This window comes from Bradyrhizobium yuanmingense (genome assembly GCF_900094575.1).
GTDB classification, from domain to species: domain Bacteria; phylum Pseudomonadota; class Alphaproteobacteria; order Rhizobiales; family Xanthobacteraceae; genus Bradyrhizobium; species Bradyrhizobium yuanmingense.
Genome location: NZ_FMAE01000005.1, coordinates 646,193 through 702,160 on the forward strand (window position 1 = coordinate 646,193; position 55,968 = coordinate 702,160).

The 55,968-nt window shown below is 64.7% G+C and carries 52 protein-coding genes and 1 tRNA gene (2 of these 53 only partly in view); 16 read left to right on the plus strand and 37 right to left on the minus strand.

From position 1 onward, the window contains the following. Positions 1–804 carry the 5' portion of an adenylate/guanylate cyclase domain-containing protein gene (locus GA0061099_RS20500; RefSeq protein ID WP_036014983.1) on the minus strand. Its footprint begins 456 nt before the window's first position, so only the first 804 of its 1,260 coding nucleotides appear in the window; its start codon is at positions 802–804; the stop codon falls past the left edge of the window. A 164-nt stretch (positions 805–968) separates the two neighbouring features. On the opposite strand from GA0061099_RS20500, the gene GA0061099_RS20505 reads away from it, so the two are divergent. Then, positions 969–2,126 (plus strand): MFS transporter, encoded by a 1,158-nt coding sequence (locus tag GA0061099_RS20505; protein WP_036025488.1) that lies wholly within the window; start codon positions 969–971, stop codon positions 2,124–2,126. Between the two features lie 31 nt (positions 2,127–2,157). Then, positions 2,158–2,349, plus strand: coding sequence for a hypothetical protein (locus GA0061099_RS20510; protein WP_036025490.1), 192 nt, complete (start codon positions 2,158–2,160; stop codon positions 2,347–2,349). Between the two features lie 88 nt (positions 2,350–2,437). Here GA0061099_RS20510 and GA0061099_RS42115 read toward each other — a convergent pair whose 3' ends face one another. The 5 genes from GA0061099_RS42115 to dmeF all read right to left on the minus strand — a co-directional run bounded on the left by GA0061099_RS42115 (position 2,438) and on the right by dmeF (position 9,053). Further along, positions 2,438–2,773, minus strand: coding sequence for a hypothetical protein (locus GA0061099_RS42115; RefSeq protein WP_244429334.1), 336 nt, complete (start codon positions 2,771–2,773; stop codon positions 2,438–2,440). Beyond that, positions 2,751–4,751 carry a S8/S53 family peptidase gene (locus GA0061099_RS20520; RefSeq protein WP_036025491.1) on the minus strand — a complete coding sequence of 667 codons (2,001 nt, stop codon included), beginning with the start codon at positions 4,749–4,751 and terminating at the stop codon, positions 2,751–2,753. Before GA0061099_RS20520 ends, GA0061099_RS42115 begins: the two co-directional genes overlap by 23 nt. Before the next feature lie 36 nt (positions 4,752–4,787). Beyond that, complete coding sequence (locus GA0061099_RS20525) at positions 4,788–5,774, minus strand: phosphatase PAP2 family protein (protein WP_050995951.1); 987 nt, start codon at positions 5,772–5,774, stop codon at positions 4,788–4,790. 198 nt (positions 5,775–5,972) lie between these two features. Next, the gene (locus tag GA0061099_RS20530; protein WP_036025493.1) at positions 5,973–7,805 is read right to left on the minus strand and encodes an adenylate/guanylate cyclase domain-containing protein; all 1,833 of its coding nucleotides are present in this window, start codon (positions 7,803–7,805) and stop codon (positions 5,973–5,975) included. Between the two features lie 288 nt (positions 7,806–8,093). Beyond that, complete coding sequence (gene dmeF / locus GA0061099_RS20535) at positions 8,094–9,053, minus strand: CDF family Co(II)/Ni(II) efflux transporter DmeF (RefSeq protein ID WP_036014991.1); 960 nt, start codon at positions 9,051–9,053, stop codon at positions 8,094–8,096. 194 nt (positions 9,054–9,247) lie between these two features. Here dmeF and GA0061099_RS20540 point away from each other — a divergent pair, with 194 nt between their 5' ends. The 3 genes from GA0061099_RS20540 to GA0061099_RS40150 all read left to right on the plus strand — a co-directional run bounded on the left by GA0061099_RS20540 (position 9,248) and on the right by GA0061099_RS40150 (position 11,802). Continuing rightward, a complete protein-coding gene (locus tag GA0061099_RS20540; protein WP_036025495.1) occupies positions 9,248–10,066 on the plus strand; it encodes a chromate resistance protein ChrB domain-containing protein in 819 nt (272 codons plus the stop codon). After that, positions 10,066–11,448 (plus strand): chromate efflux transporter, encoded by a 1,383-nt coding sequence (gene chrA / locus GA0061099_RS20545; RefSeq protein WP_036025498.1) that lies wholly within the window; start codon positions 10,066–10,068, stop codon positions 11,446–11,448. Before GA0061099_RS20540 ends, chrA begins: the two co-directional genes overlap by 1 nt. A 90-nt stretch (positions 11,449–11,538) precedes the next feature. Further along, positions 11,539–11,802: a hypothetical protein gene (locus tag GA0061099_RS40150; RefSeq protein ID WP_141697652.1), complete on the plus strand. Its 264-nt coding sequence runs from the start codon at positions 11,539–11,541 to the stop codon at positions 11,800–11,802. A gap of 620 nt (positions 11,803–12,422) precedes the next feature. On the opposite strand, the gene GA0061099_RS20550 is transcribed toward GA0061099_RS40150, so the two are convergent. The 13 genes from GA0061099_RS20550 to rpoZ all read right to left on the minus strand — a co-directional run bounded on the left by GA0061099_RS20550 (position 12,423) and on the right by rpoZ (position 26,760). Further along, positions 12,423–13,967, minus strand: coding sequence for a GMC family oxidoreductase (locus GA0061099_RS20550; RefSeq protein ID WP_074448004.1), 1,545 nt, complete (start codon positions 13,965–13,967; stop codon positions 12,423–12,425). A 4-nt stretch (positions 13,968–13,971) separates the two neighbouring features. Next, complete coding sequence (locus tag GA0061099_RS20555) at positions 13,972–15,522, minus strand: ABC transporter substrate-binding protein (RefSeq protein ID WP_036025509.1); 1,551 nt, start codon at positions 15,520–15,522, stop codon at positions 13,972–13,974. A 403-nt stretch (positions 15,523–15,925) separates the two neighbouring features. Then, on the minus strand, positions 15,926–18,184 hold the full coding sequence (gene parC / locus GA0061099_RS20560; RefSeq protein WP_036025511.1) for a DNA topoisomerase IV subunit A: 2,259 nt from the start codon (positions 18,182–18,184) through the stop codon (positions 15,926–15,928). A gap of 64 nt (positions 18,185–18,248) precedes the next feature. After that, positions 18,249–18,533 (minus strand): hypothetical protein, encoded by a 285-nt coding sequence (locus tag GA0061099_RS20565; RefSeq protein WP_036025512.1) that lies wholly within the window; start codon positions 18,531–18,533, stop codon positions 18,249–18,251. Between the two features lie 103 nt (positions 18,534–18,636). Beyond that, a complete protein-coding gene (recO, locus tag GA0061099_RS20570; protein ID WP_074448005.1) occupies positions 18,637–19,389 on the minus strand; it encodes a DNA repair protein RecO in 753 nt (250 codons plus the stop codon). Positions 19,390–19,509: 120 nt separating this feature from the next. After that, positions 19,510–19,890: a hypothetical protein gene (locus GA0061099_RS20575; protein ID WP_036025515.1), complete on the minus strand. Its 381-nt coding sequence runs from the start codon at positions 19,888–19,890 to the stop codon at positions 19,510–19,512. A gap of 21 nt (positions 19,891–19,911) precedes the next feature. Continuing rightward, positions 19,912–20,838, minus strand: coding sequence for a GTPase Era (gene era / locus GA0061099_RS20580; RefSeq protein WP_036025516.1), 927 nt, complete (start codon positions 20,836–20,838; stop codon positions 19,912–19,914). Next, positions 20,828–21,649: a ribonuclease III gene (gene rnc, locus GA0061099_RS20585; RefSeq protein WP_036015029.1), complete on the minus strand. Its 822-nt coding sequence runs from the start codon at positions 21,647–21,649 to the stop codon at positions 20,828–20,830. The genes era and rnc overlap by 11 nt, the downstream gene beginning before the upstream one ends. Further along, positions 21,646–22,410 (minus strand): signal peptidase I, encoded by a 765-nt coding sequence (gene lepB / locus GA0061099_RS20590; protein WP_036015031.1) that lies wholly within the window; start codon positions 22,408–22,410, stop codon positions 21,646–21,648. The genes rnc and lepB overlap by 4 nt, the downstream gene beginning before the upstream one ends. A 249-nt stretch (positions 22,411–22,659) precedes the next feature. Continuing rightward, positions 22,660–23,079, minus strand: coding sequence for a holo-ACP synthase (gene acpS, locus GA0061099_RS20595; RefSeq protein ID WP_025036721.1), 420 nt, complete (start codon positions 23,077–23,079; stop codon positions 22,660–22,662). Beyond that, positions 23,076–23,828 carry a pyridoxine 5'-phosphate synthase gene (locus GA0061099_RS20600; RefSeq protein WP_036025517.1) on the minus strand — a complete coding sequence of 251 codons (753 nt, stop codon included), beginning with the start codon at positions 23,826–23,828 and terminating at the stop codon, positions 23,076–23,078. Before GA0061099_RS20600 ends, acpS begins: the two co-directional genes overlap by 4 nt. A 45-nt stretch (positions 23,829–23,873) precedes the next feature. After that, on the minus strand, positions 23,874–26,162 hold the full coding sequence (locus tag GA0061099_RS20605) for a RelA/SpoT family protein (protein ID WP_036015037.1): 2,289 nt from the start codon (positions 26,160–26,162) through the stop codon (positions 23,874–23,876). A 205-nt stretch (positions 26,163–26,367) separates the two neighbouring features. Continuing rightward, the gene (gene rpoZ / locus GA0061099_RS20610; protein WP_007603391.1) at positions 26,368–26,760 is read right to left on the minus strand and encodes a DNA-directed RNA polymerase subunit omega; all 393 of its coding nucleotides are present in this window, start codon (positions 26,758–26,760) and stop codon (positions 26,368–26,370) included. 330 nt (positions 26,761–27,090) lie between these two features. On the opposite strand from rpoZ, the gene GA0061099_RS20615 reads away from it, so the two are divergent. Together GA0061099_RS20615 and GA0061099_RS20620 are read left to right on the plus strand one after the other, a co-directional pair. Then, a complete protein-coding gene (locus GA0061099_RS20615) occupies positions 27,091–27,735 on the plus strand; it encodes a LabA-like NYN domain-containing protein (RefSeq protein WP_036015038.1) in 645 nt (214 codons plus the stop codon). Then, complete coding sequence (locus GA0061099_RS20620) at positions 27,716–28,390, plus strand: uracil-DNA glycosylase (RefSeq protein ID WP_036025518.1); 675 nt, start codon at positions 27,716–27,718, stop codon at positions 28,388–28,390. Before GA0061099_RS20615 ends, GA0061099_RS20620 begins: the two co-directional genes overlap by 20 nt. Positions 28,391–28,475: 85 nt before the next feature. Here GA0061099_RS20620 and GA0061099_RS20625 read toward each other — a convergent pair whose 3' ends face one another. The 4 genes from GA0061099_RS20625 to dapA are packed head-to-tail and all read right to left on the minus strand — an operon-like array spanning position 28,476 to position 30,964. Then, entirely contained in the window at positions 28,476–29,069 is a 594-nt protein-coding gene (locus GA0061099_RS20625; RefSeq protein WP_036025520.1) for a peroxiredoxin, read from the minus strand. 4 nt (positions 29,070–29,073) lie between these two features. Continuing rightward, complete coding sequence (smpB, locus tag GA0061099_RS20630; protein WP_025036727.1) at positions 29,074–29,547, minus strand: SsrA-binding protein SmpB; 474 nt, start codon at positions 29,545–29,547, stop codon at positions 29,074–29,076. A gap of 59 nt (positions 29,548–29,606) precedes the next feature. Continuing rightward, a complete protein-coding gene (mscL, locus tag GA0061099_RS20635; RefSeq protein WP_036025563.1) occupies positions 29,607–30,020 on the minus strand; it encodes a large conductance mechanosensitive channel protein MscL in 414 nt (137 codons plus the stop codon). A 53-nt stretch (positions 30,021–30,073) separates the two neighbouring features. Continuing rightward, positions 30,074–30,964, minus strand: a complete 891-nt coding sequence (gene dapA, locus GA0061099_RS20640; RefSeq protein ID WP_036015047.1) for a 4-hydroxy-tetrahydrodipicolinate synthase — start codon at positions 30,962–30,964, stop codon at positions 30,074–30,076. A gap of 281 nt (positions 30,965–31,245) precedes the next feature. Here dapA and GA0061099_RS20645 point away from each other — a divergent pair, with 281 nt between their 5' ends. Both GA0061099_RS20645 and GA0061099_RS20650 read left to right on the plus strand, forming a co-directional pair. Continuing rightward, positions 31,246–33,666, plus strand: coding sequence for a lytic transglycosylase domain-containing protein (locus tag GA0061099_RS20645; RefSeq protein ID WP_036025522.1), 2,421 nt, complete (start codon positions 31,246–31,248; stop codon positions 33,664–33,666). A gap of 322 nt (positions 33,667–33,988) precedes the next feature. Then, on the plus strand, positions 33,989–34,099 hold the full coding sequence (locus tag GA0061099_RS20650; protein ID WP_370130391.1) for a DUF3551 domain-containing protein: 111 nt from the start codon (positions 33,989–33,991) through the stop codon (positions 34,097–34,099). Between the two features lie 124 nt (positions 34,100–34,223). Here the strand turns inward: GA0061099_RS20650 and GA0061099_RS20655 are convergent, their stop codons facing one another. Next, positions 34,224–35,753 carry a porin gene (locus GA0061099_RS20655; RefSeq protein WP_036015052.1) on the minus strand — a complete coding sequence of 510 codons (1,530 nt, stop codon included), beginning with the start codon at positions 35,751–35,753 and terminating at the stop codon, positions 34,224–34,226. 749 nt (positions 35,754–36,502) lie between these two features. On the opposite strand from GA0061099_RS20655, the gene GA0061099_RS20660 reads away from it, so the two are divergent. After that, positions 36,503–36,595, plus strand: a tRNA-Ser gene (locus tag GA0061099_RS20660). Positions 36,596–37,130: 535 nt separating this feature from the next. Next, positions 37,131–39,152: an O-linked N-acetylglucosamine transferase, SPINDLY family protein gene (locus tag GA0061099_RS20670; protein WP_050995952.1), complete on the plus strand. Its 2,022-nt coding sequence runs from the start codon at positions 37,131–37,133 to the stop codon at positions 39,150–39,152. 59 nt (positions 39,153–39,211) lie between these two features. Here GA0061099_RS20670 and GA0061099_RS20675 read toward each other — a convergent pair whose 3' ends face one another. The 8 genes from GA0061099_RS20675 to GA0061099_RS20715 form a co-directional block, all read right to left on the minus strand. After that, positions 39,212–39,478: a hypothetical protein gene (locus GA0061099_RS20675; RefSeq protein ID WP_036025525.1), complete on the minus strand. Its 267-nt coding sequence runs from the start codon at positions 39,476–39,478 to the stop codon at positions 39,212–39,214. Between the two features lie 1,572 nt (positions 39,479–41,050). After that, positions 41,051–42,529 (minus strand): Asp-tRNA(Asn)/Glu-tRNA(Gln) amidotransferase subunit GatB, encoded by a 1,479-nt coding sequence (gene gatB, locus GA0061099_RS20685; RefSeq protein ID WP_036025527.1) that lies wholly within the window; start codon positions 42,527–42,529, stop codon positions 41,051–41,053. After that, entirely contained in the window at positions 42,526–42,828 is a 303-nt protein-coding gene (locus GA0061099_RS20690) for a hypothetical protein (RefSeq protein ID WP_085972184.1), read from the minus strand. Before GA0061099_RS20690 ends, gatB begins: the two co-directional genes overlap by 4 nt. After that, positions 42,819–44,294 (minus strand): Asp-tRNA(Asn)/Glu-tRNA(Gln) amidotransferase subunit GatA, encoded by a 1,476-nt coding sequence (gene gatA, locus GA0061099_RS20695; RefSeq protein WP_036025529.1) that lies wholly within the window; start codon positions 44,292–44,294, stop codon positions 42,819–42,821. The genes GA0061099_RS20690 and gatA overlap by 10 nt, the downstream gene beginning before the upstream one ends. Further along, a complete protein-coding gene (locus tag GA0061099_RS20700; protein ID WP_027547180.1) occupies positions 44,291–44,503 on the minus strand; it encodes a hypothetical protein in 213 nt (70 codons plus the stop codon). The genes gatA and GA0061099_RS20700 overlap by 4 nt, the downstream gene beginning before the upstream one ends. Before the next feature lie 14 nt (positions 44,504–44,517). Beyond that, positions 44,518–44,805 (minus strand): Asp-tRNA(Asn)/Glu-tRNA(Gln) amidotransferase subunit GatC, encoded by a 288-nt coding sequence (gene gatC, locus GA0061099_RS20705; protein ID WP_036025530.1) that lies wholly within the window; start codon positions 44,803–44,805, stop codon positions 44,518–44,520. 76 nt (positions 44,806–44,881) lie between these two features. Next, a complete protein-coding gene (locus tag GA0061099_RS20710) occupies positions 44,882–45,958 on the minus strand; it encodes an NAD(P)H-dependent flavin oxidoreductase (RefSeq protein ID WP_036015068.1) in 1,077 nt (358 codons plus the stop codon). Positions 45,959–46,076: 118 nt separating this feature from the next. After that, positions 46,077–47,120: an NAD(P)H-dependent flavin oxidoreductase gene (locus GA0061099_RS20715; RefSeq protein WP_036025532.1), complete on the minus strand. Its 1,044-nt coding sequence runs from the start codon at positions 47,118–47,120 to the stop codon at positions 46,077–46,079. Positions 47,121–47,219: 99 nt separating this feature from the next. On the opposite strand from GA0061099_RS20715, the gene GA0061099_RS20720 reads away from it, so the two are divergent. Together GA0061099_RS20720 and GA0061099_RS20725 are read left to right on the plus strand one after the other, a co-directional pair. Further along, complete coding sequence (locus GA0061099_RS20720; RefSeq protein ID WP_036025534.1) at positions 47,220–48,110, plus strand: LysR family transcriptional regulator; 891 nt, start codon at positions 47,220–47,222, stop codon at positions 48,108–48,110. A 200-nt stretch (positions 48,111–48,310) separates the two neighbouring features. Next, positions 48,311–49,246 (plus strand): cyclase family protein, encoded by a 936-nt coding sequence (locus GA0061099_RS20725; protein ID WP_036025535.1) that lies wholly within the window; start codon positions 48,311–48,313, stop codon positions 49,244–49,246. 58 nt (positions 49,247–49,304) lie between these two features. On the opposite strand, the gene GA0061099_RS20730 is transcribed toward GA0061099_RS20725, so the two are convergent. Continuing rightward, on the minus strand, positions 49,305–49,520 hold the full coding sequence (locus GA0061099_RS20730; RefSeq protein ID WP_036025536.1) for a hypothetical protein: 216 nt from the start codon (positions 49,518–49,520) through the stop codon (positions 49,305–49,307). A 47-nt stretch (positions 49,521–49,567) separates the two neighbouring features. On the opposite strand from GA0061099_RS20730, the gene ruvX reads away from it, so the two are divergent. Together ruvX and GA0061099_RS20740 are read left to right on the plus strand one after the other, a co-directional pair. Beyond that, the gene (ruvX, locus tag GA0061099_RS20735; protein WP_036025537.1) at positions 49,568–50,059 is read left to right on the plus strand and encodes a Holliday junction resolvase RuvX; all 492 of its coding nucleotides are present in this window, start codon (positions 49,568–49,570) and stop codon (positions 50,057–50,059) included. Positions 50,060–50,062: 3 nt separating this feature from the next. Further along, a complete protein-coding gene (locus tag GA0061099_RS20740; protein ID WP_036025538.1) occupies positions 50,063–50,986 on the plus strand; it encodes an AEC family transporter in 924 nt (307 codons plus the stop codon). A gap of 129 nt (positions 50,987–51,115) precedes the next feature. Here the strand turns inward: GA0061099_RS20740 and GA0061099_RS20745 are convergent, their stop codons facing one another. The 4 genes from GA0061099_RS20745 to GA0061099_RS20760 are packed head-to-tail and all read right to left on the minus strand — an operon-like array spanning position 51,116 to position 55,684. Next, positions 51,116–51,880: a CPBP family intramembrane glutamic endopeptidase gene (locus GA0061099_RS20745; protein WP_074448030.1), complete on the minus strand. Its 765-nt coding sequence runs from the start codon at positions 51,878–51,880 to the stop codon at positions 51,116–51,118. Positions 51,881–51,903: 23 nt separating this feature from the next. Continuing rightward, the gene (locus GA0061099_RS20750; RefSeq protein ID WP_036025540.1) at positions 51,904–53,547 is read right to left on the minus strand and encodes an acyl-CoA dehydrogenase family protein; all 1,644 of its coding nucleotides are present in this window, start codon (positions 53,545–53,547) and stop codon (positions 51,904–51,906) included. A 20-nt stretch (positions 53,548–53,567) separates the two neighbouring features. Continuing rightward, positions 53,568–54,341, minus strand: a complete 774-nt coding sequence (locus GA0061099_RS20755; protein WP_036025543.1) for a M15 family metallopeptidase — start codon at positions 54,339–54,341, stop codon at positions 53,568–53,570. Next, positions 54,338–55,684, minus strand: coding sequence for an NADase-type glycan-binding domain-containing protein (locus tag GA0061099_RS20760; protein WP_157786001.1), 1,347 nt, complete (start codon positions 55,682–55,684; stop codon positions 54,338–54,340). The genes GA0061099_RS20755 and GA0061099_RS20760 overlap by 4 nt, the downstream gene beginning before the upstream one ends. 225 nt (positions 55,685–55,909) lie before the next feature. On the opposite strand from GA0061099_RS20760, the gene GA0061099_RS20765 reads away from it, so the two are divergent. Next, on the plus strand, positions 55,910–55,968 hold the start of the coding sequence (locus tag GA0061099_RS20765) for an aspartate carbamoyltransferase catalytic subunit (protein WP_036015092.1). 889 nt of this gene lie beyond the right edge of the window; the window shows 59 of its 948 coding nt (coding positions 1–59); its start codon is at positions 55,910–55,912; its stop codon lies beyond the right edge, outside the window.

Sequence of the window (55,968 nt, forward strand, 5' to 3'; positions counted from 1 at the left end):
GCCGATCAGCTTCAGTACGTCGCCGCCGGCTTCGTGGATCGGATCGATCACGGCCTGCGCATAGTCGTTGAGGAACGGGATGATCTCGTCGGGACCGATGCTCTCGCTGATGCCGGTCGAGCCGCGCAGGTCCGAATACCAAAGCACGGCATTGATGCGCTCGGTGACGCCGCGCGAGATGCGCCCGCGCAGCACCTGCTCGGAGGCGTCGCGGCCGAGATAGACCCGGCCGAGCGTGCGCGCGATGTCGACCTGCTGCGCCGACTTGATCGCGAGCCCCAACACCGGAACCAGATCGCGCAGCGCTTCCAGCTCCAGTCCGGAGAACCCGCTCGCGCGGCGGGTGGTCCAGCAGGAATAGAGGCAATCCATCAGGCCAAGCGCGCCGTTCTCGCCGAAGCGGTGGACGAAGGCGAGATAGTGCTTGTGGCCCTTCTCGGCGAGCTCGCCGATCTGCGAGAAATCCATCGACGGCGCATCGGCGAGATCGATCACCATCTCGTCGTGGCCATTCTCGAGCATGTGGAAGAACACCGAGCGGCGCCAGCTCTTGGCGGCGTCGCCGTCGGCGGTCGAGCCGTATTCGAAGGCATCGCTCTCGTTGCTGGGACGATCGCTCCAGCGGAAGCCGCGGCCTTCATAGATCGGATGCAGCGTGTCGATGACGACGAGGCCACGCGACAGTTCCAGCCCCTCGGCGCAGCAACGCTCGCAAAAGCCGCGGAGCAGTTCAATTTCAGGCAGGCCCGTGAGCCCCTGGCCGGTCAGCCAGTTCATCAGCGTAAGGCGCGAGGTCAATTGCATGCGCCATTATGGCGTGCATTCGTGACGAGCGGAAGGCGGATGTCTGCATACAACCCAAAGGCTCCCCGCCGGCAGCAGGTCGAATATGCCGCAGACGCGGTTGACGCGCTCTCGCCGCGAGCTGCAAATGCGCCGATGACACGGCCGATCAGAAATACGAGGACATGACCCAGCGCCAGCTTCCGATCATCCTGGCGCTCGGCACCACGCAGACTCTGGCCTGGGCCTCCAGCTATTATCTGCCGGCGCTGCTCGCCGATCCCATGGGGCGCGAGCTCGGTGTCTCCTCCAACTGGATCTTCGGTGCGTTTTCGGCCGCGCTGGTGATCTCCGCAATGCTGGGCCCGCGCATTGGACGGCAGATCGATCTCGTCGGCGGCCGTCAGGTGCTGTCGGCCTCCAACGTGACCATTGCCGCCGGCCTCGTGCTGCTTGGCATATCGCAGTCGGTGATAGTGATGGCGATCGCCTGGCTGGTGCTCGGCATCGGCATGGCGATGGGGCTCTACGATGCCGCCTTCGCGGCTTTGGGGCGCATCTACGGCAGCGAGGCGCGCAGGTCGATCACCGGCATCACGCTGATGGCGGGCTTCGCCTCCACCGTCGGCTGGCCGCTCACCGCCTGGGGCCTCGCCCATATCGGCTGGCGCGAAACCTGTTTCGCCTGGGCCGCCGCCAACATCCTGATCGGCCTGCCGCTCAATTTCTTCATGTTGCCGGCGATCAAGGGCGCCAAGCAGGCGGCGGCCACTGCCGAGAAGCCGCATGTGCCGCTCGATCGTACGATGATCTTGCTCGCCTTCATCTTCGCGGCAGTCTGGACCGTCACCGGCGCGATGGCCGCGCATTTCCCGCGCATCCTGGAGGCGATGGGGGCGACGCCAGCCGAGGCGATCGCGGCCGGCGCATTGATCGGGCCGGCGCAAGTCGGTGCCCGCATGCTGGAGGCCGGCTTCCTCAGCCGCTTCCATCCGCTGTGGTCGACGCGGCTCGCCAGCCTCACCCACCCGCTCGGCGCCGTGATCGTTGCGATTTTCGGCGGCGCTGCGGCGAGCGCGTTCGCGTTGTTCCACGGCTCCGGCAACGGCATTCTGACGATCGCCCGCGGCACCCTGCCGCTGTCGATCTTCGGCCCGAAGGATTTCGGCTATCGCCTCGGCATCATCGGCGCGCCGGCACGGATGGCGCAGGCGGTGGCGCCGCTCGCCTTTGGCCTGCTCATCGACCTCATGGGCGCCAAGGTGCTGATCGTCTCATCCGCGCTCAGCCTCTCGGCGCTGGCAGCACTGTTCCTGATCCGCACCGGGCGGCGGCCAGATTGACCAGATCTGAGCTTTCGCGCACAAGCGGGCCATGAGCGACGATAACAGCCCGCCCCGCACGTTCAAAGACCTCGTGCGCTGGGCGACCACGCCGCCGCAGGCCTGGGGCGTTTATCTGCTCGCGATCCTCCTGGTCTGGCTGGTCTCGTTCTATGCCGGCACGCTGAAACCGAAGAAGACGCCGGAGGCGAGCCCGCCGACAGCAACCGCGCCGAAGAGCTAAGCCACCTTCGACTCGCTGGTCGCAATCCCGATGCCGGCGAACACCGCGACCAGCCCGGCCAGAAGATTGGGTTTGATCGGCTCGCCGATCAGCAGCGCCGCCAAGCGGCGGCGATCGGATTGACCGTCATCGTATTGGCGACCCGGGTCGGCGTCGCCCGCGCCAGCGCCATGACCCAGAGGATGAAGGCGAGCGCGCCGCCGCCGATGCCGAGATAAACGCCGGCAACCCATTGCGCCGCCGTGAAGCGCTCGAGCGCTGCAAAGCTGCCCTTCACCAACCCCGCCAGCACCAGCACGACGGCGAGCCTGTCGGCGATCTTCTGCATCGAGGCCGGCGGCGGCCGGATTGACGCTTGCCCCGATCGGATGCCCTTCCAGCTGGCGCGCTCTTCGCCCACATCACGGCGGATAGAGATCGCCATCACCTCGCTTCTCGTCCGGAGGGCTGGCTGGAGCATCGTGCACCGTCAACGGTCGCCGATCCGCAACCAATCGCGCCAGCTGCGGCGCGGCGGCGCTGGTACCGATGAGCCGAAACACCACGCCGCTTCGATTGCCCCCGGCACGTACACCCTGCAGAGCATCTGACTCGTCGCAGAACAGCGCATAGTCGGGACCAACTCGCCGCGGGAGCGGCCCGGTTCGTACGGGGCCCGCCGACGAATAAGGCGACTTGCGTTTCGGCGCCGACAGAATGTAGCCGCCGGCCACCTGCACACCCGCGACGCTGTCCGTACCGATCCCGTTGAGGGTGCCCAGGCGAGAAACAAGCGAGCCGGTCTTGTCAAATTCCCCACCGGCATACGTGCAGCCGGCCTCGGCCGCGCGGCCCGCCTCCCATCCGGCGTCGATGAAGTACGAACGCTTCGCACCCGTGCGCATGTTCATGTTCGGATCGGTACGTGCCACATAGGCATGAACCTCGCTCCCCAACTCGATGCCCTCCACCTTGATCTTCCAATTCCCATGCTCGGGCACCATGCCGGCTCCCGCGATGGTGGGCTCGACCGCAATCAGCCACACCCTATTGTCACCCCAGTCAACGGGGGCATACGCACCGGTATAGGGCGGAAGCGCCGGTGCAGCGGGCGGCGGGGGTGGGGGACCGGGAGGCGCTGGACCGGCAGTCGACGAGGAGCTACGACCGCCGGGCGAGGTGAGCGTAACAATGACATTGTCCGTGCAGTTCTTCTTCATCCAGACTTCGGCAAAGCAGAGCACGGTATTGTCGGGGGGAAGGCGCCACGTCCATTCGACATGGTCGGGCTCTGCCATGGTTTGCCTGACGAAATGGATGTGCCCATCGCTCAGATAGTTGTTGCCGGCAGGCAGGAAGACGTCGAGCTTTGGACTTACGGAAACGCCGTCATAGTGGGTGACAAGCTCCCTCAGCTTGCCCTCGAGCTCCGACGTGCCGTTGTGAGGTCCGGTTGTCGGCCCGTAGCTGACATTGATCACCACGTTCGTTGTGCCAGAATCGACAAATGACATGATGTAATCGACTGCATCGGCGACGTAACCCTTCAGCCAGACGCCGGTCGCGTCACGAAGGCAGCTCTCGGGAAACTGCACGAACACGATATCTGCTTCGCAAGCGGGATCGGTCAGGGGATCTCCGGGCTGCCAACTTGGCGGATCGCGGCGCGCGATGCGTGCCGAGAGCGGAATGCGTCCGGCGAGGACATCCATTACATGTGCACCATGCGAGGCCTGATGCTTGAGGGTCTTGAAACCTCCACGCGCGTAGCAGCCATCCTCGTCGATCGTGTTTGCCCTCTTGTGCAACTGGATCCAGTCGTTGAGCCCAACCACGCCGGATATGGAGTCTCGAAGGAACTCGAGGCCGTAATTGAAATCGAACGGCTTCTCGCCAAAGACGTCGGCACCTACCGGGATCGGGACTCGGCCTGCGTGCTCGTTCTGATCCCAGACACCGCGCACGCGTGTCCCGGATGCGACACCCGCGATCCTTTTGACAAACTGAGCGGCCGCGAACGGACAGCCATCGTCGATCACGCCGATGAGGAGAGGTGTCGGTGGTTGTTCGCTCGCGGACCTGTTGCGCTGCGCACCCTTTTGTATGGCCGTCGGCTTCAACGGGAGGGACAGCTCGACCCGGGATACGTTGTCGTCCCACGCCCGGAAACTGTCCTTCTCGACAGCCCTTATGTAAGCCCGCATGGTCAGATATCGCGAGTTCGGGCTGGTCAGCCCGAATTCGGCGCCGAAGTCACTAGGACTCATGGCTCTCACAAAATTATCGGCCAGCCCGGCGTGCTTAAGCTCCACGAACAGAAATAGCTTGGACTCCTGCTCGTCGAAAAAATCGAAGTTCTTAAATTCGCTCGCGATTGCGTACCGGAGGTACGGGTCGAAGCATCTCGGCAATTCCTCGGCCATGGAATGCTCTCCACTTCGGTTGCAGGGACGTGTTTCCTACGGAAATCTTGTCGAAACTTCGTAGTAGGCCTTGTCCCATAGTTCCTTCATCAGGAGGGACTGCGTAACAGTCCCTCCTGTGGTTTCCGAATAGAACTTGTTGGCATTGAGCGCCTGGTCAGCATGGAAGGGATTGAAATCCGTGCGAGAGTTACTGTCGGCGTGGCTGGCGTTGAATTTGCGGCTCTTGGTTGCCGTGCTCCCGAGACAACGGCCGACGAAGTACTCGCCCAAGGCGATACCCAGCATCCGCCCTGCCATGCTGTCGACTGGAAAATGGACTCCGGCCACGACCCGATTGGTTGCGATTCGTGCGGCCTGCCGGTCGAGCTGCTCGACGATCTCCGGGAATCCGGATGTCGTCTTGTGCAGGCTCAATAGCCGTTTCAGCACGTAGGCTACCGCGTAAGCCTGCGTCGCATGTCCGCTCGGGAAACTTCCGTGTCCCGGCGTCGTGATCATCGGCTGAACCTGGGCGTTGTATTCCACGGGACGCGAGCACCCCAGCGCATGCTTGAAGCGCATTTCCACGTAAACGCAGAATTGCAGGACCATGTTGATGAGCTCGAATGTCCGCCTGGTCCTCTCGGGATGCAGGTAGACGATCGAGGACCAGAAGGCATACTGGGGATCGATCTGCGCCATGATTTCTGTGGCGCGTTCGTTGCGCAGCTCGGCCCAGCTCACGACCATCTCAATCTGGTCTTGAAACGTCGATTGGACCGGACGCCCTATCTCCGCAATCACGTATGCGGACGAGCGAACCAGGAATGCGTTCGGATCGGCGCCCGACACCTGAAGGGTGATGCCCTGCAGCATCTCCCCGACCGCTGTGTAGGCGCGCACCCACGGCTCCCAGCGATCCAATTGGGCTGGGTCTTCGATCGCCGGCAAGGCCGGCGCGTAGTAGTAAAAATACGGAGAGGTCGGTCGCTCCGGAACAACGATTGTCCCTTCGCGAGCGTGGATGAGTGCATCCACCATGATGGGATTGGCCCAGACGTCGCCGAGTGTGCCAATTATCGCCCCACCGGCCCCTCCAGCGCCGCCCGCTCCGCCTGCACCTCCTGCCCCCCCTGCGCCGCCGGCTCCGCCAGCACCACCTGCGCCGCCTGCTCCTCCCGCCCCGCCTAGTTGAGCCATTGCCTGCCTCCTTATGAAAACAAGTCGGTATGAGGTTAGTCAGCCTGTCGTCGGTAGTCCTGCCACTTCGAGGCAGCGAGCCCAGTGCCTGCCTGTTTCGAGATGCGCATTGGGGAGGCGCCCGATGTATCGATCTAGGGTCAAATGCGGCTCGAGCTCGCACATCTTGCCCAAGGCTTCGCGGGCCTCCGCGACCCGTCCCTGCGAAACGAGTGCGATAGCGAGGACCCGCCACGTAGACGGATGCATGCGATTGAGAATGAGAGATGAGCGCGCGAGCTCTTCCGCCTCGTCGTATCGATGCGCCGATAGAAGCGCCGTGGCGCCCAGGGACTCGAAATAATACCGCTGCGGATCGAGCGGGGAGAGTTTCAGAGCGCGCCGCGTTGCGTCCACGGCTGCCTCGCCGTCGCCTTTGAAGGCGTCGACGGTGCCCCGGTAGAGCCAGCCCAACGCGTGGCTGGGGTTGGCATCGACGGCCTGCTCGCACCGCTTTCGGGCAGCGTCCAGGTCCTTCAACATGTGACAATAGACGAAGCCTTCGGTCGCAAGCGCAAGCGCGTCGGACGGGTCACGGTCGAGCGCCGCGCGAGTGGCGCTCAAGGCCTCGGCGGCCTCGCGTTTGCGGTCCTCGGACCAGCCGCGCGTCATGCGCAGGATGTACCAGTTGGCGAGCCAGGCGCGCGGGGCAGCTATTCGGCCGTGGCGATTGATCAGTTCCTCCAGCACCGTCCGGGTCTGGAGAAACTCCTCCCTGCTCGACCGGTGCATCAGGCGGATGCTGCCAAGCAGCAGCGAGTAGCTTTCTAGCGTCGGTAACGGCTGGGTCAGGATATGCTCGACCTCGGCATCGAAGACCGACAGATGCACTGCAGCGGCGATGCGGTGAGCCAGTTCGCTCTCCGGCTGCAGCAGATCGCCGATATTGCCGCTCAGGCGGTCGGTCCAGACGACTTGATTGGTTCGCGCCGCGGACAGCTCCGCCGTCACCAGAATCCGGTCCGCATCGACCACATAGCTGCCGCTGAGAATGTAGGTGGCACCGAGATGCGCCGATACTTCCGCCACATCGCTGACCCTGCCGCGAAATATGTTGGTCGACAGACGCGAGATCACCTTGAGGTTCGCCGATCTGGAGAGGCACCAGATCACGCTGTCCGCGATCAGGTTACCAACGTCGAGATGCTCCTCCGCGTCCTTGCGCGCGTCGAAGGGGATGACGGCGATCGTCGGCTCCATGGGAGTTCCATAGTCTCGCCGAGCTGCGAGGCTTGGGTGTGGACTGGCCGGACCAACGCGGTAGGCGCGAACCGGCTTGTCAAAGTGCTTGAGGATACAGTCGCCCAAATCTTCGCACAGCGCATCCACTCCGTGCGTCAGCTCGTCGCGCGCCGCAGCGCTGCCAATCGTCTCCCCCGGACTGGCCAGGCTGGCAAGAGCTGTCGCCAGTTGCTCATGCGCGGCCTCGCTGGCGATGGTTTCACCGGGACCGGCAAGAGTTGCGAGCCGGGCTGCGAGGTTGATGCCGGTGCCATAGATGTCAGTGCCGTCACTCCAGGCGGTGGAGGAGTTGATCCCCGCACGAAGCTGGAAGTGTTGATCTTCAGGCCGCCCGGTGTTCTGAACGGCGATACTCCGGTGCATTTCGGCGGCGGCATTGACGGCGTCACGCACGGATTCGAAGCGGGCCATGAGCCCGTCTCCGAGGCTCTTCACGAGGCCGCCGCGATAACGCGGCAGAATTTGGCCGGTGGCAAGTTGGACGAAGTCGGTCCATCGACGCACCGCGGACGCCTCATGCTCCCGCATCAGACGCACGGACTCGACGAGGTCGACCAAGAGGACCACGGTGTCCTGCTGCACGAGGCCCATTGCTCGTCTCTCCGAAGCCCGGCCTCCGCTGACCGGGCTCTCAGGTGAATGGCCCTTAAGGCCGGTACTGCTTCACTACCTTGATGTTGACCGGACCTTGCCCGGCAGTTGCGAACTCAGCGCACGCACGTCCTCATCGAGCGCACGTCAATCCATACTGCGCAGCTGGCCGCTCGGTTATGAACCAGATCACGATTTGCGAAACGCCCGCGTGGGTCGCACTCGCGACAACTCAAAATGAAAACGCAAACTTCTTCTCGTCATGCGCGAAGTCACGTTCACTCACTGCTAATGCGGGCAGGTCTCGACCTCGACCGTGACGTGGCTGAGGCCCTTCAGCCCGGCGAGCCGCCGCTTGTAGACGGCCGGCTGCTTCGGCTTGTCCGACACCACCGAGAGCAGCACGGCACAATGGCCGGGGCCGACCTGCCAGAGATGCAGGTCGGTGACGCGATCCTCACCGACCTCCATGCGGGCGCGGATCACCCGCTCCAGCTTCTCGTCGGCGCGCACGTCGAGCAGCACCGCACCCGATGATTTGATCAGGCCGAATGCCCAGCTCGCGATCACGGCGCTGCCGATCAGACCCACCGCCGGGTCGGCCCAGACCCAGCCGGAATACATGGCAAGGCCGAGCGCTGCGATCGCCAGCACCGAGGTTGCGGCATCGGTCATGACATGGACATAGGCCGCGCGGAGGTTGTTGTCGTGCTGATGGTGGTGATGATCGCGCTCGTGGTCATGCTCGGCGTGGTCATCATGCGCATGGCCATGGCCGTGGTGATGATCGTGGCTGTCGCGCAGCAGCCACACGCTGGCGAGATTGACGCCCAAGCCGAGAGCAGCCACGGCCATGGCCTCGCCGTAGACGATCGGCACCGGATTGATCAAGCGCAGCACGCTCTCATAGGCGATCTCGACCGCGATCAGGCCGAGGATGATCGCGCTGGCGAAGGCGGCAAGATCGCCGAACTTGCCGGTGCCGAAGGTGAAATGCGCATTCCCCAGATGCCGCCGCGCGAAGCGATAGGCGAAGGCGGCAATGCCGAGCGCCGCCGCATGGGTGCCCATGTGCCAGCCGTCGGCGAGCAGCGCCATCGAACCGAACAGCGAGCCGGCGACGATCTCGCCGACCATCATGACCAGCGTCAGCACGACCACGAACCAGGTGCGGCGCTCGTTGTCGTCGTGCTTCTCGCCCAGGAAGGCGTGGTCATGGGTCCATTGTTCGATGGAATGGGAATGCATCGAATTCTCCAGAAGATTCAGCTCTGTTGGCCTCCAATATAGACGGCAGGCACCAATTTTCTAAGGACCAATCGTCCCGCGGATTGACAGTGCTTCTTAGTTTCGCTGTAATCTGCGCCATGGGGATTTGAGCGATCTCCCCACGAGGCGACAGGCCCAAGCATCGCGTCCCGTTTGGTTCTCGAGGACGCATCATGTCTACATTCACGACCATCTCATCCGACAAAATGGCACGGCTGATCGGCACGGCGAATGCGCCTGTTCTGATCGATGTGCGCACCGAGCAGGATTTCGCCGCCGACCGGCGGCTGATTCCCGGCTCCATCAAGCTCGGCCACGACAACGTGGCGGACTGGGGCGGCGCCTTCGCCGGCCGCCGCGCCGTAGTCTCCTGCCTCCGCGGCGAGAAGCTCGCGCAAGGCACCGCGGCCTGGTTACGCCAGCTCGGCGCGCAGGCCGAAACGCTGGAGGGCGGCTTCGAGGGCTGGAAGGCGGCCCAGCTGCCGCTGGTCGACGCCCGCAAGCTGCCGCCGCGGGATGCCAAGGGGCGCACCGTCTGGGTGACGCGGGCGCGGCCGAAGGTCGACCGCATCGCCTGCCCGTGGCTGATCCGCCGCTTCGTCGATCCGGACGCAGTGTTCCTCTATGTCGCGCCGTCCGAGGTGGTCGCCGTCGGCGAGCGGTTCGGCGCAGCGCCCTTCGACATCGAGAACGTGTTCTGGAGCCACCGCGGCGAGCTCTGCACCTTCGACGTGATGATCGAGGAGTTCGGCATCGCGACTCCGCCCCTGCTGCGCCTCGCGACGCTGGTGCGCGGCGCCGACACCGCGCGACCCGACCTCGCGCCGGAGGCGCCCGGCCTGCTCGCGGCCTCGCTCGGGCTGTCGCGCATGTATGACGACGACCTCGAGCAGCTCGAGGCCGGCATGCTGCTCTATGATGCCTTCTACCGCTGGTGCCGCGACGCCACCACCGAGACTCACAACTGGCCGACCAACAAGGTGAAGGCGTAATGGACGTTCGCGCCGATCAAGCGGGAGCTGGTGCCGGTCACGGCATCAGCTTCAACGAAGCTTTCCGCGTCTGGCTCCGTGTCGCCTGCCTGAGCTTTGGCGGGCCCGCGGGCCAGATCGCGGTGATGCACCGCATCCTGGTCGAGGAGAAGAAGTGGATCTCCGAAGGCCGTTTCCTGCACGCACTGAACTATTGCATGCTGCTGCCGGGACCTGAGGCGCAGCAGCTCGCGACCTATGTCGGCTGGCTTATGCATCGCACCGCCGGCGGGCTGATGGCGGGCGGGCTGTTCATCCTGCCCGGCATCATCGCCATCATGGGCCTCAGCTACATCTATGCCGCCTTCGGCAATGTCAGCTTCGTCGAGGCGCTGTTCTTCGGGCTCAAGGCGGCCGTGCTCGCCATCGTCGTCGAGGCGGTAGTGCGCGTCGGCAAGCGCGCGCTGAAGAACCGCATCATGATCGCGCTCGCGGCCGCGGCCTTCGTCGCGATCTTCTTCTTCGCGGTCCCCTTCCCGATCATAATCATCGCCGCCGGCCTCATCGGTTATGCCGGCGCCCGAAGCGGCCGTCCGGAATTCGCGCCGGCCGGTCACGCCCATGGCGGCGGCGCTGCGATCGACAGCATGCTCGGCGAGGCCGTGCCCGATCACGTCCGGCCCAACACGGCGCGCGCGATCCGCGTCGGTGCACTGTGGCTGGCGCTTTGGCTGGTGCCGGTGATCGCACTGCTGATGGCCCTGGGTCAGGCCAATGTGTTCAGCCAGATCGCGCTGTTCTTCTCGAAGATGGCGCTGGTTACGTTCGGCGGCGCCTATGCGGTGCTGGCCTATGTCGCCCAGCAGGCGGTCGAGCATTATCATTGGCTCAAGCCGCATGAGATGCTCGACGGTCTCGGCATGGCCGAGACCACGCCGGGCCCGCTGATCATGGTGCTGCAATTCGTGGGCTTCATGGCGGCCTATCGCGACCCTAGCGGCCTGTCGCCGATGCTCGCGGCCACGCTCGGCGGCCTGCTCGCGACCTGGGTTACCTTCATGCCCTGCTTCCTCTGGATTTTCGTCGGCGCGCCCTACATCGAGCGCCTGCGCGGCAACGCGGGCCTCGCCGGCGCGCTCAGCGCGATCACCGCCGCCGTGGTCGGCGTGATCCTCAACCTGTCGATTTGGTTCGCGCTGCACATCCTGTTCCGCGAGACCGTGCCGGTGCATGCGTTTCCGCTGAACTTCGACATGCCGGTGCTGAGGAGCGTCGACGTGCCGGCGCTGGTGCTGGCGATCGCGGCGGCCACCGCGATCTTCCGGTTCAAGCTCGGCATGCTGACGGTGCTGGCGGGCAGCTGCGCGGCGGGCGTGGCGTTGCGGATGGCCGGGATGATCTGATGCCAGGGACGTGACTAATCGTGAGTCCAGGATGAGTTGGAACGCCGCGGCCGAACGCCACCTAAGCAGGGGGCGTTTGGAGAAACAGCGATGCGTTTCCTTCTGGTTTTCAGTTTTCTGATCACCTTGGTCGGCGCTGCCGACGCCGCACAGGCGCGTCATCCACACCGGCGGCACGCGATTGTCCATTCCGGTCAGGGTATGGTCCCGTCCGGTCCAGCTTCGGGCTTCGCCTACGCGCCGCCCCCGGAAACCTCAGCTTATCCTGGCGCCACTGAATCTTATTTCGGCGCTTCTCAAGGTTATGCGCCCGGCGAAAAGGAGCGGTTTCTCCGCAGCTTGTTCAGTCCATAGACCCGTTCCACCTTGGGCCGGCTCGCTGATGCCGCGGGAAAGCTGCTGAGTCGAACCCAGCAGCCTTCCCTTATTCACGTCGTAAGCGCCGACGTTTGTTAGCGTCGGATTGGATCGTTTGTGCCGCCCGGGCGGATGGTCTGAGGACCGCCCTGGCCGGAACCTGCGCCACTGCCGCCGCCGGAGCCTACGCTGGATCCCGTCGAACTGCCGGTACCTGCATCGCCCGCTCCTGTTCCACCCGCCGCGCCGCTCGTTCCGCCGCTGGTTCCTCCGGCCCCGGCGCTAGCGCCCGCACCTGCGCCGCCCGCTCCACCTGCGCCTGCCCCGCCTCCGGCACCTCCGCCCGCCTGCGCATGGGCGAACCCGATCGACGCGCCAGCAAGCAACGCACACATGGCTACTGAGAAGATTGTCTTTCGCATTGTTCAAACTCCGATTGACGATGACATGCCAATCGAAGCCGCGCGCAAACGTTCCTGATGATATTCGTCGGAGGCTTTCAACATTGGTAGGAACGATGTCGCGCAACGTTGAATTGAGTCTAGGTCCCGCCACTCGCCCATCTTCCGCGACGCAGGCATGACTCAACACAATGCGTCTTGAATCCCGGCTGCCGGCTACCGCATCATCATCCGCGCGATCGCTTCCCCGATCACCACCGTCGTGAAGTGCGTGTTGGCGCGGCAATCGGACGGCATGATCGAGGCGTCGGCGACACGCAAGCCGCCGATCCCTTTCACGGTGCCGTCGGGGTTGACCACGCCATCCGGGTCGTTCCCGCCGCTCATGCGGCAGCTGCCGGCGGCATGCTGGATGTCGCCGGTCTCGCGGCGCAGCACCGCGTCGAGCTCGTGATCGGGCAGGCTGGCGGCCTGCGGCAGCGTCAAATCCGTGTCAGCGAGCCTGATCCAGTCGGCGATGCCTGACAGCGCCGGCTGCGACGTGATGACCGCGAGGCGTTTCACCGCATCGATCATGCGCAGCATGTCGCGCGGATCGGCCAGCATGTTCTCCTCGACGACCGGATCGATTGCAGGATCGGTCGAGGCCAGCTTGAGCGTCCCGCGCGAATAGGCGTTGAACAGCCCCGCGCCGATCGCTCCGGGGTTCCCGATGCCGCGATGATTGAAGGCGATCAGGATCATGTCGCGCTTGCCGCCATTGGCGAGGCCGGAGGAATAGGTCACGCAGCAATTGGTGTGGCGCGTATCCGGATCGGTGGGACGAAGCTCGTCCCGGAGCTGGATCGTGGCGCGAAACAGCGGATGGTCGAAGAAATGGCGGCCGACCGGCAGATCGCGCGTGACAGCAATCCCCATTGCCTTCAACTCCTCGGCCGGCCCGATGCCCGAGCGCAGCAGGATCGCCGGACTGTGGATGGCGCCGGCGCACAGCACGATCTGGCGGGCGCTGATCTCCTGGGTGCCCTGCCCCTCGACATGAACGCGGACACCGGTCGCCCGTCCGTCGCTGATCAGCACGCGATCGACCAGCGCATGCCCGCGGATCTCCAGGTTGGCGCGCCCGCGTGCGGGCTCGAGATAGCCCTCATTGGTGGTGATGCGGCGCAAGTCGCGGCTGTTGATGGGGTAGCACGCAACGCCCTCGCCGTCCGGACCATTGACGTCGGCGCACCAGGGATAGCCGCTCGCAAGTGCCGCATCGCGCAAGCCGCGGTCGATCGGACCCCACTTTTGCAAAGGCGCGCGGTAGACCGGCAGTGGCCCGCCGCGGCCGTGGCCCTCGACATCGCCGAATTCCAGATCGTCCTCGATCACCGAAAACAGCGGCATCACCTCTTTCGCCGACCAGCCGGTGCAGCCATTGGCCGCCCATTCGTCGAACGCATCGGCAACGCCGCGGATCGCGATCTGGCCGTTCATCATCGACGAGCCGCCGAGCCCCTTGCCGCGCCAGTAGAAGCGCGGCTCCTGCCCAGCGACGCGGCGCGTCAGAAGATCGGGCCATTGCCATTTCTCCTGGTACTCGCGCTTGTGGATGATCGGGATCGGATTCGGCGTCCGCACCTCCCAGGGCGCCTCGTCGGCGCGCCAGTCGAGCCCCGCCTCGAGCAGCAGGACGCGCCGTGCGGGATCTTCGGAGAGCCTTGCGGCCACGGCGGCGCCGGCGGAGCCGCCGCCGACAACAATGACATCGTACATCGCGCTACTTCTCAACGTTCCAGAACACCGGGATGGCGGACGGTATCAGACCGCGCAAAGTCGCGCGATAGGCGGCCGGCTGCGCGAACTGGCCCCACGGGATTCCGGGCGCCTGATCGTACATGACGGCCTGGATCTCGCCCGCGATCTTCTTCCGGTCCGCCTCGGCCGGCGCCTTGGCGAAGGCTTCCATCAGAGGGGTGATACGCGCATCGCATTGCCAGCCGGTGAAGTCGGCACAGTTGAAGGCAACCATGACATTGGTCAGCGGCGAGCCGAGGTCGAAGCCGCCGGCGTGGACGCCATAGACGCTCCAGCCCTCCTTCTTGGCGCGGCGCGCCAGCACGCTCGCCCAGTCCATCACCTGCAGATCGACGTTGAAACCTGCAGCCTTCAGCCGCTCGGCGAGCACCTGCGCCGAAACGCGCGGGGCTTCGAGGTCGTTGGCCTGCATCACGACGACGGGCTCGCCGGCATATTTGGTCGCCTTCAGCGCAGCCTTCGCCGCTTCGATCGAGGGCTTTGCGGCGGCTTCCGTGCCGGCCTTGCTCTCGTATGTGGTGCCGCAGGTGAAGTAGGTCGCGCAAGGGGTGGCGTATTTGGCGTCGAGCCCGAGCGCATCCAGCACTTCGCGCTGGTCGACCAGCTTCCACAGCACGCGGCGGATCTCCGGATCATCGAACGGCTTCGAGGCCGCGTTGAGACGGTAGGCGCCGGCGAACATGTTGCCGCCGGTGAAGTTGACGAGCTTGACGCGCGTGTTCTTCTCCAGCTGCGGCAGCAGATCGAACGGCGCGTACTGCATGAAATCGATTTCGCCGGCCTGCAGCGCAGAGGCGGCAGTCGCACCATCGGGAATGACGCGGACCTCGAGCGTGTCGACATTGACGCGCTTGCCGCCGGCCAGGAAGTCCGCGGGCTCGGGACGCGGCACATAGTCGCCGAACTTCTTCAGGATCATGCGGTCGCCGGTGCGGTGGTCGGCCTTGCTGTAGACGAACGGGCCGGAGCCGACGATCTCGGTGGTGCGCTGGTCGCCGGGCGTCCTCGCGATGCGTTCGGGCATCATGAAAGCGACCGGGCTGACGGGATTGCCGAGCGCGTCGATGACGAGGCCGGACGGCTCCTTCAGCGTCAGCACGAAGGTTTTCGCATCGACCGGCTCGAGCGAAGCCGTGATCGCGAAAATGCGGCGGCCGAGTGCGCTGCGGGTGCCCCAGCGACGCAGCGAGGCCACGCAATCGGCTGCCGTGACGGGCTGGCCGTCGTGCCATTTCAGGCCGTCGCGCAGCGTGAACGTATAGGTCAAGCCATCGGGCGAGACTTTCCAGTCCTGCACCATTTGCGGCTTGATGTCGCCCTTGGCATCCTTCGCAAACAGCGTGTCGAACACCATGTAGCCGAACGTGCGCGAAATATAGGCCGTGGAGAAATGCGGATCGAGCGTGACGATCTCCGCCTCGAGCACCGCGACGAGATTGCCCGCCGCATGCGCGGGCGCCGCCACCAGCGCAAGGCCGAACAGCGCGGGAATGAAAGTCTTCAGTTTGAGCATTGGGGTGTTTTTGCCTTTTGACCAGCCGTTTGCGTTCAGCAGGAAAAAAGCAATGTTCGTGCCCACACGTATGCGCTCATAGCTAGCTGCCACGCGTTTGCAGGATGCACATACTTAGAGTTGGAGAGCGAGGCTGGCGCAGCTCGTCATTGCGAGCGCAGCGAAGCAATCCAGAGTCTTTCCGCGGTGGGATTCTGGATTGCTTCGCTGCGCTCGCAATGACGGTGGAGCAGAGAGCACAACACGCGCTGTCGCCGCCCGGCTTGACCGGGCGACCCAGTATTCCAGAGACAGCTGATGGATACGGAGAAGCCGCGGCGTACTGGATGCCCCGCCCCCGTGCGCAATTGCGCACTAGGCGGGGCATGACAGCGTCGTTGCGGCGACAGTTGGGGCCAGTGCCCTACCCGATCACTCGACCGAACTTGTTCGACTTCGGGAAACCCTTCGGCGGCAGGCGGCCGGCGTCGGCGCGCGTGCCCTGCCACTCCGCCAGCTCCTTCATGGTCGCGGAGAATTCGCGTCCTGCGGAATCCTTCCAGGTCAGGCCCGCCTTGGCGTCGAATACCGCAACGTCGGACAGGCCGCCGTCCTTGTATTTCTGCAGGCGCACGCCGCGGCCGCGGGCCATCTCCGGCACCTGGTCGAGCGGGAAGACCAGCATCTTGCGGTTCTCGCCGATGACGGCGACGGTGTCGCCCGTCACCTCGGTGATCGCGCGGGCCTCGTTCGGCATGTCCACGTTGAGGACCTGCTTGCCCTTCTTGGTGGTGCCAACGCAATCGTCCTCGTTGACCACAAAACCCTGGCCCTCGTGGCTGGCGACCAGGAATTTGCGGCCGCCCTTGTTGACGAACAGCGCGACGGGCGCGGCCTCCTGCTCGAGGTCGATGAACAATCGGATCGGCTCGCCATGGCCGCGGCCGCCCGGCAGCTTGGCGACGTCGAGCGAGTAGAACTTGCCGTTGGTGGCGAACAGCAGGAGCTTCGAGGTCGTCTCGGCGAAGAAGGCGAAGCCGAGCTTGTCGTCCTGCTTGAAGGCAAGGCCCGAGAGATCCTCGACATGCCCCTTCATGGTGCGGATCCAGCCCTTGTCGGAGACGACCACCGTCACCGGCTCGCGCTCGACGAAGGCCTCCTCGATCGCGGCGAGGTCGTGCTCGGGCGCATCCGCGAAGGTGGTGCGACGCTTGCCGAGCGGTGTCTTCGGTCCGAACATGTCGCGGACCTTGCCGACCTGCTCGCCGACCTTCTTCCACTGCTCGGCTTCGGAGGCGAGCACCGCATTGATGCCCTTGAGCTCGGCGCGGAGGTTCTTGTCCTCGGTGCGGATCTCCATCTCCTCGAGCTTGCGCAAGGAGCGCAGGCGCATGTTGAGGATGGCTTCCGCCTGCACCTCGGTGAGCTTGAACGCCTTCATCAGCTCAGGCTTCGGCTCGTCCTCGGTGCGGATGATCCTGATCACCTTGTCGATGTTCAGGTATGCGATCAGGAAGCCGCCGAGCACTTCCAGCCGGTGCTCGATCTGCGCCTTGCGGTAGTTGCTGCGGCGGATCAGCACGTCGCGCAGATGGTCGAGCCATTCGCGCAAGCACTCCGCGAGCCCCACGACCTTGGGGATGCGCCCCTTGATCAGGACGTTGAGGTTCAGCGGAATCTTGTTTTCGAGCTCGGTGAGGCGGAACAGCGATTCCATCATCAGCGCCGGATCGACGTTCTTCGACTTCGGCTCGATCACGATGCGGACGTCTTCGGCCGACTCGTCCCTGATGTCGCCGACCAGCGGCAGCTTCTTCTGGTCCAGCAGCTCGGCGACCTTCTCGATCAGACGCGACTTCTGCACCAGGAACGGAATCTCGGTGACGACGACGACCCAGGTGCCGCGCGCACCCTCCTCCTGCGTCCACCGCGCCCGGACGCGGAACGAGCCGCGGCCGGTCGTGTACGCTTCCGCAATCGCCTGCTTGGAATCGACGATGATGCCGCCGGTCGGGAAGTCCGGCCCCTTGACCCATTTCAAGAGGGCCTTGGATTTCGCGTCGGGCTTCTCGATCAGATGCAGCGCGGCGTCGCACAGCTCGGCGGCGTTGTGCGGCGGGATCGAGGTCGCCATGCCGACCGCGATGCCCTGCGCGCCGTTGGCGAGCAGGTTCGGGAAGCCGCCCGGCAGCACGATGGGCTCTTTCGACTGGCCGTCGTAGTTGGCGCGGAATTCGACCCCATCCTCGTCGATGCCCTCGAGCAGAAGCCGCGCGACGTCGGTCATGCGCGCTTCGGTGTAGCGGTAGGCGGCGGGGTTATCGCCGTCGATATTGCCGAAATTGCCTTGGCCGTCGACCAGCGGATATCGTGAGGAGAAATCCTGCGCGAGGCGGACCATGGCGTCGTAGATCGCCTGGTCGCCGTGCGGATGGAACGAGCCCATCACGTCGCCGACGATCTTGGCCGACTTCTTGAAGGCCGTGCCGGGGTCGAGCCTGAGCAGGCGCATGCCGTAGAGGATGCGCCGGTGCACCGGCTTCAGGCCGTCGCGCGCGTCCGGCAGCGCACGGTGCATGATGGTGGAGAGGGCATAAGCGAGATAGCGCTCTTCCAGCGCCTCACGCAGCGGCACCTCGTGGATTTCAGCCGGTTCTTCCGGCGGAACGATTCGTTTTCCCATGCCGCCCGGTTAAACCGTGGAAGCGAATCGGGCAAGGATCGAATGGTTCCCTGTGGGCGACGTACTAACCTGCCCAGCCGGCTGTGACGGTCTGGGTTGGGGCTGGACCAGGTGTTTGCGCAGGCGCCGGCGCATTGGTCAGGCAACGGCGGGCGGCCTCGATCTCGGCGTCGGTCGCGCCCCGCGACCGCGCCCATGTCTCTGCAGCGGCAGCGGAATATTTCGCCACATAGTACCGCACCACCGTGCACGAGGCCCGGCGAAACGCCCCGGGCTGCGGCTCGCCAGCCATGGCGTCGGGCGCGAACGCAAGCAGCGTCGCCGACAAGGCGAATCCCTTGATCAACATTTGGGCTGTCCCCCGGATGTGGAACCTCAAGCCCCAAGTCCGCGCGGGCCGATTTCGTTCCAGGGAACTGCATGCTGCTGGGCAAGGCTGAGCAGCTACTACGTCATGGCGCCGGGATCGCCGCCCTCGCCTGCTGCCGCATCAGGGCGTTGATGAAGCCGGCCCGCGCATCGGAATGGCCTTGGCCACGCGGCTCCAGCACGTGGCGGAGCAGGAACAGGCCGGTGAGCCGAAAACCGTCCTGGAGATCCTGCTCGGTGAGATCGCCCGCGGTTTCGCCCTGGCGCAGGAACGGCGGCAGCCGCAACAGCCGGTCGCGCCACGGCTCGCCCGCGCCGCGCGATACCGCGCCGCCTGATTTCGGCGAGACATAGATCAGGTCCGTGGTCTCGCCGGTCACGGCACAATTGTCCAGCGCCAGGCCAAAACCCAGCTCGGCGAGCATCGCCAGCTCGAAATGGATCAGGTGCACGGCCGCGCTGCCGATGTCGTCGAAATCGTCGAGCGAATGCTCGAGCAGCGCAAAGATGTCCTCATGCGGATCGCGCTCCGGCAGCAGCCGCGCGACGGAGGCGAGATGGGTGACGCCGTAGACGCCGTGGGACGATGCCAGCAGCGTTGCCGCGCGCAGCTTCAATCCCTCGATGGCGTAGGTGCCCAGATGCTCGTCGAGCCGCGCCCGCCACACCGCACTGACGCTGTTCCCCGGTTGCAGCAGCGGCCGCATCCGCGAGCCGGCGCCACCGCGGACGAGGCCGAGATGCCGGCCATGCGCGCGCGTCAACAGCTCGACAATGGCGCTGGACTCGCCATGCCGCCGCACCCCCAGCACGATGCCTTCGTCGGACCATTCCATAGGGGAAGTGTAGCGGATTCCGGCGTTCAATCGTAGGGCGGATTAGCCGAAGGCGTAACCCGCCAATCGCCCGTGCACGTCAAAGGTGGATTACGCTTCGCTAATCCACCCTACGGCGCCTCACGCGTTGAACCAGTCCCGCGCGTCGCCGCTGAAGGAGAAATACAGGCCCATCGTCGTCAGCGCGCAGGAGACGATCTCGATGGCGCTGTCGAGCTCCAGGCCCTTCTCGCCGATGATCTGGCCGAGCGAGATCACCGACAACACGAGGGCCGCCGCCAGCACCCAGCGTGGCCAGTTCTTGCGATGATGCGCGGCCAGCCGGACGAAATAGAGCAGCAGGAGGATCATGCCGCCGGCGAGCAGCGTCGCGGTCATGATCATCTGCTCGGTCACCGCGGCATTGGGCGTGCGGTCCTGCACGGCGACCGAGACGGCGTCCAGCATCAACGATGCATAGAGCAGCGCTTCGAAGCGCTGGACGTTGGTGGGTAGGCTCATCGAATGCCGATCTTTTCTTGGTTATTCTTTTGGGAAGTCCAGGCCCATCTCGCGATAGCGATCGGGATCGTCGCCCCAGTTCTCGCGCACCTTGACGAACAGGAACAGGTGCACCGGCACGTCCAGAATCTGCATCAGCTCTTTCCGCGAGTCGGCGCCGATCGACTTGATGGTGGCGCCGCCCTTGCCGAGCACGATCTTGCGCTGGCTTTCGCGCTCGACATAGATCGTCTGCTCGATCCGCACAGACTTGTCCTTGCGTTCCTCCCACTTGTCGGTCTCGACCGTGGACTGGTAGGGCAATTCCTGGTGCAGCTTCTGATAGATCTTCTCGCGGGTGATCTCGGCCGCCAGCTGCCGCATCGGCGCGTCCGACATCTGGTCCTCGGGGTAGAGGAACGGACCCGGCGGCACCATGTCCGCGAGCGTCTTGCGGATGTCGTCGACGCCATCGCCCGAGATCGCCGAGATCATGAAGGTCCTTGCGAACGCCATGCGCTCGTTGGCGGCCCGCGCCAGCGCCAGCAGCTTCTCGCGCTGGACCAGGTCGACCTTGTTGATGACGAGAATCTTGTCGTGATTGACGCTGGCGGCCTTGGCGAGGATCGCCTCCGCCTCCTCGTCGATGCCCGTTTTGGCATCGAGCAGCACGCAGACCAGATCGGCATCATGCGCCCCGCTCCAGGCGGTCGAGACCATGGCACGGTCGAGCCGGCGCTTGGGCGAGAAGATGCCGGGCGTGTCGACAAGGATAATTTGCGCGTTGTTCTCGATGACGATACCGCGGATCAGCGCGCGCGTGGTTTGCACCTTGCGCGAGACGATCGTGACCTTGGCGCCGACCAGCGCGTTGACCAGCGTCGACTTGCCGACATTCGGCGCGCCGATCAGCGCGACGAAGCCGCAGCGCGTCGCGCCGGGTGCCCCGCCGCTTGCTTCAACCGTCATTGCTGCCGCCGACGCCTTCGCGTTCGATCATCACTGACGCTGCCACTTTCTCTGCCGCGCGCTTGCTGCCGCCGATACCCTCGGCGGGGGCCAGGCCCGGCAGATCGACGGCGACACGGAACTGCGGATCGTGATGCGGGCCGGTGCGCTCGACCTCGCGATAGACAGGCGTCGGCAGTCCCTTGCCTTGCGCCCATTCCTGCAGCACGGTCTTGGGATCGCGCAAGGGCCGGCGCGGCTTGTGCATCCGCTCGGTCCAGTTGCGCTTGACGAATTCGGCTGCCGCCGCATGGCCGCCGTCGAGGTAGATGGCGCCGATCACGGCCTCGCAGATGTCGCCGAGGATGGATTTGCGCAGGCGGGCATCGGCACTGGAGCCGACCGAGCCCAGCTTGATGTCGTCGACGAGACCGAGCGACTTGGCGACGTCCGCGCAGCTCTCCTTGCGCACGAGCTCGGCAAGCCGCTTGGACAGCTCGCCCTCATCGGCGTTCGGGAAGGCGTGATAGAGCATGTCGGAGACGACGAGCCCGAGCACGTGGTCGCCGAGGAATTCCAGCCGCTGATAGCTGTCGCCTCGCTTGCGCCCGGACTTCAGGGCCGAGACATGCGTGATCGCCTGCATCAGCATATTTGGATCGGCGAAGCTGTGGCCGATCCGCGCCTCGAGCGCCGCGTTGGCATTCGTGCCCTTGGCCTTGCTGCTCCGCGGCCGTTTCTTCTTGGCAGGCGCCTTCGCCGCAGCTTCGCCCTCGGGAGCGGCTTGCACCTCGGTCGGTTGGATCGCGATGTCCTTGGCTTCGTCTTTCATCGGACGATTTTGAAGAACCGATTCCAGCGCACCGCCCACGGCCAGCGCCAGAGCATCCAGGCGTGCTCGCCTTCAGCGATGGAGAAGAAGATCATCTGGGCGCGGCCGATCAAGTGCTCCTGCGGGACGTAGCCGACCTGGCCGAGAAAGCGGCTATCGGTGGAGTTGTCGCGGTTGTCACCCATCATGAAGAAGTGGCCGGCCGGGACGGTGTAGACGTTGGTGTTGTCCATGTAGCCGTTGTCGGCGCAGTCCAGCGTCTCATAGGACACGCCGTTCGGCAGCGTCTCCTTCCAGCGCTTCACCCGGGAGATGCCGCCGCCTTCCGAGCCGCAAGGGTCCTCGCCGACATATTCGCTCATGCGCTGCCGCTCGACGGGCGTATCGTTGATGTAGAGCAGCCCGTCCCGCATCTGGACACGGTCGCCGGGAAGGCCGATCACGCGCTTGATGTAGTCGGTGGAATCGTCCTTCGGCAGGCGAAACACGACGATGTCGCCACGAGCGGGGTCCGAGCCCCAGATCCGTCCTGAGAACAGCGGCGGCGAGAATGGAATCGAGTAATGGCTGTAGCCGTAGGAATATTTCGAGACGAACAGATAGTCGCCGACCAGCAGCGTCGCCTTCATCGAGCCGGACGGGATGTTGAAGGGCTGAAACAGGAAGGTGCGGATCACGAGCGCGATCAGGAGAGCATGAATGACGACTCGGATCGTTTCGCCGACGCCGCTCTCAGTTTTCGTTCCCGAAGTCACGCTCATTGCTCTCTCAATTCCGGCCGGCGATCATAGAGCGCCCTCCTCCCGCGAACGGCCCACCGGTTCGCGGCGCAAGGAGATTGTCCTGATTCTGATAGTGAGGGCCAATTCCGGCGTAAAGCCGAATTCGCCCAGGCTGATTTGCGTTCGCGGACTTTTAGACGGTTGTCGGAGGCCACGCAATCAAGGATCGCATCAAAACTGATTAAGATATTGATTTATAAAGAAAATCACAAAACGCCCGAGCCGCGATCAAGGTTTCGGCAGCGGGACGGCGGAAATGACGACAAAAGCCTGCGCCAGCGGCCAGTCGTCGGTGATCGAAAGGTCGATCCGCGCCTCGAACCCCTCCGGTGTCAGGGCCTGGAGCCGGGCCAGCGCGCCGCCGGTCAGCTGCATGGTCGGCCGCCCGCCCGGCAGGTTGACCACCCCCATGTCGCGCCACCAGACGCCGCGCCTGATGCCGGTGCCGAGTGCCTTGGAGCAGGCCTCCTTGGCGGCGAAGCGCTTGGCGTAGGTCGCCACCACCATCTTCTCGTTCTTGGCGCGCCGTTCCGCCTTGGCACGCTCGGCCGCGGTGAAGATGCGGTCGAGAAAACGCTCGCCGTGGCGCTCGATCACCTTGGCGACGCGGGTGATGTCGATCAGGTCGGAGCCGATGCCGATGATCATGCCCGGCTCCGGCCACGATCCATCGCCCCGCGCATGCTGCGCACGGTCTCGGCCAGCCCCACGAACAGCGCCTCGCCGATCATGTAATAGCCGATGTTCAGCTCCATGATTTCGGGCAAGCTCGCGATCTTCTCCGCCGTCGCATAGTCCAGCCCGTGGCCGGCGTGAACCTCGAGTCCCGCGTCCTTCGCCAGCTTCACCCCGGCCACGATCCGCTGCCATTCAGCCTCGGCCTTGTCGGTGTGGCCATCGACGACGGCATCGCACCAGGCACCGGTGTGGATCTCGATCACAGGGGCGCGCAGCCGTGCCGCCATCTCGATCTGGGCGGGATCGGCCGCAATGAACAGCGAGACGCGGATGCCGGCCTCGCTCAGCCGCGCGATATAGGGCGCGAGCGCGCTGCGCTGGCCGACCACGTCCAACCCGCCTTCGGTCGTCACCTCCTGGCGCCGCTCCGGCACCAGGCACACCGCGTGCGGCTTGGTGGCGAGCGAGATCCGCATCATGTCGTCCGTCGCGGCCATCTCGAAATTGAGCGGCTTGGAGATCTCCGCCTTCAGGCGCGCCATGTCCTCGTCGCGGATGTGCCGGCGGTCCTCGCGCAAATGTGCGGTGATGCCGTCGGCGCCGGCCTCGATCGCGAGCAGCGCGGCGCGCACCGGATCGGGATGGCGGCCGCCGCGCGCGTTACGCACGGTTGCGACGTGATCGATATTGACGCCGAGGCGGAGCGGAGGTGCGGGCATTTCAGAACTCGCGAAATCAGAGGGAACGGCGCATGCGAGATGCGCCTATCCATTAACACGTTCGACTTTGGCGACGACCGCCTTCGCGCGCAGCTGGGCCAGGATCGCGCTGAGGTGCTTCAAGTCGTAGACTTCGAGATCGATCGTCGTCTCCGTAAAATCGGGCGAGCGGCGCTGCATGCTGATATTGTCGATGTTGCCGTCGTGCTCGGCGATCACGGTCGCGATCTGCGCCAGCGCGCCGGGCTCATTGACGTTCTCGACCTTGATGCGGGCCGGGAAGCGCTGCGGCGCGGAATCCTCGATGTCCCAGCGGACGTCGAGCCAGCGCTCCGGCTCCTCCTCGAAATCCTTCAGGGCCGGCGCCTGGATCGGATAGATCGTGATGCCCTCGCCCGGCGTGACGATGCCGACAATGCGATCGCCGGGGACGGCGCCGCCGTTCGGCGCGAACTTCACCGGAAGGTCGGAATTGATGCCGCGGATCGGGATCGCGACCGGGCTGCGCGACTGTTCGGAGACCCCCTTCTCCTTGAGCTTGGCGGCAAGGCCCTTCTTGACGCCGTAGCGCGCGATGCGCTCCTCCTTGTAATCCGGGTACATCGCACGCGCGACATGGGAGGCCTTGATCTCGCCGCGCCCGACCGCCGCCATGACGTCCTCGATCGATGTGCGCGCGAGCCGCGGCAGCGCGCCCTTGAGCTTGTCGTCGGCGTATTCAATCTTGGCGCGCTCGAACAGGCGCTCGACGATGCGCCGGCCGAGCCCGACATATTGGTCGCGCACCGCGGTGCGCGTGGCGCGGCGGATCGCGGCACGCGCCTTGCCGGTGACGGCGAGCGTTTCCCAGGCCGAGGGCGGCGCGGACTGCGCCTCCGAGGTCAGCACCTCGACCTCGTCGCCGTTCTGAAGCTCCGAGGACAGCGGCGCGAATTTGCCGTTGATCTTGCAGCCCACCGCGCTGTTGCCGACGTCGGTATGCACCGCATAGGCGAAGTCGATCACGTTGGCATGGCGCGGCAGCGCGATCAGCTTGCCCTTCGGGGTGAAGCAGAACACCTGGTCGTGGAACAGCTCGAGCTTGGTGTGCTCGAGGAATTCCTCCGGGTTCGCGCTTTCCGAGAGGATGCCGATGGTGTGGCGCAGCCAGGCGAACGCGTTGGACTCGCGCTTGAGGAATTCGGTCGGCGAACCCACGCCCTCCTTGTAGAAAACGTGCGCGGCGATGCCGCGCTCGGCGATCTGGTCCATCGCCTCGGTGCGGATCTGCAGCTCGACGCGCTGGTTGCCGGGGCCGATCACCGTGGTGTGGATCGAGCGGTAGTCGTTCTGCTTCGGCGTCGAGATATAGTCCTTGAAACGTCCGGGCACGACCGGCCAGGTGGTGTGGACGATCCCGAGCGCGCGATAGCAGGCCTCGACGTCGCTGACGACGAGGCGGAAGCCGAAGATGTCGGACAATTGCTCGAAGCCGACCGACTTGCGCTCCATCTTGGTCCAGATCGAGAACGGCTTCTTGCGCCGGCCATAGACCCGCGCCCCCAAGCCCCGGTGGCGCAGATTGTTGGAGAGCTGGTCCTCGATCTCGCCGATCAGGTTGCGGTTGCGCTCAGCCAGCGCGTCGAGCCGCTGCATCACCACCGAATAGGCTTCGGGATCGAGGGTGCGGAAGGACAGATCCTCCAGCTCCTCGCGCATTTCCTGCATGCCCATGCGCCCCGCCAGCGGCGCATAGATGTCGAGCGTCTCCTCGGCGATGCGCCGGCGCGATTCCGTCGGCACGAAGTCCAGCGTGCGCATGTTGTGCAGACGGTCGGCGAGCTTGACCAAAAGCACGCGGACATCGTCGGCAATGGCCAGCAACAATTTGCGCAGATTCTCGGCCTGCTTAGCCTCCCGCGACACCAGCTCCAGCCGCTTCAGCTTGGTCAGGCCATCGACCAGCGCGCCGATCTCCGAGCCGAAGATCTGATCGATCTCAGCCCGCGTTGCCTCGGTGTCCTCGATCGTGTCGTGCAGCAGCGCGGCCACGATGGTGGCGTCGTCGAGCTTGAGGTCGGTGAGAATCGCAGCCACCTCGAGCGGATGCGAGAAATACGGATCGCCCGAGGCGCGGGTCTGCGAGCCGTGGGCCTTCATGGCGTAGACGTAGGCACGGTTCAGCAGGTCTTCGTTGGTGTTGGGATTGTAGGACCTGACGCGCTCGACGAGGTCATATTGACGCATCATCCGGGCGCGAGGCCTGGCGGGGCGCGCGACCGGCGCAGTCGGGGCCACGGCAACCGATTCGGTTGCGGCCTGCATCTGCGTGGATCTGCGGCGCCGATATACCATGCCGTCCTGCCTTCAAACGGGCTTGAGCCGGCCCGCTGCATACATCCTAACTCCGATCGCGCTCGTGTCCGATCAATTCAGTGACAGGGCCAAGCACCGACCGCAGCGCTATGGTAACCACGAAAAGGTCAACAAAAGCAAAGGCCCGAACGATCGTTCGGGCCTTTGATATGATCACAAGAAGAAGATGATCGCGATGGAGGAATTACTCGTCTTCCTCGGGCTGCTCCTCGGGAGGCGCGAGGCCTTCCAGGCCCTTCAGCAGCTCCTCCTCGGTCATGCGCTCCACGGCGACCTCGGTGTCGTCGGCATCGACGCTTGCCCCCGCGGAACCGATCAGCGGCACTGTATCCGGCTCGGGCTCGTCCACCTCGACGAACTTCTGCAACGAGTGGACCAGCTCCTCGCGGAGGTCCTCCGGCGAGATCGTCGTCTCGGCAATTTCACGCAAAGACACAACAGGGTTCTTGTCGTTATCGCGGTCAACCGTTAGTTGTGAACCGGATGAAATCATGCGGGCACGGTGGGCGGCCAGCAGGACCAAGTCAAACCGGTTGTCGACCTTGTCGATACAATCTTCTACGGTGACGCGAGCCATGGACTGTCGCTCCGTTGTGGGTGGGACGAAATATGTGGATGATTGGGGCTAGTTATAGGGGCCGGGACGGTTTCGCAAGACCATTTTGTGATTTGGCCTCGCCAAACCGCTCTGCTACCCCCACATTGGGGCTGGGACGGGTGGTTTTCCGGGCTGCCGTTGGGGGCGGCCCCGGGGTGTATGCAAGTCCGCCATAACTATACCTTGATTGCCCCGACTTCTCCGGATTTGCGGTTTCGACGGGTTTCTGCGGCACTCTAGAACTGCGCGGCCTGTTGTCGCCGCGCCAACAAAAAACGATCAATCACGAACGCTACGCGAGCAAACTGAATGTCACCTTCTCCTACCAACAAGATCGCGCTCTTCATCGACGGGGCCAATCTCTACGCGACGGCGAAAACCCTCGGCTTCGACATCGACTACAAGCGCCTGCTGAAGGAGTTTCAGAGCCGCGGGACGTTATTGCGGGCGTTCTATTACACCGCCATCATCGAAGACCAGGAATACTCCTCGATCCGCCCGCTGATCGACTGGCTGGACTACAACGGCTACACGGTCGTCACCAAGGCGACCAAGGAATTCATCGACGCCTCCGGGCGCCGCAAGGTGAAGGGCAACATGGACATCGAGCTCGCCGTCGACGCCATGGAGCTCGCCGAGCACATCGACCAGATGGTGCTGTTCTCGGGTGACGGCGACTTCCGCTCCCTGGTCGAGGCCGTCCAGCGCCGCGGCGTGCGGGTCACGGTGGTCTCCACCATCGCCAGCCAGCCGCCGATGATCGCCGACGAGCTGCGCCGCCAGGCCGACGTCTTCACCGACCTCGTCGAGCTGCAATCCAAGCTCGGCCGCGATCCGTCCGAGCGCCCCGCCCCGCGTGACCGCGGCGAGCGTGGTGAACGCCACCACGCCCCGCAATTCCTCCAGCGCGCGACCACGACGGCGCCGAGGGGCGATGACGACTTCGAGGAGTGAGGCGGCCCGGTCAAGCCGCCAGCCTCTCACAATCGTTCCCGACCGTGACTGCCCGCTCTGCCCGCGCCTGGTCGCCTTCCGCGAGGCGAACCGCGCGCGCGAGCCCTCGTGGCACAATGCGCCGGTTGCGCCCTTCGGCGACATCAAGGCCCGCCTCCTGATCGTGGGCCTCGCCCCGGGAATGCAGGGCGCCAACCGCACGGGGCGGCCGTTCACGGGCGATTATGCCGGCGACCTGCTCTATGCCACGCTGATCGAATACGGCTTTGCGAGGGGCACCTATCAGGCGCGTCCCGACGACGGCCTGAAACTCGTCGACTGCCGGATCGCCAATGCCGTGCATTGCGTGCCGCCGCAGAACAAGCCGCTGCCGATCGAGATCAACACCTGCCGCCAGTTTCTCGTGGCCAATCTGGCGACGATGCCGAAGCTGCGCGCGATCGTCGCGCTCGGGCGAATTGCGCACGACAGCGTGCTCAAGCCGCTGAATTTGAAGGCCTCGCAAGCCCCCTTCGGCCACGGCGCGGTGCATCAGGCCGGCGCGTTCAGGCTCTACGACAGCTATCACTGCTCCCGCTACAACACGAACACCGGCGTGCTGACGCCAGACATGTTCAGATCCGTGTTCGCGAAGGTGAAGGCGGATCTCGATTAGCTAGAGCATGATCCGGAAAAGTGCGTAGCGGTTTTCCGAAAAGATCATGCTCAAACAATAAGCTAAAGCGCGATGACGATTCATCCTAATCGCATCGCGCCTTATTGACGGGATTTGCCTTGAGCCAGGCCAGCACGTCGCCGGCGTTCCGGTCGGGCGGAAACACCGGATAGAACACGTGCGTGATCCTGGCGTCGTCGATAACAAGCGCGAGGCGCTTGATCAGCGTCAGGCCCGCGACCTCCATGGTCGGCAAGTTCAAGGCGCGCGTCAGCGCCAGCTTCTCGTCCGAGAGCACCGGGAACGGCAGATGCAGGCGCGAGGCCATCTCGATCTGATAGTCGTTACTCTGGGTCGAGAGGCCGAACACGTGCGCGGCGCCGGCGGCCTTCAGCTCGGCGTAGAGATCGCGAAAGGCGCAGGTCTGGGGCGTGCAGCCGCGCGCTCCGGGGATCATGTCCCAATCGTCGACCAGCGCGATCTTGCCGGGCTCGCCGGTGCGGGGATAGGCGAACACCACGGTGCGGCCGCGCAGCGCCGACAGCGTGACCGATGTATCGTCGGTCGCGAGCAGGCCGATCGGCGGCAACGTCATGCCCTCAAGATGCGCGGCGGCGCCATCGTCGGAAGGCGCGGGAATCTGGCTCCAGTCGACCTCGAGCAGGTTCCGTTGATTCATCTCGTCATCCCCTCGCCCGCAGCAGCCGGCCCTTCTCCCGGCTCCAGTCGCGCTTCTTCTCGGACTCGCGCTTGTCGTGCAGCTTCTTGCCCTTCGCAACCGCCAGCTGCAGCTTGGCCCGGCCGCGCTCGTTGAAGTAAAGCTTGAGCGGGATCAGCGTCATGCCCTCGCGGTCGACCGCGCCGATCAGCTTGTTGATCTGCCGGCGGTGGAGCAGCAGCTTTCGCGGCCGCTTGGGCTCGTGGTTGAAGCGGTTGCCCTGCAGGTATTCGGGAATGGTGGCGTTGATCAGCCAGATCTCGCCGTTCTTGGAATCGGCATAGGATTCCGCGATCGTGCTCTTGCCGTTGCGGATCGACTTGACCTCAGTGCCGGTCAGCGCAATGCCCGCCTCGATCGTGTCCTCGATGGCGTAGTTGAAACGCGCCTTGCGATTTTCCGCCATCACCTTGATCGGACGTTCGTTCTTATCGGCCATGACGGGCAAACCTGATCGAGATGCGCTCGGATTCTAACAGTTCGGATGAAGTGGGCGCGTCACTTCTTGAGGAGATCGCGGATCTCGGTCAGCAGCTCGACCTCGGCCGACGGCTTTGGCGGAGCAGCGGGTGCCGCCTCCTCCTTGCGCTTCAGCGTATTCATGGCGCGGATTACCAGGAACAGCACGAAGGCGACGATGATGAAGTTGATCGTCAGTGTCAGGAAGCTGCCGTAAGCAAGGACGGCGCCTTGCTTTTTCGCATCCGCCAAGTTGGTGGCGGTGACCGCCTTCGACAAGGGAATGAAGTAGTTCGAGAAGTCGAGGCCACCGGTGACCGCGCCGACGATCGGCATGATGACGTCACCGACCAGCGAGGTGACGATCCCGCCGAAGGCCGCGCCGATGATGACGCCGACCGCGAGATCGACGACGTTGCCCTTCATGGCGAACTCGCGGAACTCCTTGAGCATCCGCGCGCCCTTTTCCTCCACGCTCATGAAAGGCTCCCCCGAACGGTAATGCGTCAGTTGACCAGGCCGGCGTGAACCATCGCGCTGCGCACCGCAACCCGCGTCGGCTCGGACACCGGAACCATCGGCAGCCGCAGCGTCTCATCCAGCTTGCCGAGCAGCGACATCGCGTACTTGATCGGCGCCGGATTGCTCTCGATGAAGAGGTTGTTGTGCAGCGGCATCAGCTTGTCGTGGATCGCGAGCGCCGCCTTGGTGTCGCCCTTCTGCCAGGCGGCGTGGAACTCCGAGCACAGGCGCGGCGCGACGTTCGAGGTCACCGAGATGCAGCCATGGCCGCCATGGGCCATGTAGCCGATGATGGTGGCGTCCTCGCCCGAGAGCTGGTTGAAGTCCTCGCCCATCGCCGCGCGCTGCTGCGACACGCGGACCATGCTGGCGGTGGCGTCCTTGACCCCGGCGATGTTCTTCAGCTCCCACAGCCGCTTCATGGTGTCGACCGACATGTCGATCACCGAGCGCGGTGGGATGTTGTAGATGATGATCGGAATGCCGATCGCATCGTTGATCGCCTTGAAGTGCTGGTACATGCCTTCTTGCGTCGGCTTGTTGTAATAGGGCGTGACGATCAGCACGGCGTCCGCGCCCGCCTTTTCGGCGTGCTGGGAGAGCTCGATCGCCTCCTTGGTCGAGTTGGAGCCGGCGCCGGCGATGACGGGCACGCGGCCCTTGGCTTCAGCGATGCACCATTCCACGACCTTCTTGTGCTCGTCATGGCTGAGCGTCGGGCTCTCGCCGGTGGTGCCGACCGGAACGAGGCCATTGGTGCCCTCGGAGATCTGCCAATTGACCAGGGAGCGGAATGCCGCCTCGTCGAGCGAGCCGTTCTTGAACGGGGTGACCAAGGCGGTGAACGACCCTCGGAATTTCGTCTTGGCTGCCATGGACTTCCTCCGTACGCGGCGATCTCTTGAGCAAGCCCCCTTCATATCGGGTCTATCCGGCCGGTAAAAGACCCGGGGTCGGTGCCAGGCTGGGTTTAGGCCGCGATTTTGCCGCGGTGCTGGTGCAAATCGGCCCGAGGTAAGCGGCTGTTGGTATTTTCTCCGCATATTCAAGCAAATTCAGCTAGGTCTTGAGCCACTTCACTGATTCGGGGCGACGAAACGCCGTGACCTCCTTTGCATCTGCCGCGTGGCGATCCCTGAGTATGGCATTGTGCCTGATGGCCGGGCTGTCGATGGACTGCGCCGCGTTCGCCAAGTCCAACGAGACGGCCGCGGAGACCAAGGATCCCGCCAAGCCAGCAGCCAAGGACGCCTCGAATGGCCCGGCCAAAGGATCAACCAAGGAAACGGCGAAGGATACAGCCAAGGGAACCGGCAAGGACGCCGCGAAGGCCGCAAAGGGTACGCTCGGCACCCCCGCCAAGGACGCCGCGAAGAAGCCGGATGCCGGCAAGAACGCCAGCAAGGAACCGGCGAAGGACAAGCCCAAAGACAAATCCAAGCCTGCGGCCACCGCTCCTGCTGCCACGACCCCTGCAGCTGCACCTAAGGCAGCGCCGACTGCGAGCGGCTCGCCGCCCAAGGCAGCCCCCGCCCCGGCCGTGACTGCCACCGTCAAACCGACTGCGCCGGCCCCGGCCAGACCGGCCGCAGCTCCCATACTGGCGCCTGCAACGCGCCAGCATGCAGCGCCGCGCAAGCCGGTCATCCCGGCCGCCGTGGCTGCGACGTCGTCGACGTCGCAGGCTGACAAGGACACCCTGGAGAGCGTCATCGAGCTCGTGCGCAAGCGCAAGGCCGGCGACGCCACCAATGCCGCGGCCGGCATCTCCGATCCGGTCGCGCGAAAGCTCGCCGAATGGATCATCCTGCGCAGCGAGGACAACGGCGCGACCGTGGAACGCTATCGCGCCTTCCTCTCAGCCAATCCGAGTTGGCCATCGCAGACCTTCCTGCGCCGGCGCCTCGAGGCCGCGATGTGGGACGACAGGCGCGACGAGTCGGTCGCGTGGTCGTGGTTCGAGAACGAGTCGCCGATCTCCGCCAAGGGCCGCTTCACGCTCGCCAGGGCGATGCTGGCGCGCGGCGACCGCGCCAATGCCGAGCGGCTGGTGCGGGACGCCTGGCGCGCCGATCCGATGTCGGAAGACACCGAGAACAACGCACTCGACCAGTTCGGCGCCCTGCTCACGCCGGGCGACCAGAAAGCGCGGATGGACAACCTGCTCTACGGCAGCGAGAACGAGGCGGCGCTACGCGCCGCCAAGCGTCTCGGCGCCGGCTATGTCGCGCTCGCCAAGGCCCGCATCGCCGCGGTCAAGAAAGCGCCGAACGCGCGGGCGCTGCTCGATGCCGTGCCGCGCGAGCTGCACGGCGATCCAGGCTTCATCTTCAGCAAGATCCAGCTGCTGCGCCGCGAGGAGAAGTTCACTGAAGCCGCCCAGCTGATGCTGTCGGCGCCGAAGGATCCGGGTCGCCTCCACAATCTCGACGAATGGTGGATCGAGCGGCGCCTCCTGGCGCGCAAGATGATCGACACCGAGGAATTCCGCAGCGCCTATCTGATCGCGCGCGACGCCGCCCTGCCCTCGCGCGACATCTACAAGACCGAGCAGGAGTTCACCGCCGGCTGGATCGCGCTGCGCTTCCTCAACGATCCCGCGACCGCCGCCCAGCATTTTGCTCGCATCGGCGTCGGCAGCGTCAATCCCACCGCGCTGGCGCGTGCCGGCTATTGGCAGGGCCGCGCTGCCGAGGCGATGGGCCGCCAGCAGGAGGCACGCAATGCCTATGCGCGGGCGGCCGAGCAATCGACCAGCTATTACGGCCAGCTCGCGCGCGCAAAGCTCGGCCTGCCGCAGATCGAGCTCAACAGCCAGCCGCGCGGTCGCGGCGCCGAGCGGCTCGAGATCGTGCGCGCCGCGCAACTGCTCTACGAGCTGGACGAGCGCGAGTTCGCGATACCGCTGCTCGCCGACATGGGCGAGAACGGCGATCCCGAGGCGCTCGCGGGCCTCGGCGAGCTCACCCAGCGCTACAGCGACGCGCGCGGCATGCTGCTGCTCGGCAAGGCCGCGCTCAACCGCGGCCTCCCGTTCGACTTCTACGCCTACCCCGTCAACGGCATCCCTCAGTTCACGCCGATCGGCCCCGAGGTCGAACGCAGCATCATCTATGCGATTGCGCGGCAGGAGAGCGCGTTCAACCCGTCGGTGGTCTCGCCGGCGCAGGCCTACGGGCTGATGCAGGTGACGCCGGATGCCGCCCGCTACGTCTGCAAACGCCACGGCGCAACCTACGACCTCGCGCGGCTGAAGAACGACTCCGTCTACAACGCCACGCTCGGCTCGGCCGAGCTCGGCGGACTGCTCGAGGATTATCGCGGCTCCTACATCATGACGTTCGCCGCCTACAATGCCGGCCGCGGCAGCGTGAAGAAGTGGGTCGAGCGTTACGGCGATCCGCGCGACCCCAAGGTCGACGCGGTCGACTGGGTCGAGCTGATTCCGTTCTCCGAGACGCGCAACTATGTGCAGCGGATCATGGAAAACCTTCAAGTCTACCGCGCCCGTTTCGGCGGCGGCACCCGCTTGCAGATCGAAGCCGACCTGCGCCGCGGCGCGGTCAGCGTGCAGTAGCGGCGCGTCGATGGGCCGATAGAATCAGAGCCTGGTTGCTGGGCAGGGCTCGGCAGGATTCGTCGACGGCACCAGCGACCTGACGATAGAATTGGACCAAGCGTTCCCACGCACGGGTTAGCTTATGCCTCACAAAGCTGGGAACGTGTCACGCTGCGCGTGGTCGGTGCGTTCCTGTTCGCAGCCGTGATCTCGTCGGGCCTCGCGACCGGCCGCTCCCCCCTTTGGCAAGAACCGCCATCCTGCCCAGCCACAGGTAACCGGCATCCAGGATCGCTATTGCCTGCAAGAACGGCGTTGGGGGAATCCTGGCAACTGCCAGTTGTCCAACTACAGCCAGTGCATGGCGACCGCGTCGGGCACGATCGATGCCTGCGGTCTCAACCCGACCTATACCTTCAAGGAGTGGAAGGGCCCTGAGATGGTAGTTTGATAGCACTTAGCCGACATTCCTGCTTGCGAGCCAACAAGGTCCGCACGTTAGGCGAAGCGCTACGCTCCAAAGAAAAACCCCGGCAGTTTCCTGCCGGGGTTCGTGGATCAACCTAGGGTCGACCTTAGAAATTGCGCTGAGCGCGCAGGAGCATCTGCAGGTTGCCCTGATCCTTCAGCTCGTAGGTCGCTGCGGGCTTGGCAACAGCCAGGTTGGCCGTGTTGGCGCCCGTGACAACGCCAGAGTGCTTCTGGTCGAGCCAGACGTAGCTCACGTCAGCCGTGAAGGCGAGACCCTTGACCGGAGTCCAGACCAAGTTGCCGCCGATAACCGCAAGGTTGAAGTCGGGGTTACAGGTCGAGCCAGCGGCGGGGGCCAGAGCAGCAGCGAAGTTGGCGCAGATCAGAGCCTTGCTTTGATCGCCGTAGCGGAGCGAAGCATAAGCACCGTAGATGCCCGACGCCCAGTTCGGGGACCAGTTGTGGGTATAACCACCGCGGAAGCCCCAGGTCTTGACGGTCTCGATACCGAGACCGGAACCGAACACGCCATCAGCGATACCGGCGAAGCCGATGCTCTGATACGCGATGCCGCTGCCGCCGTAGATGAAGATGGTCTGCGGGAACAGGCTCTGGAAGTTGTACCGCGAAGCACCGTCGGTGTAGACCGCCTGCAAGTTGATCGAGTCACCCGCGCCGGTCGGGATGTTCTTGATCGACAAGGCACCCTGCACCGCCCAGCCCCACTTGTCCGACGGATGACCCGTGAGCTCCGTCGTACCGTAATAAGCCGAGTGGAGTTCGTGCGCCGCCGCCGAGATCTGGAACAGACCCCAAGCCTGATCGACACGAACCTGACCGACGATGTCGGGCATGCGCGTGCCACCCCAATCGTTGACACCGTAGATGCCCTGGATGAAGGCAGCGCCCGCAGCCGCAGTCGAGGCGAAGCCACCCACTGCACCGGCAACGCCCGTCACGCTCGCGTTCCAGAGGTTGGACTGGCCGCCAGCGGCGGTCGTCATATCCTGCAACGCGACCGAACCCGTGATGCCCTGGCCGAAATCAGCCGTGTAGGCGACCTGGTTCACACCGGTGACGTTGTTGCTGCCGCCCGGAAGGAAGTCGGGACCGCCAGCCGGATAGCTCTGCCACGGTGCGTCGAAGATCGAGACGGTGCGGCCGAAGGTGAAACCAGCGAACTGGATGAACGCATGGTAGAGGCCGAGCGAAGCCGAACCCGTCGAGAAGGCAGACGGGGCGCTGCCGGTCACCGACGTGGCATCCCAGCTGAAAACCGTATCGGCGTAGGTGCGGACCACGCCGTACTCGGTTGCCGTGCGGGTATCGATGGTGAAGTCCAAACGAGCGCGGGTCTGGTAGTAGTTGTCCAGACGGTTGTTGGCGCCGCCGGGAGCACCCTGGCCAATGCCGTAGTCGCTGTTCGTGTTAAACAGCATGTCGGCACGCAGATAGCCGCCGAACTTGATGCAGGTGTCGGTGCCCGGGATGTAGTAGAATCCAGCACCGTACAGGGAGCAGATCTTCACGTACTCGACCGCCTTGGCCTTCACGGGGAGATCGGCTGCCTGAGCTCCGCCCACGGCGATCAGACCCGCCGCTGAGCCGAGCAAAAGGCTCTTAACCAACTTCATGTTAAACCTCCAAGTTGCTCTTCAGGGAAGGTCACTGACCGGACGGCCAATTCCCCAACCCCCTCTAAATCACCGCTTTCGGCCCCTTCGCGTCTTCGGACACACCCGCATGAACGCGAGGGACTTAAGCGAATGACCTAAACGGGACGACCTCGGGATGCCCCCCTCCGTCGCTCAGTCACAATTACCGAACGTCCTTGCACACACAACAAGAGAACGCTCCGAAACGGGCCGGTGCAGCGTGTTTTCCAACGGGTGTTGCACAAATAACACGCAGATGTGATCAAACTGCTCTCGTAACGCGTTGTTTACATTGAAGTTTTCGGATCGGTTCCAAATGCCATCAAAGTTCCGCACATGAGGCGCCGCGCGCGAGAGCTCGGCTTGAGCCAGCTTTTGAGGCGCTCGAATCGTGGAATCAGAAGGAGACTCAACGGGCAGGCATCGACCCGCCTCCCCGTCGCGCAATCTGACGCAGGCAGCCTGCAAATACCTCCGCCGTCCGGGGCTCGCCATCACTCTCTATATGGAAGTCACGCTGGCGGGATAATCGGGCCGGACAGCTCGGCGAGCGAGGACGCAGAGGTGCTAGTCCTTCTTTGCACCTTTGAATTTCCTCGAAAATTCAGCGCCACGCCCTGATCCGAGCGCAAACCCGTCTCGTTTCGCAAATCGCTGGGAATATTCGAGCGAAAACACGCGCTTCCAAATTGACCAGCCCGAGCAAATAGATGCATAAGGCTCGCACCGGAGAGGTGGCCGAGTGGCTGAAGGCAACGCTTTGCTAAAGCGTCATACGGTCTCAAGCTGTATCGAGGGTTCGAATCCCTCCCTCTCCGCCACCCGGCAGCAGAATCCCCGGAAGCAGAATCAAGGTCCCTGCGCGCGTCCAGCGGAAGGCGATGGGCGACGCCGGTACGAAAGTTCCGCACAAGGATGAGGGCGGCGAGCCCGCGCGATTCGCGCGCTCCTTATATATGTGAGCCCCCAACCTAAATGCCGGATCGCCAGACCCGCCAATGCGAGGGCGCTATCAGCACGGCCTCATCGGCCCAAACATTGAACCAGATGCCGCCCTTACGCCGGCATGGAAAGGACCATGGCACAATACCTGTTTTGTGCAGACGCCCGAGTTCCAGGTCGCACTCGTCGGGAGCGATCTGAATCGGCAGCCATCGTCCATTCGTAGCCTGGTTGCTCATGCCGTCGGATTCTAGGCGACGCCATGAAGAAGAAACTTGCTCCAGCGCAAGCGCGTCCGCCCGTGCGAATGAGCGCAGGCGGCGCGGCCGTTGTTCTCGCCGGCAAAGGTGACTAGAGTTTTTGCACCATTTCGCCCGAGCACAGACCCCCTACGTCGGGTCGAGAACCCATTGCATGTCGCAACAAGGCCGCAACAAGGGAGCCTCGGCCCCCTCCTCACTCCATCCGTCAGCTATTCTGGACCAGGCAATTGCGGCGCACCGTTCGGGCAATCTGTCGGAAGCGGAACGGGCCTACACGACCATTCTGAAGGGAAGCAGAACGCATGCCGTCGCGCTCCATATGCTGGGGCTGTTGCACGCCCAGCGCGGCCATTTTGCGGATGCCGAGCCTTTGCTGAAGAAGGCTGCACGCGTCGACCCCGGCAATCCCGACGTTCTTTTCAACTATGCCAACGTGCTGCGCGCGCTGGACAAGCCGGACGATGCGCTCGTCTGGCTTGCGAAAGTAATCGCCCTGGCTCCGAACTTCGCGGACGCGCATCTCAATCGCGGAGCGATCCTCATTGCACGGCAGCAGCTTCGCGAAGCCATAGCCGAGTTTGATCGCTCCATTGCGATCGCACCGTCGAGCGTCGCGTTCGCCAACCGAGGCAGCGCGTTGCAGCAGCTTGGTCGACTCGTGGAAGCGCGTGACAGCTACGCCCGCGCCATCGAGCTTGCACCGGCCGACCCACAGAACCATTTCGCGTTGTCTGAGGTTCTTGGCCAGCTGGGGCGAGACGACGAAGCGATCGTGGCTCTGGAACGAACGGTCGCACTTGATAAGACGTTCCCGTTTGCGCTGAGCAACCTCGTTGCTTGCAAGCGGAAGCGCGCCGACTGGAGCAGCTTCGAACGTGAACAGGCCACTATGGAAGACGCTGCCGAGGCAGGCGTGCCGGTCGACCCCTTCACCTTCTTTCATGTCTCCTCATCGCCTGCACGCCAATTGACCTGCGCGAAGGCCTATGTCGCCAAGGTGACCCCCGACGGGGGTGCCGCCAGGCCCGGAACGCCGAGACCGGCGTCCCGGCTCCGGATCGCGTACATGTCGGCCGATTTTCGCAGTCATGCCACCGCGTATTTGATGGCCGGAATCTTCGAGGCGCACGACCGCGAGCGCTTCGACGTCACCGCCATCTCCTACGGGCCCGACGACGACAGCCAGATGCGCAACCGCCTGAGGGCCGCATTCGAACGTTTTGAAGATGTCAGCGACCTTGCCGACGAGGACGTCGTCAAGCTGATCGGCCAGCTCGAGATCGAGGTTCTCGTCGATCTCGGCGGCTTCACCGCCGGTGCACGGCCGAAAATCATTGCGCGCCGGCCGGCTCCTATCCAGGTCAGCTATCTCGGCTTTCCCGGCACGATGGGCGCCCCCTATGTCGACTATCTCATGGCCGACCGGATCGTCATCCCCGAAGCAGAGCAGACTTATTACGCCGAGAAGGTGATCTATCTTCCCAATAGCTACCAGGCGACCGACGCGAAGCGACCGCTCCCGTCAAAGCCACCGAGCCGGAGCCAGCTCGGACTGGCGGACGATGCGTTCGTCTACTGCGCGTTCAACAGAAGCCCCAAGATCACGCCCCCGTTGTTCGGCGTCTGGATGCGGCTGCTCGACAAGACCCCCGGAAGCGTCCTTTGGCTGCTAGATGGTGACCCGGTCGCCACCGAGAATCTGAAGCGCGAAGCCGTTGCGCGGGGGATTGTCGCTGAGAGAATCGTGTTCGCTCCGCGCGTCCCTGCTGAGGAGCATTTGGCGCGCCACCAGGTCGCCGATCTGTTCCTGGACACATTGCCCTACAACGCCCACACCGGGGCCAGCGACGCCCTCTGGGCTGGCTTGCCGGTCCTGACGTGCCTTGGGACCACTTTTGCCGGACGCGTTGCAGCCAGTCTCCTGAACGCCGTAGGCCTTCCCGAGCTGGTGACGCGATCGCTGGAGGAATATGAGGCTTTGGCACTTCGAATCGCGCACGATTCCGAACTTCGCGTCGCGCTCCGGAGCAAGCTGGCGGCGCGCCGGACCACTTGGCCGCTTTTCGATACTGTCCGCATGACGCGGGATATCGAAAAGGCATTCGACGAAATCTGGCGCAGGCATTGCGCGGGCGAAGCGCCGGCCTCGTTTGCCGTGCAAACCTCGACCTGAAGCCGCCTCGGCGCGGTGGCGCCGCCCGGTCAAGGTCCGGTTCCCAAGCGAAGTGACGCTCAGTGCGCGCAGACCCAGGCTCTCGCCTCACGCTGCGCGACGGAGATCTCGGCCTCCGACATCTGCCCGGCGATTTCCTGGCGCAGCGCCACGGCGTCCTTGCGGCCCTTCAGCGCGGCGAGATTGAACCATTTGTGCGCGGCGACGAGATCGACGATGCCGGAGCGGCCGCTCGCCCAATAGATCCCGCGCTCGAACAGCACGTCCGACAGCGCGCTCGCATCGACCGGCGTCGCCGTCTCCAGATCGAAAGTACCCTGAAACATCACGCATCCCCTTTGTTCTTATGCCGCCTCGTCCCCCGAGCGCGGCTCCCGTCCAACCTCTGATGTGCATGACCCGTCACGGGATCGTGCACTGTTCAACTCTTCCCCGTCGCCGTTTGCCGGCTTGTTGGAGGCGATGATGGCGGGCAAATTTGAATGGCAGTTTAAGCATCGCGATGAAGCAGACGTAAACGCGGGCGCGCGCCTCCTGCGCCGAGAATTCAAGAAGTCCATGATTCGCAGGGACTTCTGTCATTCGTCAGATTCGGTTTACCTTGGGATTTCAGGACATCGATAACCATCGCGCGCGGTGGCGCAGGTCATGTGGTTGCTTTTCTTCAACTGGCGTCACCCGCGCCCTCGCTACGCCAAGGCTTCCACGGTATGCGGTCTCGGGCCGCCGAAGCGGCGAAGGTGGCAGGCGGGTGACCGAGTATTCCAGCGGCCGCAATCGTTCCACGACAAGCCGCGCGTGCTGGATCGGCCCGTCGGAGCCGGGCGGCGACACCGCCGGGCGAAACGGCGCGCGATCACGCCACGGGCCGCCTTGCCTCTCCAAGCCAAGCGATCAAGCCGGCATGACAGAAGCGCGCTCGGACGCGACGCGGTCAAATCAACGATGTGAGGGAGAGGAATGCCGGCAATGCCCCGGCTTCAAGGGAACGAGGGCGTCGGCGAACACGTCAGGACCAGATTCCACTTTGGCCCGAAGGCCTGTCGTGAAATTGCGGAGCCCGTTTGAGGAGAACCGCACCGAACGAAGAAAACTCGTTTCTTCTGCCGGACCGCGAAAGAGAACGGTCCGACCGTTGACCTGATGTCTCGCCGACACCCTCTATCGTCGACCAGAACCTCTAGGAGGCGCTGATGACGTGCCGGCTATCTGGAGCCGGCAACTTCAGAAGCGAAGTTACTTCTTCTTCTTCGCGACCTTGCGGGTCTTCTTCGCAGTCTTCTTCACTGCGCTCTTCGCCTTCTTCGCCTTCTTCGCTTTCTTGGCCATGTTGCCCTCCGATGTGTGAGATGGCTTTAATCGCTGCGTGCACTCGGGGATCGAATGCACTTCATCCCGAATACACCAACACGAAGAAAAAAACAGCTTCTCGCTTAAAGAAGTGTTGACGCAGCAAGGCGCCTGCGCTTGGCGGGCGCGACGCAGGCGCTTCGTACGACGTGCACTTGCGATCATGCAGAGCGCTCGCATCGCCGACGTTCGCGAACGATGCGATTGCACGAAAACACTATGCAGCAAGTATTTTTTCGCACGCGCGTATCGCGCGCGACCAACGCAGCGATGCGCATCGACAATCGTGCGGTCGCCTCGCAAAGGCGTTTCGCGGACTCTGAGTCGCGATTTTTGGCAACGAAAATATTTTCATGCTTAACGGCGCGGGCGCTCGCCGGAGCGCGTTCAAGCCGCCGTTTCGGGCGAATCGCGCGGCGGCGATTCGCCCCGCCGCATCGCCGTCGATCAGGATGAAGTTTGCCGTCGAGGATGCGCGCGAGCGTCGCAGCGAGAACCAAAAGCGAGGTGACGAAACGCGTCCGTCACCTCGTTCGAATGCGTCAGGCTTAGACGCCGAGCTTGGACTTGAGCAGGTCGTTGACGCTCTGCGGGTTGGCCTTGCCGCCGGATGCCTTCATGACCTGGCCGACGAACCAGCCGAGCGATTGCGGCTTGTCCTTCACCTGCGCCGCCTTGTCGGGATTGGCCGCGATGATGTCGTCGACCACCTTTTCGATCGCTGAGAGATCCGTGACCTGCTTCATGCCACGGCTTTCGACCAGCGCGCGGGGATCGCCACCCTCCTGCCAGACGATTTCGAACAGATCCTTGGCGATCTTGCCCGAGATCGTACCCTCGCCGATCAGGTCGATGATCGCAGCCAGTTGCCCGGCATTGACGGGCGAGGCCGTAATATCCCGGCCTTCTTTGTTGAGACGGCCGAACAGCTCGTTGATCACCCAGTTCGCCGCCATCTTGCCGTCGCGGGCGCGGTTGGCGAGCTTGTCGAGCACCGTCTCGTAGAACAGCGCGCTCTCGCGCTCGGCGACCAGCACGCTCGCATCATAGGCCGAGAGGCCGAAATCGGCGACGAAGCGCGCCTTCTTCTGGTCCGGCAGCTCCGGCAGCTTCGCCTTCAGCGCGTCGACGAAGTCCTGGCTGAACTCCAGCGGCAACAGGTCGGGGTCGGGGAAGTAGCGATAGTCGTGCGCCTCCTCCTTCGACCGCATCGAGCGCGTCTCACCCTTGTTGGGATCGAACCGGCGCGTCTCCTGCTCGATCTCGCCCCCGTCCTCCAGGATCTCAATCTGGCGCCGCGCTTCATACTCGATCGCCTGGCCGATGAAGGCGATCGAGTTCATGTTCTTGATCTCGCAGCGGGTGCCGAGCGGCGCGCCGGGCTTGCGCACGGACACGTTGACGTCGGCGCGCAGGGATCCCTTCTCCATGTCACCGTCGCAAGTGCCGAGGTAGCGCATGATCGAGCGCAGCTTGGTCACATAGGCCTTGGCCTGCTCGGCGTCGCGGATATCAGGCTTCGAGACGATCTCCATCAGCGCCACGCCAGAGCGGTTGAAATCGATGTAGGACAGTGACGGCGACCGGTCGTGCAGCATCTTGCCGGGATCCTGCTCCAGATGCAGCCGCTCGATACCGATGGTGGCCGTCTTGCCGCCGTCGAGATCGATGATCACCTCACCCTCGCCCACGATGGGCGATTTGTACTGGCTGATCTGGTAGCCCTGCGGCAGGTCAGGATAGAAATAGTTCTTGCGGTCGAACACCGAGCGCAGGTTGATCTGCGCGTTGAGGCCGAGCCCGGTCCGGACAGCCTGTCTGACGCATTCCTCGTTGATGACCGGCAGCATGCCTGGCATCGCGACGTCGACCAGCGAGACGTGGCTGTTCGGCTCGCCGCCGAAAGCGGTAGACGCGCCCGAGAACAGTTTGGCGTTCGAGGTCACCTGGGCATGGATCTCCATGCCGATGACCATCTCCCAGTCACCAGTTGAGCCCTTGAGAAGCTTGTGCGTGGCCGTGCTCATGTCCTGCTCCCGAGCAGCGTGGCAGCGATCCGCTCCCACTCCGCTTCCAATGAATCCTTTGCCGCCGGCTGGCCGGCCTGGCGGTACCAATAGCCGGCATTGCCGAGATCGCCTTCGACGCGGTGCAAATAGGCATGCACCCAGGCGGCCTCGCGGCTGCTCTCGTCCTGAACGATCGTGTGCGCGCGGTCCCAGTCGCCCTTCGCCGCCCACCACAGGCCGGCGAGCGGCGCATTCAGGTCCGACGCGGGCGCCGCGCCACCGATGCTCGCGATGAAATCGGCGACATTCACCACCACCTCGCGGGCGTGAAGCGGCCGGCGGCCTGCTCGATCACCTCGCCGAGCGAGAACAGCGTCTCCTCATCGAACGGACGGCCGATCAATTGCAGCCCGAGCGGCAGGCCCTGCACGTCCTTGCCGGCGGGCACCGCGATGCCGGGCAGGCCCGCCATGTTCACGGTCACCGTGAAGATGTCGTTGAGATACATCTCGACCGGGTCGGCGCCGCCCTTCTCGCCGATGCCGAAGGCCGCCGACGGCGTCGCCGGGGTGAGGATGGCGTCGACGCCTTTGGCGAAGCAGTCCTCAAAATCCTTCTTGATCAGCGTGCGCACCTTCTGCGCGCGCAGGTAATAGGCATCGTAATAGCCGGCCGAGAGCACGTAAGTGCCGATCATGACGCGGCGGCGCACCTCGGCGCCAAATCCCTCCGCACGGGTGTTCTCGTAGAGCTCGATGATGTTCTTACCCTGCTCGCGCAGGCCGTAGCGCACGCCGTCATAGCGCGCCAGGTTGGACGAGGCCTCTGCCGGCGCCACGATGTAATAGGCCGGCAGCGCGTATTTGGTGTGCGGCAGCGACACCTCGACCAGCTCGGCACCGGCCGCCTTCAGCCACGCCGCGCCCTCACTCCACAGTTTCTCGATCTCGGCCGGCATGCCGTCGAGGCGATACTCCCGGGGGATGCCGATCTTCATGCCCTTCACGGACTTGCCGATCGCCGCCTCGTAGTCCGGCACGGGGATATCGACCGACGTCGTGTCCTTGGGATCGTGGCCGGCCATCGAGCGCAGCAGCATCGCGGCATCGCGTACGCTGCGCGCGATAGGGCCCGCCTGGTCGAGCGAGGAGGCAAAGGCGACGATGCCCCAACGCGAGCAGCGGCCATAGGTCGGCTTGATGCCGACGGTCGCGGTGAACGCGGCCGGCTGGCGGATCGAGCCGCCGGTATCAGTCGCGGTCGCGCCCATGCAGAGCAGCGCCGCCACGGCCGAGGCCGAGCCGCCGGACGAGCCGCCCGGCACCAGCGTGGTGTTGCTGCCCTCGCGCCGCCAGGGATTGCCGACGGGGCCGAAGCACGAGGTCTCGTTCGCCGAGCCCATCGCGAACTCGTCATTGTTGAGCTTGCCGAGCATCACCGCGCCGTCGCGCCAGAGCTGCGAGGTGACGGTGGACTCGTAGGTCGGCACGAAATTGCCGAGGATCTTCGAGCACGCCGTGGTGCGCACGCCCCTGGTCGCGAACAGGTCCTTGATGCCGAGCGGGATGCCGGCGAGCGGGCCCGCATCGCCCTTGGCGATCTTGCTGTCCGCCTCGCGCGCCATGGCGCGCGCCTGGTCCGGCGTCTCTATCACGAAGGCGTTGAGCACGCGCGCTTTCTCGATCGCGGAAAGATGCGCGTCGGTCAGCTCGAGCGACGTGAAATTTTTTGCCGCGAGGCCCTTGCGGGCCTCGGCGAGCGTCAGCGATGTCAAATCGGTCATTTATTGATCGGGCTGCAGAAGAACGGAGACAGGGTCTTGTCGTTGGCCGGGTCGTCCTTTTTGGCGGCGGCTTTCGCGGCCGCCTCGATCTCGTCGAGCACGGCATTGACGGCGACGTTGGGATCGGCAGCCTTGCCCTGCCGTTCCATCTTGTCGAGATAATTCATGTAGGCCTGATAGGCCTTCTCATCGTCGCAAAGCAGGCACATCGGATCTAACCTGTTTATTCAACGACCTTCGGCACCAGGAAGAAGTGACCTTCGGTCGCGGGCGCGTTGGCAACGATATCGTCGGCGATCCCGCCGTCGTCGACCACGTCCTGCCGCTTCTTCATCTGCATCGGGGTGACCGAGGTCATCGGCTCCACGCCCTCGACATTGACCTCCGAGAGCTGCTCGACGAAAGCGAGCATGGCGTTGAGCTCGCCCTGCAGATGCGGAACCTCGCCCTCGGAAACCGCAATGCGCGCCAGATGCGCGATGCGGCGGACGGTAGCGGCGTCGACGGACATTATATAAGGCCTCTTACGGCAAAACCTATGTGCCGTATAGCAGAGGCCGGTTTTGCGCCGCAACCGGCGCTTCCCCCTATCCGGCGAGGGCCTTCATGCGCCCCAGCGCCGATTTGGCGAGATCCCGGGTCAATTCGGCGGCGGGAAGCTCGCGGCCCAGCGCAACGGCCTGCCCTGCCCAGAGATTGGTGAAATCCACCCTGCCCTGCTTTTCGGCAGCCGCCTTCAGCGGCCCCAGCGCCGTCGCGGCGTGGGGAAACGGCGGCGCATCCGGCGAGATCGGACCGGCCTCGCGCATCAGCCGGTTCTGCACCCCGCGCGCAGGCCGGCCGGTCATGACATTGGTGATGACGGTGGAATCGTCCCGCGCCTCGGCGAGCGCCTTGCGGCCGCCCGCGCTGAGCTTGGATTCCGGGCAGCGCAGATAGGCGCTGCCGATCTGCACGCCGGCGGCACCGAGCGCGAAGGCCGCGGCAATGCCGCGTCCGTCGGCGATGCCGCCCGCCGCGATCACCGGCACCTTCACGGCATCGACGACCTGCGGCACCAGCGCGAAGGTGCCGGGCTGCTCGGCGATCTTGTCGGTCAGGAACATGCCGCGATGGCCGCCCGCCTCGGCACCTTGCGCAATCACGGCATCGACGCCGTGTTCTTCCAGCCAGACCGCCTCCTTCACCGTCGTCGCGGACGAGATGACGAGGCAACCCGCCGCCTTGACGCGCCGCAGCAGCGCTTGCTCCGGCAGGCCGAAATGGAAGCTGACGACCTCCGGCTTCAGCTCCTCGACCACTTCGCAGAACGCTGCATCGAACGGCGCGCGGTTCGCAGCCGCGATCGGCGCGGAGGGATCGAGACTGTGCTCGGAATAGTACCCCGCGAGCCGCTGCTTCCACCGCGCCTCGGCTTCGCGCGTCAACTCGACCGGCGTGTGGCAGAAGAAGTTCATGTTGACCGGCGCCTTGACGCGCTGGCGGATGAGACCAACCTGCTCGCGCGCCTTCTCCGGCGAGATCATCGCACACGGCAGCGACCCCAGCGCCCCGCCCTGCGCAGCCGCAATCACCAGCTCCGCATCCATCACGCCAGCCATCGGCGCCAGCACGATCGGGAATTCGGTCTTGAACAGATCGATCAGTCGACGGTCAGGCCACATGATGCTTGCCTCGCATTCGCTCTTCCCTCTCCCCTTGTGGGAGAGGGTGGATCGCCGCGATAGCGGCGAGACGGGTGAGGGGTTTGCATCCGCGGAAGCAGACCTCTCAGATTTGACTTCACTCTCCGCGGAAAGAACCCCTCATCCGGCGCTGCGCGCCACCTTCTCCCACAAGGGGAGAAGGAAGAACGCCTCTCGCTGAATTCCGGCGTCCTGCCAGCAACTGCTCCGCCTCCGCCGCAATCCGCTCGACGATCTCCGCCGCCGGTGGGATATCATGAATCAACCCAACCGCCTCGCCGGCGATCACGGCCGCGACATCGAAATTGCCCGCCGCCCTTGCTGCCGCATACTCGGAAGCGACTGCGGCAACATTCTGCATCAGCTCGACCTCGCGGCCGATCCAGCGCTTGGCATGATCGTTGACCAGGCACCGCCCGGTAAACGGCGCCGGCCAGACATTGTTGCGGGAGAGATCGAAGAGGATGCCGCGCACGGTCGAACCGGAGTTCGCCGCGCAGATGCGGCGCTTGGCCTCCTCCGCACCGTCGGCCTCCTGGCTGGCATAGAAGCGCGTGCCGAGCAGCACGCCGCTCGCGCCCAGCATCATCATGGCCGCGAGGCCGCGCCCATCCGCGATGCCGCCAGCCGCCACCACTGGAACGTGCCCCGCGACGAGATCGACGATGGCGGGCACGAGATCGACAGTGGTGCGCGAAGCGCCATGACCGCCCGCCTCCGTGCCTTGCGCAATCAGGATGTCAGCACCGGCATCGAGCGCCTGCCGCGCCATCGCTTCGTCCTGCACCTGGCAAATCAGGCGCGCGCCGGCGGACTTGATCTTGGGCGCGAACGGCGCGGGATCGCCGAACGACAACATGATCGCAACTGGTTTTGCAGCGAGCGCGACATCGAGAAGCTCGGGCTGCTTGGCGAGGCTCCAGGTGATGAAGCCGATCCCAAACGGTGCACTGAGGTCGGCGAGCTTCGCCGTCTCCTGCTCCAGCCAGACCCGCTCGCCATAGCCGCCGCCAAGAATGCCGCACCCGCCAGCGCGGCTCACCGCCGCGACCAGACGGCTGCCGGCAATGACATCCATCGGCGCCAGCAGGATCGGGTGCTCGATCCCCAGCAGCGTGGTCAGCGACGTCGTCATCGGCATACGGCTCCTCCCCGATCTGGACAGCGAGATTAGGCGCGACTAGCATTCTCGAAAATTGAATTGTTGCGAACGCTGCCATCTCAAAAGCGAAACGACACCATGGAACTCAGCGATATCAAGACCTTCGCCGCCGTCGCCCGCACCGGCGGCATCACCCGCGCCGCCGAAGAGCTCAACACCGTGCAGTCGAACGTCACCCAGCGCGTGAAGGCGCTGGAGGCGGAGATCGGCACGCCGCTGTTCGAGCGGCACTCGCGCGGCATGACGCTGACCGGCGCCGGCAAGCGCCTCCTCCCCTATGCGCAAAAGATGGCAGCGCTGTCGCGCGAAGCCTTGCTCGCCGCGCGCGACGATGGCGAGCCGAAAGGACCGCTCGCGATCGGCTCGATGGAGACCACGGCAGCCGTGCGATTGCCGCCGCTGCTCGCCGATTTCCACCGCCGCTTCCCGGCCGTGCGCCTTTCGTTGCGCACCGCGCCGACCGCCGACCTCGTCGCCCTCGTGCTCGACGGCACGCTCGACGGCGCCTTCGTCGCTGGACCCATCACGCATGACGACCTCACCGCGACGAGCGCGTTCCGCGAAGAGCTGGTGCTGGTCAGCGCGCGCCGCTGGGCCTCGCTCGCCGAGCTGCGCGCCGGCACGCCCGAGTCGGGTCCGACCGCGCTGGTGTTCCGCACCGGCTGCACCTATCGCCAGCGGCTCGAACAGATCTTCGTCGAATTCGGCTGGCCATCGGCGGCGCGCTTCGAGCTCGGCACGCTCGACGGCATGATCGGCTGCGTCGCCGCCGACATGGGCGTGACCCTGCTGCCGCGCGCCGTCGTGGAACGCAGCGCGATGAACGGCGCCGTCGCCGTCCACACGCTGAGCCCGTCACATGCACGTGTCGAAACACTCTTCATCCAGCGCCGCGCCGGACATCAATACAGCGCGCTGAGCGGTTTTGCCGATTGCCTGAAGAAGGACGAGGACGTCATCGCGGCATGACGGAGCGCCAACGTTCCACGCCACGAAATTCATCACAAATCCATCGCGTTTGAATCGATCCGCGCTGCGTGCTGCCATCGCAGCGCAGCACTTCGAAAAGCTTTGAAGCCCGCGCTTCTTCTACGTTAGGATAAGTGACTGGCCAGCGCGAAACCATAAACGAAGCCAAACACCGGCAGAAAACATCGGGAGGACTATTGATGCGCAATACGCTCGTGTTGTGCTGCGTCGCTGCGTTGTCGGCGATTTCAGGAACTGCAAGCGCACAGGACTGGACCAAATCGAAATGGGGGCCGAACGACGAGATCGGCGCCGCCAACTACATGACGCCCGAGCTCGTTGTGAAGGCGGCATCGCTGGTGAAGACCGGCAAGACCTACGCCCTCGGCATCCCCGTCACGCCGCAGACGCCCGCCTACCCGCCGCGCACCTTCAAGCTCACCATCGTGCAGCCCGGACAGGCCGGCACCCCGGGTCTCGGTCCGAACAAGGCCACTTACAACGATGACATCCTCGACAGCTGGGTCGGCATCGGCAGTCAGCTCGACGGGCTCGGCCATCTCGGCGTCGAGCACGTCTACTACAACGGCAACAAGCTGGCCGATTTCGCCGATCCCAATGGCTTGAAGAAGCTCGGCATCGAGAAGGTGCCGCCGATGGTCGCCCGCGGCGTGCTGCTCGACATGGCCGCCTATTTCAAGACCGACGTGGTGAAGGAAGGCACCGCCTTCAACGTCAAGGAGATCGAGGAAGCCGCCAAGCAGCAGAACGTCGAGATCCGCCAGGGCGATGTCGTCATCTTCCACACCGGCTGGCTCAGCCTGATCGGCAAGGACGACAAGCGCTACTCGGCCGGCGAGCCCGGCCTCGGCGTCGAAGGCGCGAAGTACCTCGCCGGCAAGGGCGTCGTCGCGGTCGGCGCCGACACCTGGGGGCTCGAGGTGTTGCCGTTCGAAGGCAAGACCGTGTTCGAGGTCCACCAGATTCTGCTCGCGATGAACGGGACCTATATCCTCGAGAACATGGACACCGCCGCGCTCGCCCGGGACAAGGGCTACGAATTCCTGTTCGTGCTGGGCCAGCCGCGCTGGACCGGCGCCGTGCAGGCCATGATCAACCCGATCGCGATCCGCTGAGCTGAAAACCGGGCGAGGAGCCGCTTGCCGCGCGGCAGGCCCCTCGCCCACCCCTCCGTCACCGCGGCCTCACCTGCCACCGCCGCAATGCCACGATGGCCCAGATCGCCTCGACCAGGCCGAACGGCCAGGCGCCTTGCAGGAAGCCATAGGCCGACCCCAGCGCGCAGGACGCCGCGAACAGCAGCACGAACAAGTGGCTGCGATCCTCCAGGGCATAGCAGACCAGCATCGCCGTCACGGCAAACAGGCCGAATAGTGTCAGTGCATCCATGGTTACCAGTTCACCCCGCGGCGCGACGCATGATATGCGCTAAAGCCATGCCGGCTCCTATCCTGCCTCTCATCGATGCTGCAACCCACTGGCCCGCGCGTGGCGCGCTGGTCGGCCTCGATTTGGGCACGAAGACCATCGGCGTTGCGGTATCCGACCCGGACCGGCGGCTGGCGACCGGAGTCGAGACGATCCAGCGCAAGCAGTTCAAGCAGGATGCCGCCAGGCTGCTGGCCATCGCCACCGAGCGCAAGGTGGTCGGCTTCGTGCTCGGCCTGCCCATCAACATGGACGGCAGCGAAGGCCCGCGCGCGCAATCGACCCGCGCCTTCGCGCGCAATCTGGCCGGATTGACCGCGCTGCCCATCGGTCTCTGGGACGAACGTCTTTCGACCGCGGCGGTCGAGCGCGAGCTGATCGGCATGGACGTCAGCCGCGCCAAGCGGGCCGAGGTGATCGACGAGCACGCCGCGATCTTCATCCTGCAAGGCGCACTCGATCGCCTTGCCAATCTTCGCACGAGCCCGGGACCGGACTGATCCATGGCCGTCGTCATCGCGGCGCTGCTGCCGGTCTTCATCCTGATCGTGCTCGGCATCGTGCTGAAGCGCAGCCTGATGCGGCTCGACACGCAATGGCACGGGTTGGAGCAGCTGACCTATTTCGTGTTGTTTCCGATGCTGCTGATCCAGACCCTGGTAAAAGCCGACCTCTCCAGGGTGCCGGTCGCCGGCGTCGGCGGCGCGCTGCTGCTGTCGGCGCTGGCGATGTCGCTGCTCTGCCTCGCATTGCGCCCGGCCCTGTCCCGGCTCGGCATCGACGGCCCCGCCTTCACCTCGATCTTTCAGGGGGCGACGCGCTGGCAGACCTTCGTTGCGCTGTCGATCGCCGCCAATCTGTTCGGCGATGTCGGGCTGGCGCTCGCCTCCGTTGCGATGGTGGCGATCATCCCGCTCGTCAACGTGTTCAGCGTCTCGGTGCTCGCTCGTTACGCATCGCCGGAAAAGCAATCCGGCCGCGCCATCGTCATGACATTGGTGCGCAATCCCTTGATCTGGGCCTGCATTATCGGCCTTACTGTCAATGTCACCCACCTGCCGCTGCCAAGGCTTTGGCATGAGGTTGCAGACGCGCTCGGCAGTTCCTCCCTCGCCATCGGCCTGCTCGTCACAGGCGCGGGATTGCATCTCGAAGGGCTCTTCCGTCCAAGCCTCGGCGCAGCCGTCGGCGTCGTTTTCAAGCTCTTGCTGATGCCCGCGCTCGCGATGGGGCTCGGTCTCTGGTTCGGGCTTTCCGGCAACAGCCTGGCGATCGTGGCGATCTGCTCGGCGGTGCCGACCTCGTCCAGCGCCTATGTCCTCGCCCGCCAGATGGGCGGCGACGCCCCGCTGCTGGCGCAGATCATCACGCTGCAGACGATCTTTGCAGCCATTACAATGCCGATCGCGATCGCGCTGGCGGCCTAGCACTCGTCAATTCGAGCGCACCTCTCTGACCTCGTCATTGCGAGGAGCTCTTGCGACGAAGCAATCCAGGCTGCCGCGGCGGAGAGATTATGGATTGCTTCGCTGCGCTCGCAATGACGAAGTTGCGGCCTAGCTCCCCAGCCACATCGTCAGCACCACCGCGGTGAGATTGTTCAGCGCATGCAGCACGATCGTGAGCCACAGCGAGCCGGAGCGGTAGCGCATGTAGCCGAACCACAGGCCGATGGCAAAAACTTCGGCGAGGAAGTACATGTCGTACTGCAGATGGACGATTGTCCACACCAGCGACGACATCAGGATCGCGCCGGGTGCGCGCAGGAAGCTCGCCGACCAGCCACGATAGAGGAAGCCTCGCGCCAGAACCTCTTCCGACATCGGCGCCGCCACCGCGAATGCGGCCAGCAGCAGCAGCGCGGCGCCCTTGTCGCGGCCCGTTTTCAACAGATCGGTCATGAAGCCCGGCGTCGCCTCGCGGCCGAGGGCGCGCGACATCGTCTCCCAGAGCAGCACGATCAGGATGAGGCCGACGGCGCCGAACAGCAGCTGCTTCCAGGACGGCCAATGCAGCGCGAGATAATCGATGAACGAAGCTTTCTTGATGCGAATGGCGAGCCAGACCGCGGCCAGTGTCGCCGGCAAGCCCATGATGACCGAGAGCGCTAGCGTCTGGGGCTCGCGGCCGACGACCTGCAGCGAAGCGAGGTCCATGGGTAGACCACGCTGCGCCGCCAGCAGAAGGACGGCGCCGATCTGCCCGACGAACATCGCAACGAAGATGAAGAGGCCCCACAGCGCCGTGCCCCAGAACTTCCAGACACGCGGCGCCGCCGGCGTCGCGGTCAGCGGCGGATGATCGGGATTGAGGGAGTCCATCAGCAGGCTTTCGTTTTGGAGATTCACGGCAGCGCCCGATCCAGCAGCGCGCGCACGTCGGCGCTGTCGAGCTCGACCGCGCCGTACATGCTGGCATGGTTCGTCGCAAGGCGGGTCGCGGCAAACAATTCGGCCTGGCGCGGCGACACGCCATTGAGCGCGGCCGTCGCGGCCAGCAATGCCAGCTTCTCGACCGCAAGCCGCGCGACGCGCTCGCCGTCGGCGCGCCGAAACGTCTTGCCGATGAAGCTGGCCGCCTCGCCCGCCCCCGGCAGCCCCTTGGTCTCGGCCGCCAGCGCTTGCAGCACCGCCGTCGCCGCCTCGCCCTCGCGCGAGAGCGCGCGGATCACGTCGAGGCACATCACGTTGCCCGAGCCCTCCCAGATCGCGTTGACCGGCGACTCCCGATAATGGCGCGCCAGAATGCCGTCCTCGACATAACCGTTGCCGCCGAGGCACTCCATCGCCTCAAACAGGAACGGCGGCGCGCTCTTGCAGGTCCAGTATTTGATCGCGGGCGTGAGCAGCCGCATATAGGCCGCCTCCGCCGCATCGTGCGGCGTGCGGTCGAAGGCGCGGCAGAGCCGCATCACCAGCGCCGTGCTCGCCTCCACATGCAGCGCCATGTCCGACAGCACGGCCTGCATCAGGGGCTGATCGGCCAGATGCTTCTGGAACACGCTGCGATGCCGGGCATGGTGCAGCGCATGCGCAAGCCCCGAGCGCATCAGGCCGACGGAGGCGATCGCGCAATCCTGCCGCGTCAGCTGTACCATCTGGATGATGGTGCGGATGCCCTTGCCCTCCTCGCCGACCCTTTCGGCATAGGCGCCTGTGAATTCGACCTCGGACGAGGCATTGGAGCGGTTGCCGAGCTTGTCCTTCAGCCGCTGGAACTGGACGGCGTTGACCGATCCATCCGGCGCGAAGCGCGGCATGAAGAAACAGGTCAGCCCGCCGTCGGCCTGTGCCAGCACCAGGAACGCATCGCACATCGGCGCCGACATGAACCATTTGTGGCCGGTGATGCGATAGCCGTCCCCGTCGCGCACCGCACGCGTCATGTTGGCGCGCACGTCGGTGCCGCCCTGCTTCTCGGTCATGCCCATGCCGAGCGTCATGCCGCGTTTCTGCCACCACGGCGCAAAGCTCGGATCGTAGCTCTTGGTCGACAACACCGGCATCACGCGCGCGAGCAAGTCAGGCTGCATCGCCAGCGCACCGACGGAGGCGCGCGTCATCGTGATCGGGCAAAGGTGGCCGGTCTCGACTTGCGCAGCCATGTAGAACTTTGCGGCACGAATGACCTCAGTGGCATCGCCCGCAGGTTTTCCGTCCGCCATCCACGTCGAATTGTGCACGCCGGCATGCGCACTGTGCGCCATCAGCTCGTGATAGGCGGGATGAAACTCGACCTGGTCGCGGCGATTGCCTTTGGCATCGAAGCTGCGCAGCTTCGGCGTGTTCTCGTTCGCAAGGCGCCCGCGATCGGCCATTGCTGCCGAGCCCCAATGCCGGCCGAACTCCGACAGTTCCCGCTCCGCCGCTGCGCCGCCATTGGACCTGACCGCCTCGACCAGCGGCCGGTCCACGGCGAAAAGATCGACGTCCTCGAACGGCGGCGACTGGTTGAAGACCTCGTGGGTCGCAAATGTGGGCTGGGTCATTTTGCGTCCTCGGCGCGGAATCAGTTCCGTCGCGGCTGGATCGGGAAATCATAGGCCGCCCCGCCTGCCCCCGGCAGCGAAAAATGCCACCACTCCTTCGAATAGTTCACAAAGCCTTGCCTGGCCATCACAGCCACCAGCCGCTTGCGCCAGGCGCGCTGCTCCGGAGTGATCGATGGTGCCGCAGTGTGCCCCTTCGGGTCGGTACAGTCGTAGCCTGTGCCCATGTCGACGCTGCCCTCGGGCGCCCGCGCCTCGACCGGCGCCGTGCAATCCGCATAGGTCTTGGCTGGATCATATTTGGCAGAATTGTCCGCCCTGAGATCGACCAGCGTGAGATCGAGTGCCGCACCGGTCGAATGCTGCGAGCGGCTCGCAATGTAGCCGAGGCGGAACAGCTCGGTCTTCGGGATCTTCGGATTGTAGCGCCGCTCCGACGCCGTCTCGCGGCCGTTCTGCGACCACTTGACCATGTCGAGCGAGGCCCGCGCCGGCCGGTAGCAGTCGAACATCTTGAGCGAGAGATTTTGCGCCGCCAGCTCCTGCTGCACCGCTTTCAGCCGCAGCCCCACCTCGCGCTTCACCACGCATTCGCCTGCTTGGTAGCCGGCGAGCGGACGGCCGACGAAATTGTTCGACGTGGCGTAACGGATATCCTGGATGATGCTGGGATCGATATCGCGCAGATAGACGAAGTCACCGGGCAAGCTCTGCGCCCGCACGGGAACGAGAAACGATAGTGCGAGCAGCACGACAAGCGCGACGCGCGCCGCGGTTCCGGTCCTTGCGGTCATTGCACCGGATCCGAGTTGACCAGAAGTTTCGTGATCGCGGTGTCCGTATATTTGTTGCCGGCCCAGACATCGTCGATGATGAACTGCATCCAATGGGCCGACACCGGTGGCCGCAACATCAGCAATTGCGCCGACAGCTTGTCGTCGAGAACGAAGGTCTGCGACTCGCCGCCCGAGAACAGCACGCGGATCTGGCGGACCCTGTTGTTCTTGGCGAAGATGTCGCGGCTTTTTTGGTAGCCGTTCTGCACGTGGATCGACTTGACCCGCCGCACGGTTTCGAACTCGATGGTGATCCACTCGCCAACGCCGTTGCCGGATGCGCCCTCGACCCAGGCCGTCCCCGTCGAGGCGTCGAACAAATTCGCTGCGCCGTATGAATTGCCGAATTGCGGCTTCAGCATCGAGCTGACGCAATAGGTCTCGAAGCCGCTGCGGGCGCAGCTTTCGCCTGCCGCGGAGGGACGCGGCGGACGCATGGTGGCGCGCTCCGCGACCGCAGGCCTTGCCAGCGGCTTCACCAGCATGCCCGCCACTTTCGGCGCCCCGTTCGACGATTCCGCATTCCAGAGAAAGATGCGCCCGCCGAGCGTCTGGTCGTAATAGGCGGGCGTCTGCTCGTGCGGTGCTGCTTGTCCTCCGGCATCCGTCGCCGTCAGCGCCAGCGCCGCCACGCGCTCGCGCACCTCGACCGCGAGGTCGCCGAGATGCAGCTCGGGCCGCTTGAGCTGCTCGACAAATATCCGCGTGAACACCGAATTGTGCGCCGTATCGTTGCTGCCAAGCTGGTCGAGCGCGGTCTGGCCGATGCCTGCGGAATAGAGCGTGAAGATCCCGCGCGCGGGCCGGGCGTCAGCAAGCCCCCGCGTGTTCCCGATCGAACGTCCCGCGGCGCGAGGAAACGGATTGTCACGGCAGGCATCGATGACGACGAAGGCGACCCGCACTGCCTTGGCCTGAAGCTCCGCGATCACGTCGGGCTCGGCGATCGAGGCCCCGCGCACCCGCGCCTCGGCGCCCTCGTTCACAGTGGGAACGTCGCTCGGCACGAGGTAGTTCACGCCTGCGATCGCAACGCCGTGTCCGGCATAGAACACGGCGGCGGTATCGCCCGGCACGAGCCGCGACGTGAAATCCGCAAGCCGGTCGATCATGCCCTGGCGGCCAAGATTGGTCCCGAGCACGATGTCGAACCCGAGCGACCTCAGCGCGTCGGCGACGGTCGTTGCGTCATTGGCGGCCTTCTTCAATTGCCGGTCGGCCGGCAGGTTCGGATAGAGATCGTTGCCGATCACGAGTGCGACGCGTTTTTCGGCCCAAGCCGGTGTCGCAAGGCCAGCCATGCACGCGGTCGCGAGCGCAGCAACATTGCGCGCCAGTCGATTAAAATACCGCGTGCCCGTCATGATCCAGCCCGTGACGCAACCAATGTTGCGAGTCTAGCGCAAAGCGGCTGCCCCGAACACCGGCTGGCGGCGCCGCCTCCGCCGCAAAGCGCCGTGGATAAGTCCGGCGGCGGGATTTGAAGCTTGCTCCCCCCGCCGTCCGCCCCTATAGCTCTGCTTTTAATGACATCGAAATCGACCTTCGTCCTCGGCCACCGGCATTTGCTGGGCATCGAGGGCCT

What these genes read in the sequence shown, in the direction of transcription:
- GA0061099_RS20575 (WP_036025515.1), bottom strand. Translation starts at nt 19,890, where the DNA reads ATGAGCCTACCCACCAACGTCCAGCGCTTCGAAGCGCTGCTCTATGCA.
- dmeF (WP_036014991.1), bottom strand. Translation starts at nt 9,053, where the DNA reads ATGCATTCCCATTCCATCGAACAATGGACCCATGACCACGCCTTCCTG.
- GA0061099_RS20530 (WP_036025493.1), bottom strand. Translation starts at nt 7,805, where the DNA reads ATGGGCCTCGTGCAGCAGGACACCGTGGTCCTCTTGGTCGACCTCGTC.
- GA0061099_RS20725 (WP_036025535.1), top strand. Translation starts at nt 48,311, where the DNA reads ATGCGCAATACGCTCGTGTTGTGCTGCGTCGCTGCGTTGTCGGCGATT.
- GA0061099_RS20730 (WP_036025536.1), bottom strand. Translation starts at nt 49,520, where the DNA reads ATGGATGCACTGACACTATTCGGCCTGTTTGCCGTGACGGCGATGCTG.
- chrA (WP_036025498.1), top strand. Translation starts at nt 10,066, where the DNA reads ATGGACGTTCGCGCCGATCAAGCGGGAGCTGGTGCCGGTCACGGCATC.
- GA0061099_RS20615 (WP_036015038.1), top strand. Translation starts at nt 27,091, where the DNA reads ATGTCACCTTCTCCTACCAACAAGATCGCGCTCTTCATCGACGGGGCC.
- GA0061099_RS20600 (WP_036025517.1), bottom strand. Translation starts at nt 23,828, where the DNA reads ATGCCCGCACCTCCGCTCCGCCTCGGCGTCAATATCGATCACGTCGCA.
- GA0061099_RS40150 (WP_141697652.1), top strand. Translation starts at nt 11,539, where the DNA reads ATGCGTTTCCTTCTGGTTTTCAGTTTTCTGATCACCTTGGTCGGCGCT.
- GA0061099_RS20720 (WP_036025534.1), top strand. Translation starts at nt 47,220, where the DNA reads ATGGAACTCAGCGATATCAAGACCTTCGCCGCCGTCGCCCGCACCGGC.
- GA0061099_RS20700 (WP_027547180.1), bottom strand. Translation starts at nt 44,503, where the DNA reads ATGTGCCTGCTTTGCGACGATGAGAAGGCCTATCAGGCCTACATGAAT.
- GA0061099_RS20625 (WP_036025520.1), bottom strand. Translation starts at nt 29,069, where the DNA reads ATGAATCAACGGAACCTGCTCGAGGTCGACTGGAGCCAGATTCCCGCG.
- GA0061099_RS20565 (WP_036025512.1), bottom strand. Translation starts at nt 18,533, where the DNA reads ATGTTGATCAAGGGATTCGCCTTGTCGGCGACGCTGCTTGCGTTCGCG.
- GA0061099_RS20710 (WP_036015068.1), bottom strand. Translation starts at nt 45,958, where the DNA reads ATGTGGCCTGACCGTCGACTGATCGATCTGTTCAAGACCGAATTCCCG.
- GA0061099_RS20675 (WP_036025525.1), bottom strand. Translation starts at nt 39,478, where the DNA reads ATGTTTCAGGGTACTTTCGATCTGGAGACGGCGACGCCGGTCGATGCG.
- GA0061099_RS20670 (WP_050995952.1), top strand. Translation starts at nt 37,131, where the DNA reads ATGTCGCAACAAGGCCGCAACAAGGGAGCCTCGGCCCCCTCCTCACTC.
- GA0061099_RS20745 (WP_074448030.1), bottom strand. Translation starts at nt 51,880, where the DNA reads ATGGACTCCCTCAATCCCGATCATCCGCCGCTGACCGCGACGCCGGCG.
- GA0061099_RS20505 (WP_036025488.1), top strand. Translation starts at nt 969, where the DNA reads ATGACCCAGCGCCAGCTTCCGATCATCCTGGCGCTCGGCACCACGCAG.
- mscL (WP_036025563.1), bottom strand. Translation starts at nt 30,020, where the DNA reads ATGCTCAAGGAGTTCCGCGAGTTCGCCATGAAGGGCAACGTCGTCGAT.
- GA0061099_RS20750 (WP_036025540.1), bottom strand. Translation starts at nt 53,547, where the DNA reads ATGACCCAGCCCACATTTGCGACCCACGAGGTCTTCAACCAGTCGCCG.
- GA0061099_RS20520 (WP_036025491.1), bottom strand. Translation starts at nt 4,751, where the DNA reads ATGGCCGAGGAATTGCCGAGATGCTTCGACCCGTACCTCCGGTACGCA.
- era (WP_036025516.1), bottom strand. Translation starts at nt 20,838, where the DNA reads ATGACGGTTGAAGCAAGCGGCGGGGCACCCGGCGCGACGCGCTGCGGC.
- recO (WP_074448005.1), bottom strand. Translation starts at nt 19,389, where the DNA reads ATGGAATGGTCCGACGAAGGCATCGTGCTGGGGGTGCGGCGGCATGGC.
- dapA (WP_036015047.1), bottom strand. Translation starts at nt 30,964, where the DNA reads ATGGCAGCCAAGACGAAATTCCGAGGGTCGTTCACCGCCTTGGTCACC.
- acpS (WP_025036721.1), bottom strand. Translation starts at nt 23,079, where the DNA reads ATGATCATCGGCATCGGCTCCGACCTGATCGACATCACCCGCGTCGCC.
- rpoZ (WP_007603391.1), bottom strand. Translation starts at nt 26,760, where the DNA reads ATGGCTCGCGTCACCGTAGAAGATTGTATCGACAAGGTCGACAACCGG.
- GA0061099_RS20760 (WP_157786001.1), bottom strand. Translation starts at nt 55,684, where the DNA reads ATGGCTGGCCTTGCGACACCGGCTTGGGCCGAAAAACGCGTCGCACTC.
- GA0061099_RS42115 (WP_244429334.1), bottom strand. Translation starts at nt 2,773, where the DNA reads ATGGCGATCTCTATCCGCCGTGATGTGGGCGAAGAGCGCGCCAGCTGG.
- GA0061099_RS20755 (WP_036025543.1), bottom strand. Translation starts at nt 54,341, where the DNA reads ATGACCGCAAGGACCGGAACCGCGGCGCGCGTCGCGCTTGTCGTGCTG.
- gatC (WP_036025530.1), bottom strand. Translation starts at nt 44,805, where the DNA reads ATGTCCGTCGACGCCGCTACCGTCCGCCGCATCGCGCATCTGGCGCGC.
- GA0061099_RS20550 (WP_074448004.1), bottom strand. Translation starts at nt 13,967, where the DNA reads ATGTACGATGTCATTGTTGTCGGCGGCGGCTCCGCCGGCGCCGCCGTG.
- GA0061099_RS20620 (WP_036025518.1), top strand. Translation starts at nt 27,716, where the DNA reads ATGACGACTTCGAGGAGTGAGGCGGCCCGGTCAAGCCGCCAGCCTCTC.
- ruvX (WP_036025537.1), top strand. Translation starts at nt 49,568, where the DNA reads ATGCCGGCTCCTATCCTGCCTCTCATCGATGCTGCAACCCACTGGCCC.
- parC (WP_036025511.1), bottom strand. Translation starts at nt 18,184, where the DNA reads ATGGGAAAACGAATCGTTCCGCCGGAAGAACCGGCTGAAATCCACGAG.
- GA0061099_RS20605 (WP_036015037.1), bottom strand. Translation starts at nt 26,162, where the DNA reads ATGGTATATCGGCGCCGCAGATCCACGCAGATGCAGGCCGCAACCGAA.
- GA0061099_RS20655 (WP_036015052.1), bottom strand. Translation starts at nt 35,753, where the DNA reads ATGAAGTTGGTTAAGAGCCTTTTGCTCGGCTCAGCGGCGGGTCTGATC.
- GA0061099_RS20540 (WP_036025495.1), top strand. Translation starts at nt 9,248, where the DNA reads ATGTCTACATTCACGACCATCTCATCCGACAAAATGGCACGGCTGATC.
- lepB (WP_036015031.1), bottom strand. Translation starts at nt 22,410, where the DNA reads ATGAGCGTGACTTCGGGAACGAAAACTGAGAGCGGCGTCGGCGAAACG.
- GA0061099_RS20525 (WP_050995951.1), bottom strand. Translation starts at nt 5,774, where the DNA reads ATGGTGGATGCACTCATCCACGCTCGCGAAGGGACAATCGTTGTTCCG.
- smpB (WP_025036727.1), bottom strand. Translation starts at nt 29,547, where the DNA reads ATGGCCGATAAGAACGAACGTCCGATCAAGGTGATGGCGGAAAATCGC.
- GA0061099_RS20555 (WP_036025509.1), bottom strand. Translation starts at nt 15,522, where the DNA reads ATGCTCAAACTGAAGACTTTCATTCCCGCGCTGTTCGGCCTTGCGCTG.
- GA0061099_RS20645 (WP_036025522.1), top strand. Translation starts at nt 31,246, where the DNA reads ATGGCCGGGCTGTCGATGGACTGCGCCGCGTTCGCCAAGTCCAACGAG.
- gatB (WP_036025527.1), bottom strand. Translation starts at nt 42,529, where the DNA reads ATGAGCACGGCCACGCACAAGCTTCTCAAGGGCTCAACTGGTGACTGG.
- rnc (WP_036015029.1), bottom strand. Translation starts at nt 21,649, where the DNA reads ATGAAAGACGAAGCCAAGGACATCGCGATCCAACCGACCGAGGTGCAA.
- GA0061099_RS20510 (WP_036025490.1), top strand. Translation starts at nt 2,158, where the DNA reads ATGAGCGACGATAACAGCCCGCCCCGCACGTTCAAAGACCTCGTGCGC.
- gatA (WP_036025529.1), bottom strand. Translation starts at nt 44,294, where the DNA reads ATGACCGATTTGACATCGCTGACGCTCGCCGAGGCCCGCAAGGGCCTC.
- GA0061099_RS20715 (WP_036025532.1), bottom strand. Translation starts at nt 47,120, where the DNA reads ATGCCGATGACGACGTCGCTGACCACGCTGCTGGGGATCGAGCACCCG.
- GA0061099_RS20740 (WP_036025538.1), top strand. Translation starts at nt 50,063, where the DNA reads ATGGCCGTCGTCATCGCGGCGCTGCTGCCGGTCTTCATCCTGATCGTG.